Genomic DNA, 57,671 nt, shown 5'->3' with positions numbered 1-57,671 from the left:
TTAAAATATGTCATTCTTCGATAGAAAAAAGAAAGATAATGATGATAATAATTATTCTGATCTAAACAATCCTTCATATCCAAATGCACAACCGGATCAAAATAATTTTGACCAAGCACAAAATCAATATAATGATGCGCAGGCTGGAATGGGGACACAGTTTACACCAAATGACCAAGATTTTAACAATGCCAATGCTAATAATAACAACGGCAATGATTATTTCTTCGGCCAAAATCAACCACAATTTGGTCAACCAGATCCACAACAAGGACCAGCACAACAACCACAGGGACCACAAGGCCAAGCTCCACAAAATGGCATGGATAATAATGGTGGCGAGCAGTGGCAATATACTGAACAGGATTTGCAAAGTACTTTGGATCAAAGTGCTGATTTGAAAGCTCAACTCCGCAGTCAATTATTGGCTGACAGAAGCTATTGCAATCACGTTTTGCGCAATACTAACAGCGACCAAGTTGATGACCGTCAACAAGCAACCGACCGTATCAGTGAAATCAACAAGTCATTGAAAGAATGGTTTGGAACAGATGAGATGGCCAATGAAATTTACATGGATGAAAACCGTGACTACTATATTTTCACCGATGATTTAGCAGCCAATCCCGACGCTGACACAAGCAAAATGTGGCAACAATTGACAATGACTTTAGCCGATAAAGGACTTTTAGCCAACGCCATTTCCGTGACATATAATGATCAAGTTGACCAAACATGGATGAACTATCAAAACGCCGGATTCGTTGATGGCAATGCATTCTTGTTGAACATGTACAATGAATTGCAGGGCCGCAACATGAATACACCCGTAACGCCAGCTGAAATTCCATTCGATGCCGACTACCGAGTACAACACGTCAGCGATAAAGTTGATAAGATTTTGGATGCCGATGACAAATTAGTGATGGAAGTTTCCAGAACAGCTAACCATCAATTACAAATCATCCGTCACTACAAAGACAACAGCTTATTGAGCCGTGATATTTTCGATGTCAACGGAGTAATCTCAGCAACTCAATTCTATGACCACCGTAATGCCAATAAAGTTGTCCGTGAGAACTTCTATCGCCAGGACGGAACATTGGTTCTAATCAAGAGTTATACAGCCAACGAGCCATATATTCAGCTATTCAGTGAAGGAAATGTGCTTATTAGTACATTCGATAGCGATGAAGAGTTGATAGTTTGGTGGTTGAAGAGCCAAGCATTGAGACAAAGTGAAGCTACAATTTTCGTATCAATTAATTCTGAGTATTATAAGAAGTTGTTGACACTTAGAGATAGTGGCTTTGAAGTAGTTCCAATTGTGATGAAGCAGAGTGAAAATGCTGATATCATTTCTGATTTGATTGAAGGTAAGGACAAGATCAGTGCGGTGATGGCTGGGTCTGATCAAGTTAATACTTACTTGAATAAGAATGCTAAGAATACTTTGGATATTACTACTTTGAAGGAAATCGATGCACCAGTGTATAAAGAATAGAGAGTGGAGACAGGGCGGTCAGCTCCCGAGCATTTGCATGACTTCACGAATTATCCGCGTATTTTGCGGATGATTTGGGAAGTTATGCAAAGCGGCAGGAGTTGCCCTGTCGGAACTCGTTTTAGAGCCACTGCCTATATAAAGTTTTGAAAATAATAAAACAAGAGCTATAACAATTGAAGTAGATGATTGTTATAGCTCTTTTAGTTAGTGTAGGAAGTTTAGATTACCGATATAGGAAGTGTAATACATAAGCCAGTAAAGGAGCTGGAGGTTTGGAAAATAATAAGCCAGCAGTGAAGGTGGAGTTAGGACGGTGCTTTTCCGTTCTTACTCCACGGACGACTTTTGAGACGCGGTTTTCGGCTCAAAAGCGAGGTTCGAGACCTTGGCTCGGGCCGGTCCTCACAGCGGCTTATTATTTTCCAAACCGGAGGCGGAGAGAATAAAACATAAATTGAGACGGGTTCTCTTTTTTTTATTGCCAAAATCGTGTAAAATACATATTGTTAAAGAAATGAAAAGAGGATCTTATAAATGGCAAAATTAGTTTTCATTCGTCACGGACAAAGTGAATGGAATTTATCAAACCAATTTACTGGTTGGGTTGATGTTGACCTTAGTGAAGAAGGAGTAAAGCAAGCTCAAAACGCTGGTAAACTTCTTAAAGAATCTGGCATCCAATTTGACCAAGCTTATACATCAGTATTGACACGTGCTATCAAGACATTGCACTACGCTCTTGAAGGCTGTGACCAATTATGGATTCCTGAAACAAAGACATGGAGACTTAACGAACGTCACTATGGCGCACTTCAAGGTCTTAACAAAGCTGAAACAGCTGAAAAATATGGTGACGAACAAGTTCACATTTGGAGACGTTCATATGATACATTGCCTCCATTGTTGAAAGCTACTGACGAAGGTTCAGCAGCTAAGGATCGTCGTTACGCAAACTTGGACCCAAGAATTATTCCTGGTGGCGAAAACCTTAAAGTTACTTTGGAACGTGTAATTCCATTCTGGGAAGATGAAATCGCTCCTAAATTGCTAGATGGCAAGAACGTTATCATCGCTGCCCACGGTAACTCACTACGTGCTTTGACTAAGTACATCGAAAACATCAGTGATGCTGACATCATGGATGTTGAAATGACTACTGGTGAACCAGTTGTCTATGACTTGGATGACAAGTTGAACGTTGTAAGTAAGAAGAAGCTTAACTAATTTTAGTAACACTTAGCGACTTTGTCGCTTAGGGTTACTTATTAATTTAGTTGAATGTAAAATACGACCTGCACAATTGTGTGCAAGTCGTATTTTTTTGATACTTTTTTTTAGAGTGTGTTATTTGGATGTCTGCTTGTGATAAAGTTGGTATAATTGAATGTGTTAAAGATTCAAGAAAAATTTTACGGAGCTAAAAGTAGCTTTGTAGAGCTGAAGTAAGGTTTACGGAGCTGAAAGTAGTTTTGTAGAGCTGCAGTAAGGCTTACGGAGCTAAGAGTAGTTTTGTAGAGCTGAAGTAAGGTTTACGGAGCTGAAAGTAGTTTTGTAGAGCTGCAGCAAGGTTTACGGAGCTAAGAGTAGTTTTGTAGAGCTGCAGCAAGGTTTACGGAGCTAAGAGTAGTTTTGTAGAGCTGCAGTAAGGTTTACGGAGCTAAGAGTAGTTTTGTAGAGCTGAAGTAAGGTTTACGGAGCTGAAAGTAGTTTTGTAGAGCTGCAGCAAGGTTTACGGAGCTGATGGTAGTTTGTATAACTAATACGAATTATTCAAAGTTTAATAGGATTATTATTTTTATAAAAGCATGAGGTGTGCAATTGAATACTCCTAAGTATGAAGAAAAGGATTTATTAAGCATTCCAGAAGGAAAAACTTTCGGCAAATAGAGTCCAGAAATCCGTATCATCATTGATTAAATCTTTTAAATCAAATGTTTGGTTAAAGCTGTCTCCAGATGCGTTTGCTGCAACGGTATAAGTTTTGTTTCCAGCAGTAATTTTGTAAACAATGTTAGTGTTGGCTGAATCGTTCCCAAAGCTGTGGTTATCACTGTAGTTCAGTGTTGTGGGTAAATTCAAAGTGGCATTAGTTTGCTTATAAAGCAAGTCGATTTCGTTAGTAGAATTGGAATTAGTCAGATTCAGCGAGTATGTTGGCCTTGCCAAGATAGTAAATTCAGGACTATTGGTTGATGAAATTTCATTACTGCCATTAAAGGTTGCAGGAGCTTGCTTAACATCAATATCTTTAGTTGTGGCATTGACTGCTTTAGCGTTGATAGTGATCTTGGCAGTATCGTTGGTGGGACTCAATTCTTCATCCAACTGTGATGTGATGTTGTCGTTTGTTATGTCACCTGTACTAATAGTTTGAGAATAACCATCGTTGAAGGTAATGGTTCCTATATTATTATAAGAATCTGGAGTAATTGTGACACCATTAGGAATTTTGATATTGGCTAAAATATCTTTCCAATTAACGCTACCAGTTTTGTATGTTAAGTCGTAATTTAGTTTGAGTGAGTCACCATTACCGACGGTTTTGTCAGTTGAGGCAGAGGTGATTTTTTTGTTGTTTAAAGTTGTATCAATAATATTAGCGTCAGCATCGGCGTAGAGTGTATCCGGAGTGGAGTCGAAGGCTACTAATTTGGTAGATACACTATCTGAAGGACCATTAGCTGCTGTGAATCCCCAACGAACTTTACCGTCAGTTGTGTTTAATTTTGATGTATCCACAGTGTTGGAAACAGACAGTTTCTTGTCCCATCCAGAAGGAATATTATTATCACTATAATCGAGGTTTTTGTCGTTGTAATCATATGTCAAAGTAGCGAGGTTGCTACCATTAGGGGCGGGAGTCCATTTGATAGTAACATGGTGCCAGTATAATACATTGCCATTTTGGTCTGTACCATCAGTTAAAGATGCTGAATTAGAATTGTTGTGTACCAGAACATAGCCCTTTTTCCAAGGGGAATAGTCGTTAGTTAAGGTGGGATTGTCTGTGAAGTCTAAGTCCTTATAAGAAGTGGCAAATCCAGGGTAAGTTACAGCAATATGTCCATATTGACCTCCAAGAGAACCATATGTGACTTTAGTCTCATTTTCGGTTGGAAAGCCAATATAATCTGAAGGTGGAGGACTCACTTGGGTATCATAACCGTTCAAAGAGTAGGACGTTAATGTAGAAAGAAACCCCGAGAAATAGCCATATTTGTTACTAATTGGTTTTGATGGTAAATAAAAACTATTTTTTTCCGTATCAAATTCGAGTGCAATACTGTTTTGAATGGCAGTTTTCTGAATGTCACTTGGAGAAGGAACAGTACCACCTATAGCTGTATACGATGAAGAGTCGTAGCCATAAACACCCATACTCTCAAGTCCAGCACCCAATGCACTAGTATTTTTTGAATCATTTTGAAGTACGAAGGCAATTCCTTCACTATTAACATCGTCACTACCTTCTCCGCTACCAAAATATAACCAAGCGGAAATAGTTTGTTTCTTGTTAATGTCAAAGCTTTTAGCAGTGGACCACATTGATCCATAAGTGTTCTTATTGTTAGCCAAAGATATGATGTTACCACTGTCGGAATTTTGACCGGTATTATCAACGATTTGAGCTGAATTTGTTCCATATGGATAACCAAAAGATACTGTAGGTTTGGCATTTGACATGTAACTATCAACTGGAATACCAGTCGGAGCACTTTTTAAGACAGCTAAATCAGTACTGTCAGTCAAAGCGGCTGAAGCTTTATTTGTATTAAATGAAAAAATCACAAAAATACTAACAAGTGCAGAAAATCCAATTCCAAGAATCTTCCTCATTTTATTCCTCATATGCATGTTCCCCCTCAATTAAGAACAGCTCATTTGAAAATACAATAAGTATATTTTTAATTATATCATTATGTGTAAATGACATAATTCATATAAAAACAATTATATTTATGAATAACGACAATCATGTTGCATGGAATAAATGTTATTGGACTTCTAATGCCGTTAATTTTTTCCAAAAGTTGTATGATATTAATGAGAGACAATACATTTATAGGAGGCTTTACGGATGGCATTTACGAAGATTGATTTAGACAATTGGACGAGAAAAGAAGTTTTTGAACACTTCATTGATCAAAAGACGACATATAGTGCAACACATGAAATTAATATTGAGCATGCATTACATTTTGTGAAGGAAAACGATTATAAGTTCTATCCATTATTTATCTATGCAGTTTTGCGTGTGGTTAATTCCAATTACTTATATCGTATGGACTTTAATGATCAAGGTGAACTGGGCTTTTACGACAGCAGCACGGCCTTTTATTCAATCTTTGATGATAAACGTGAGATATTCTCCAATATTGATACTGAAGATACGTATACCTTTGCGGAATTCCATCGTGATTATTTGGACGATGTTGCCAAGTATCGTGACACTGGAAAGTTATTCCCTAAGCAACCAATTCCTCAAAATGTTGTCAATATCTCCATGATTCCGTGGGCTAGTTTCAACAGTTTCAACTTAAATATCGGTAACAATGACAATTACTTATTGCCAATTGTAACGGCTAGCAAGTTTCAAAAGCGGTCTGATGGGATTAAGCTACCTGTAAGTTTCCAAATTCATCACGCTGTCTGTGACGGATATCAAACAGCTCAATTTTTCAATCGATTACAAGAAGTTCTCGATGAACCAGAAGAATTGTAAAAATACTTGTCTTAGAGTGTGCTTTAAGGTTTATAATTGTAAACAAGTTATGCCTTTTCAGTAAATAAATAGTTGAGGATTGCCAAAGAAATAAGACGTTGCACGTTGTGTAGGTCTTATTTTTTGTTGGTAAATAACGTGTGATATTCCGTCTCCAGAGCTGGAATATATTCACCAGCTGTGCGGACCGGTCCGAGCCATGGAGCGGTCTCGAACCTCGGTTTGAAGCCTTGACACAATTCGTCAAGTCTCCAAACACGCCCGGTAGTATAAGTACGGGAGAGTCTCCCGTACTTATACTACTTTCACAGCACACAAATATTTCCCAGCTCTCCCGACTAGTGGAGTATAGCTTTCATATCTAGACATAATCAGTCTTCTATCTTTGGATAAAGCGAATGTAACTTTATGCGTGCATCTGCTGTTGTAAATTGCCAATCTATTGATAGATTCTTTTCATTACGTTCGCTACACCATGTTGTCACTTCTTGACGTAGTTGTTTGATTTCTGGAATACGCCGATTCAGACATTGACGACTCAACAAGTTCAAGCCAATTTCAGCTATATTTAACCAGCTCCCATGCTTGGGTGTGTAGTGTATTTCTAATTTACCAGCCAATCGACGAGCCTCTTTTGGCTCGAAACGTTGATATAGTGATCCTATTTTATGAATATTCAAATTATCCATTACTAAAATTATTTTATCGGCAGATGGGTACAGGTCATCCACCAACCATTTTATAACCTCCGCGAAATCGCGTGAGGTTCTGCGTTTTCGGACGTCCACATATTGTTTACCGGTTAATGGTTCAATCAAACTGATTATTGCGCAATACCCATTACGAGTGTATTCATAGTCAATTTTCTTGGGTTTCATTCTACGAGTTGGAAGTGGTTTGGAAACATCGCCGTGAAGTACATACGGCTTCTCATCCAAACAAACTAATGGTCGATTACTATCATATGGTAGGGCATATGTGTCTAGAACATCCTCCATGTGGGCAACGTATTCACCATCATCTGGCTTGGGGTTCGCCCAACTCTCTACTTGGTATGGTTTAATTTCATTTTTTTAAGCTTGCGTGCAATGGCATCACGCTTCACAGGATGTTCGAGTATAGTCGCTGACTTTTCTTCCAATAAGCTATATGACCATCTCGTGTAGCCTTCTGGAGCGGGGCCACAGGCTAACGCAATCAGTTTTGCCTCATCTTCTGCTGTTAATTTTTGGTTTGCGTGATCCGAATTACTATTACGTTTTATAGTGATGGCCTCATCGATACCGCCTTCGAAGAAAAGGTTGATGACGGCATAAACCACTCCAGTACTGCAACGATTCATCTTATCCACTTCAATTCTAGTCATGATTTCACCATGAGATTCATCTAAGTCTAGCAATACTTGAATCCGACGTTTGACGGTTTTATTAAGACTTTTAGAATTCAAAAGATTTTTTAGACGAGTAACTTGATCATCAGAAAGAAAAATATGTTGTTTAACTGGTCTGTTATTCGATTTCATGAGGATTGTCCTTTTTGAATTGATTATATCGAAATACAGATATGAAAGCTACGCTCCACTAGTTAATCGGTAATAGTTTAATGTAGAGGTATGCTAGATTATTTTTTAAGATGGGATATTTGCGTAACTAATAGCATGTGTTAAATAAAGATAGGAAGAAGTAGAGGGGTATGAGTAGAAATCGTAAAATTTTGGTTACCTTTGCGTTAGTGCTGTCGAATATGATGGCCGGTCTTGATGCGACGATAATCAATACTGCGCTGCCTGCAATCATTAGTGACTTGCACGGTATTCAGTACATGGGGTGGATTGTCGCCATTTTCTTATTAGGAATGGCCGTTTCGACACCGTTATGGAGTAAATTTGGGGAGAAGAAGGGTAATAAAGTTGCCTATATCACCGCTACAGTTGTTTTCATGATTGGAGCGTTGTTTCAAGGATTAGCGCCCAATATTATCTGGTTTATCACTGCCAGAAGTATCATGGGAATTGGTGCAGGCGGTATGAACACGATTCCTTTCATTATCTACTCACAGATTTTCAAAAATATTAAACGTCGTTCGCAAGTCATCGGGATTGCTTCGGCGGGATTCAGTGGGACGTCAATCGTCGGACCGCTAATTGGTGGTTGGATTGTTGATGCGTTCAGCTGGCACTGGGTATTTTATATTAACTTGCCATTAGCATTGCTTTCGATTGCAATTGTTGCTATTTTCTTCAATATTAAAGAGAAGTTGAATGAAGAAAAAGTTGATTATCATGGGGCAATTTTGATGGTACTTGGTTTGACTTCCTTCTTGATTGGGATTCAAATGCTCGGAGTATCGTCAATTTTTGTTACGTTAGGATTCGTTGCTCTTGGAGCTGTCTTAATTTTCTGGATGTCACGAGTGGAAAATCGAGTCGATGATCCCATCGTACCTAATCGTTTGTTTAAAAATGAAAAGTTAGTTATTGATTTGATTTTATTCGCCTTGTTGTGGGGTTCATTCGTGGCTTTCAATATCTACATTCCGATGTGGGCTCAAGGCATCATGGGACTCAGTGCTCTAGTCGGAGGGATGACACAGATTCCCGGGGCGATTGCTAACTTCTTTGGTTCCGAGCTGGAGCCATTTATGCAACGAAAGATGAATCGTTATACGATTATTGCCGTCGGAACTGCATCATTCTTGATTTCCTTTGCCGGATTGTACTGGGCTAAACAAACCGCCAGTTATACATTCTTGCTAATCATGGGTGTCTTTGAAGGATTCGGTATCGGTGTCTGTTTCAATGCTTTGTTGATTGCCGTGCAATTTGATGTTGAGACACGTGATGTGCCAATTTCAACTTCATTTGCTTACTTGGTCAGAATTTTGAGTCAAACATTTATGTCATCAATTTATGGTGTTATTTTGAATCTAGCTTTGATCAATGGCGTGAAGGAAAGCCATGGTCATATCACGATGGCAATGATGAATAAATTGAGTAACGCTACGGTGGCAAAAGAATTGCCTAAAGCCTACGTTCCACAAATGAAACGGATTTTATTCTCAGGTATTCATAATATTATGTTGACTGCCTTGGTTCTGATTATTTTAGTTATTATAATTTTAATTTATTTGTTCAGACGGGAAGCTGTTAAGAAGCATTCAGTTCAAACAAATTAAAAAGCGAGCTCATTAGGAGTTCGCTTTTTTTTGTGAATTATAGACGCTTAGTAGACAACGATAATTTCTTTTTTATGATGAGATAACACTTAATGGTGGGTAAAGATTCCGAAGTGTCTGGAATTTTGAAATCACAATCATTCGATTCTTGTATAACGTCGATACCCTGACTAGAATTAGATTCAGTCGTAAAAGATATGTTGGAGGTAGCGCTTGTGACATCAAGAATATTATCTAAAGAGAAAATCATAAATACGGCTATGGAAATGATTAATCACCAAGAAACGTTGAATTTTACCAAATTGGGTAAAGCGCTGGGTACTAGGTCACAGGCTTTGTACAATTATTTTCCTGATATAATTGTGGTAAAAGTTGCTGTAGCAGCGAAGTTTTATGGTAAATTAGGGGTTCGATTGGATGCTGATTTATTGGGGATGACTGGCAAGCAAGCTATTAAAACATTTGCCAATGTGGCAGTGCAGTATTCATTAGGCAATTTTTATCTGGTTCAACAAATTATCACGATTCCACCTAACAGGTTGAACAATTCTGAGTTTGAAGAAAGTTTTCGCCGATTGCAGATGATTTTAATCCAATTGTTGAAACCGATAGTTCAAGATGAATCACAGCAGTTGGTCGTTTCCAGAATGATATTCAACTTAGTCATTGGGGAAGTATTTTGTGCAGGGTATGGTCGTTTTGATAATAACTTGCTTAATACACGTGATAGTTTTAACCAAATGTTGAATAGAATATTATCTGATCAAAGTAAATAGCATTAGTAACCTTATACGATTACTAATGCTATTTTTGTACTACTTATAAATATTTCTCAGACCGTTTAAATCAGCTTCCGATAATTTGGAAACGCCCTGATCAACAGGATACATGACAGAATTCGTATAAGAACTATGACCTAATCCCAGAGCATGGCCTAATTCGTGCATTGCCACTGAATCTTTCATCGACATATTAGGATAGGTAACATTCAATCCGGCCCGACCACTATTGATTGCATAATGATCCAGCTGTAGAGCCGATGGACCACCGTTGCCCAATTCAACGGTACTGGAAGCAATATTTTCAATCTTCTTATGATAAATGAAGAATGTAATATTATTCTGATTTGGTTGTGCATTTCCAGGTACTAGTTTAACGATACCAGTGTTGTTATATGTATCGACAGCATTCTGGAAAACCTGACGTGCTTTAGCAGGAACGTTACTTTTGAAATGATAATAGTAAGTATTGGAAGTGTGCATATTTTTTAGTGGCGATTCAACCGGTGTGGAAACTTTTCCGACTTGATCTTCAGAAGTTGTTTTGACCGGCCCACTGAGTTTCTTATCAATATTAGTTTTAATTAGATAAACGTATGGTTGCATACGAGTATTGGTTGCTTTAATCTCGTCTTTCACTTGCGGAACGATTTCAGGATGAATTTCAACAACAACGAAGCCAGCTGCCAAAATGATTATCCAAGCAATCCATGAATTTTTTCTCATCTGTACTCCTTAAAAATTCATTTTTGTCTATGTAATCATAGTTTTTTAGACTACAATTGTCCACTCAATTGATTAGAAAAAAGTTATTTTTTATTTTGTAAGGAGCTACGTTTAGGACTGACCCATGTGCCTGACCCAAAACCGAGAATTGTCTTCATGGCTGGGATGAAAGTTGCCACAACGGTAATGGGATTAATCATCCAATAAAAGAGCATGTACATTGGGGCAAAGAAGGCGTATTTCATTTTGGCTCCGTGGTGGTCAAGCAACAGGGCAGTGAGCAATTGAAAAACTCCGGCGATTATTTCAAAACTGACGAAAATAAATGAGATTTCAAATCCGTGCATGATCCGTTCAAATTTGCCGTGTATAAGGAATAACAACATAGCGATGATAAACATGACTGTTGTAATGACAAAAAAGAATGACCAGATGATTGATAATGTTGAATCTATGAACATCGACATTTGATAACGACGTTTAATAGGATGAAAGATGAATTTTTTAACATTAGTCAGCCAAACTTCAGTCCCACATTGTGCCCAACGTTTGCGCTGTTTGTAGAGGTCACCAATAGTTTCGGGAACGTTCATATGAAAAACGATATCTGGATCAAAACGAGGAATGGCACCAATAGTTTGATGATCCCAAGCAATACTGATATCTTCAGTCGCTCGGTCTTGTCGGAATCCACCAACGTCAATCAGAAAATCCTTTTTGTAAAGAGTATTGGCGCCACTATAAGCGTACATTGAGTCGTTAATTGAAGTTTGACTACGTTTGATAACACCAACGATACTAGAGAACTCAACTGTTTGGGACTTGCCTAATAGTGAAGTCCGATTTTGAACATCCATATTAGCCGTGACAGCGGAAGTATTCATATCTTGAGCATGGATGAAGAAGTTCATGTATTTCATCAGTGCGTCCGGTTCAGGAATTGTATCGGCATCGTTACTGAGAATATATTCACCTTTGGCAAAGTGCATACCGATATTGAAAGCATGTGCTTTACCTTTATTTTGAATGATATTGATAGTTCTTAGGCGCGGATACTTTTTCATTAAACGCTTGATAATCTCAGCTGTTTTATCAGTTGAACCGTCATTAGTAACGAGAACTTCAAAATTATCGTAGTTGATATTTTCGAAAAGGTACGTGATTGTCTCTTCAATGACGACTTCTTCGTTATGTGCGGGAATCATGATTGTGATCATTGGTTGCAGATTCTTGGGAATGGGATGCCAATCTTCATCGTATTTGTTCTTCTTTAAAAAGCGATAAGATAGGGCGCCGCTGAACCAAAAAAATGATCCAACAATGGGATATAAACATAGTATCAACAAGCAAATGTTGACAAAAGTTCCTCCAGCTGTGGAGCCCAATATGTGATCTATAAAAATATTTTTCATGTTAGCTCCTAATCTACGTCGTCTAAATCTTTTTTAGCATAGAGTTTTTGAATTTGGTGAGTCTCAAGATTTTGTTCTGGTTGGACGTCATAACTTCGGACATTCTCACGGAATTCTTGATCACCAAAACGATTATCAATGAAATAATCGATAGTCTTTTTGCGTTTCTTCTGATTGATAGGGTTAAAAGTTGGCCACTGTTCGACCACACGGTCACGTTTGCGATTCTGAATAATCGTCATACCAGTAGAAAATATTGCCGTCATAACGAAGGCAAATAATAGAATGATACCGATAAATTTAATTTCATAAATACCCTCTCGAAAGGACCAGACATGAGGAATCTTTGGATTAAAGCTAGCCCAAAAAGAAGTTATCGTTATAACGATGGGTACGATGACCGCCACCCAGCCAATGATGGCGAAAAAGGTTTGGCGAATTTTGAGCCACAAATGGCCGGATTCAAAATACTTATCCGTATATAATTGTTGTCGGTTTTTTTCTTTCATTATTTTTTAGCACTTTCTGGATTTTCGGGGTGACCAAAGAGATAACCTTGACGAGTTTTAATGTTCAACTGTTCTGCTAGAGCCTGGTCATCATCATTTTCAATACCCATTAAAATTAAATTGATGTTATTTTCTTGTGAAATTTTGTTCCATGACTGTAAGTTCAAATCGAGCCAGACGTTGGGATCATCTTTACGAAAGTTACGCATTGAACACTTGATATTGTCGACAAACGGCAGCATCCACTCAATTTCCTTGAGATTTTTCATATCGGCTCCAACGTTATCGATGCCGAATTCCATGTTGTAATGTTGCGCTTCGCGAATTCTTTTTTCGAAAATATAACGGTTCTTCAAACGATTGCCTTTGCCGGGAGTATATTCAATGGATAAATTCATCGGTTCAATTTTAGAAATTGCCCAACGAACAAAGTATTGAAACTCCGGACTGATAATTTGGTTATATTCCAAGTTAATGGATAAAGTTATGGGCTCAGCTGGCAAAGATTTGAAGGTATTTTCCAACAAAAAGACGACTCGTTGCAATGGTAATGAGTCGAGATTAGAGGGGAGAGACCAAGTTCCATCTGGGTTTTGTTGACGTAAAAGGCATTCATAACCGAGCGTTTTATTTTGATAATCAACTTGTTTTTGAATGAAGTAGCGTAAGGTAAATTCCTTATTCTCTAAATAATTATTATTAGACTTACGCGAATTCCAATAAGTGATTGCGATAGTTACCACAAAAAATACAATTGTTGCGATTACTATCCATATTAGACCCCTCTCTAACTCTAAAAGATTCATAAGTTCCTCCACAATATGATTTACTGAAAGCTTTCAGCTATTTGAATGCAAACTACAATTGTCGTCATAAAGAAAAGAATGTAGTAAGTAAAATTTGCGTGATCCTCAATAATTATAATTAATATTATATCTGTTAATAGTCATGAGCTATAACTTTTTTACGATATAATTTTAAAAATGTTTAATCTGGTTTGGAGCCATTTCCATAACATGATTCCCCATATAATCAAATTTATAAATAAAAAAGTTTACATTTTGTATTTAAACAACAAGTCTATTTTACTGCATATACGTAATCCAAGCATTCATTTATGCGAAAATACCAATAAAATTAGTTCGAACAAATTTGACTATAAATGTGTTTAAACATATAATGAAAGCGTAAACAAAATTGATGTGAAATTCAAAAAAAGGGAATGAACGTTATGGAAAATCAAACACTGATTTCATTAGTTGCACCCGCTGATGGGCAACTTTTAACGCTAGACAAAGTTTCTGATCCCGTATTTTCACAAGGCCTGATGGGACAAGGCTTAGCAATTGAACCTACTTCTGGAGAGATTGTTGCGCCAGTCGATGGAACAGTTACCTTAGTTTCGGAAACTAAACATGCCTTTGGTATCAAAACTAAGGATGGTGCTGATATTCTAGTCCATTTGGGAATTGATACAGTTGAACTGGAGGGCAAACCTTTCAAGGTCAACATTAAACAAGGCGATATCGTCAACGCCGGTGAAGCGGTCGTTAGCATGGATCTTGCTGCAATTAAAGCTGCTGGCAAAGAGACAACCGTCATTTTGGCAATTACTAATAGTAATGATATTTTACAAAATTGGATGGTGACTGGTTCTGAACAAGTTGTTGAAGCTGGCGATACAGTCGCAGTGGCCGCAATCAAAACTGCTGAAAAGGTTGCGTTGAAACCTCCTAGAACTGGTGGAAAGTACGATCAGCTGGCTACTAACATTATTGAAAATGTTGGTGGAGTAGAAAATATCAACAGTTTGATCCACTGTATAACTAGATTACGTTTTTATTTGAAAGATTCGTCTAAAGCAAATGATAAAATTATCGAAAATATGGATGGCGTCATTTCGGTTGCCAAAGCTGGCGGTCAATATCAAGTTGTTATCGGTCAAGCAGTGGTCGATGTTTATGATGCTGTGATTGCTCAGATTGGTCCACAATTCTCGAATGATGATGCCACAGCTGAAGCAGTTGATCAGACTGCCAATAAAGTTCATGGTTTTTGGCCTAATGTCAAACGCGGTGCCAGTAATTTTATCGGTGTTCTAACCGCTTCAATGATTCCTATTATTGGAATTCTAGCTGGCTCAGGTATTTTGAAAGGTATCTTAGCTGCTTTAACCGGATTCAAAGTTTTGTCAACGACTAGCGGCACATATGTGATTTTGAACGCTGTGGGCGATGCAACATTTTACTTTTTACCAGTTGTTTTAGGATTTACTGCTGCTAAAAAGTTAGGCTCAGATCCAATCGTTTTAGCAATCGTAGGTGGAATTCTGATTTATCCACAGATAATAACTTTGGCGGGTAAAGCTAGTACCGCCAGCACCAACTTCTTGGGAATTCCAACAACATTGATTTCCTATACATCTTCAGTTTTCCCAATTATCGTGGCAGCTTGGTTAGGAAAGTATGTTGAAAAATTTCTAAAGAAAGTTATTCCTACTTATGTAAAAAGTGTTTTTGTACCAATTTTGGAAGCATTAGTTTTGAGTTTAGTAGTCATTATTGGCGTTGGACCAATTATTACCGTCTTGAGTAAAGGACTTTCCAACGGATTAGTTTCAATTTATAACTTCAGTCCAACTTTATCTGGATTAGTTCTTGGTGGTGTCTATCAAACAATGGTAATCTTCGGCTTGCATTGGGGACTCATTCCTATTGTTATCAACGATATTGCCACTAACGGTCACAGTTACATCAATTCAATTCTTTCAATCACTATGGTTGCCCAAGGTGGTGCCGTTCTCGCTGTATTCTTGAAAACTAAGGATAAGAAACTCAAGGAAATGTCTTTAGCAGCTGCTGTATCGGCGTTTTGTGGAGTCACTGAACCAGCACTTTATGGTGTCAACTTGAAGTACAAACGAGTCTTCGTTGTAGCAAGTATCGCCAGTGCTCTAGGTGGTGCTTTGACGGGCTTCTTGAGAGTGGATAACTATGCTCTATCAGGTGCCTTAATTGGGTTCCCAGCGTTCATAACGCCAGGAGTCGGAATTGGCAGCAATTTCTACGGTTACCTAATTTCTCACTATGGAACGTTATTGATTGCAGTTGTCTTGGTTTACTTCTTTGGATTTACCGACAAAATGTTAGCCAAGAAAGCTGATCCGATGAATATTAACAATGTTAGTTTAGCTTAGTTATTTTGAAATATGTCGCTGGAGGGCGTCAGTAATGTAGTTTGCTGTATGGCTGGTGTAGTAGTGAAATTGCACCGTTATAACGCCATTCAAAATGCAAACTATCTTACTGATGCCCTCCAGTTGAGTTTTTATTTAGTTTTATCTAGTGATGAATTCTGAAAATATAAATTAAATTTACAAATGTTTCGTACAATTATTCAGTTTTGGAAGACTTAAAATGGTAGTCTAAACATGTAAACAATTATTGTAAGATTAATTCTTAAAGCAAATGAGTATTCTTAGTTCTAGATACAGCAATTCCAACAATCAAAGGAGAAAAAATATGAAAATAGAGGAACGCAAGCTTAAAATCTCTGATCATGAATTTACAGTTAAAGGTTACTGCTCGACCAAATATCCGATTTTGGGAAACCTGTTGATTACCCAGTCGTAATAATTTGTCCCGGCGGTGGTTTTACTTTCCACTCAGGGCGTGAAGAAGAGCCGCTTGCTTTGCGTTATAACTCCTTTGGGATGCACGCTGTTGTTTTAGAGTACAAGCTGATTGGCGATACACCAGTTTATCCGATGGCTTTGCAGGAAATGGCAAAAACTATCGATTGGATCAATCAACAACCAGATTCGATGCATATTGATAAGGATAAAATTATCTTAGCTGGTTTTTCTGCTGGAGCACATATAGTGGCTGCTTATAACCGAATAGGTCCTAATCCAACATTACGTAAGAAATACCAAATTGAGAGATATAAAGGTCAACATGCAGCGGTCATTTTAGGCTATCCTGTAATCGATATGACGATGAAAGACAGCTTTCCAGATGATGACAAGGTACTGCATGAAATTAGCACTGACGAGTCATTATGGAAGTCTCAGGAGTTGTTGAATAAAGACTCTAAGCCAGCATTTGTTTGGCAAACAAGAACCGACGATTTGGTTAATGTCATGAATTCCTTGGTATATGTGGAAAAGATGGTTCAGTTGGGACTTCCAGCCGAATTTCACATGTTTGGTTCAGGAATCCATGGTTTAGGTTTAGCGACTTATGTTACGAAAAAGCCTGGTAAGGATAAGTATCTGAATAAAAGAGCATCGGGATGGATGGATCTATCTTTAACATGGTTGGAAATGATGAATTTATTAGGATCAGCATATTAAGGCATTCTACTGAAAAGTGGAATGCTTTTTTCATACCGAGTTTAATCTTTTATTATCCAAAATTGACTGACTATAAAGGTGTTTGAATACTATTAATACTCAAACAATAACGACTATTTAGTCGGAATTGCTAGTGAATATTTCCCAGCTCTGGAGACGTCATATTTAACGAACACTACAAGTTATTTATCATAAAACATGAAAATACTAGCTATCATTTGAACTGAAAACGCTTAACGCTTCCAGAGTGTTGTTTTATCATTTAGCATTGTTATACTAATCACGTTAACCATAAGGAAGGTGAATATTTATCGTTAATTGACAGCAGTAATATTTCGGCTATTCGAGAGGGTAGCGTAGCAATGAATTCAAATGAAATCAAAGCGAAGGGAAATATTACTCATGAAGTCTAAAAGGGTTCTCGGATCCATTGAATTAAGCATTGCCGCAATTATTTGGGGAGCAATGTTTGTAGTTGTAAAAATTATTGTCGATGAGGTACATCCAATTCAATTAGTTTGGTTGGAGTACTTAATCTCGTTAGTATTTTTAATCGGATACTCAGTAATAAAAGGAGAAAAGTGGCACATCAATTGGTCTGATCTTCGATTGATCTTCTGGATCGGAATAATTGGTAACACAATCTCATTAGTAGCACAGGAAATGGGTACAGGTTTATCCAATGCCCAAACTGGTTCAGTTATCACTTCAACCATTCCAGCATTTATGATTATCTTTGGTTGGTTGATTTTGAAAGAACGACTCGATAAGGTCAAGGTTTTCTCAGTTCTCATTGCTATCTTAGGTGTAGTTATGATTGTTGGTTTGAAAATGACTGGTAGCAATGTTGTTTTAGGAATTATTTTATTAATTCTAACTGCCATCACATGGGCTTTGATGTCCGTCTTGATTAAAAAAGTAAAGACGTATAGTTCTTTACAAATTACTATTATGTCAACTGTAGTAGCTGTAGTCTGCTTGACACCATTTATTTTGAGCGACTTGCCATCACTCACAAGCATTAATTTTTCTGAACCAAAAGTTATTCTCAGTTTGCTATATATCGGTGCTGTTTCAACCGCCGTTGCTTACGTAATGTGGAATAAAGGTCTCAAAGTTATAAGTGCCAGTTCTTCAGGATTGTTCTATTTGATTCAACCAATCGTTGGTTCATTCTTAGGTTGGTTACTATTGGGTGAACAAATTTCTGTTGGCTTTATTATTGGCTCCGCCATGATACTTGCCAGTGTTTGGATCTCAGTTAAATTTGAAGATTCAGACGAAGAAGCACTTGCCAGTGCTGAGGGTTAGTTGTAAAAAAACAATTTATAATTGAATATTAATAATTTATAAGGTGAATCCATTAGGGTTCATCTTTTTTTGCGTAATTTTGATTATGATGAAAAATAAAACTATTTTGCTAATGATGTTGTTAAAAGTTCCCGGAATCGGTGGACAAACGGTGCGTAAGATTATGGAAAAGGAGATTGATGTCGATAAGTCGGTGGATAACTGGAATTTTTTGAGTGAATTGGAGATTACTATCGTTAAAAAGGCTGTTACTAGTGGAAAACTTTCGGATGAAATTTGGAATCAATATCATCAGGAAGTTTTGCAAGAGCTAGAACAAGCAAAAGCCATAGGAGTCGAAATAATTAGTTATCTTGATGAATCTTATCCACAGCGCCTGTTGAAACTGCAACGTTTTCCAGTGATTTTGTACGCAATGGGAAATATTGAATTGTTGAACGCTGAACGGATGGTGACGATTGTTGGTACTAGAAAGCCGACTGAATATGGTATCGAATGTGACATTGAACTGACGGAATGGCTTTCATTAGAACAAGGATATGTCGTGGTCAGTGGATTAGCGCAGGGTTGCGATGCATATACTCATGGTACAGCTGAAAAAACGATTGCGGTGGTGGCTCATGGTTTAGATCAACCAATTTATCCACGGAAAAATGCTCCGCTGGCGAAAAGTATTTTGGAAAAGGGCGGACTATTAATTACCACATATCCACTGGGGACAAAAATTATTCCACAACATTTGGCAGCTCGAGATGAGTGGCAGAGTGGCTTGGGTGATGGAGTAATTGTGATTGAAACTGGTTTGACTGGTGGGACGCACACGACGATTAGTTACGCTTTAAAGCAGTCGAAACCTTTGGCAATCTTGAAATTTGATGAATACTGTAAAAATAATTTTGGTAATGAAAAATTATTGAATAACTTAGCTTTTGATGGGTTGAATGGAATGGATACGTGTATTAACTTTGTGAAAAGAATGCAACGTGAAGCAAAATAAAAAGCCGGTCTCTAAAGTGAGATCGGCTTTTCTAATGATTAATTTTCAGCGTTATGAATTTCTCCCAATATGTCCCAATCGGAAAAATCATAATTCATATAATCTTTATTCTGAATAGGTAAATGTTGTTCTAAAGTATCGAATTGTTGAATTTCAACTTGACCAGTTGCGCCGCCAAATCCTAAGACGTGACCACCAAAATCATGGTCATCAGATAGGAAGTGGTGATGGAAACCGCCGACAGCAGCACCGTCAAAAATCTGGGGAGAATAGTAGCTTAACAATGTTCCTTCGACAGATTCTTTCAAAAAGATACTTTGATTTTCAGCAGTCTTACCAAGAGTTGCGTAAGGTTTGTGCGACTTTTTAACAGCACGAGTTTTGATATTGGTGAAAGTTCCGTGTACTAGTAGTGAGAAAAAGGTATTGTTACTGGTCATTGAAAGAATTTTCTTATCCAATTCTGGCTGTGAAAGTTGTTCGATTTCAGTCAAATGTCGATATTCAGCGAAGTGACTGTTGGCAAATGGCAATGTGAAATCATCTTTAACAACGTTAACTTTGCCATCGCTATCAACTTGGTAAGGAACGCCGTCGAGAATAACTAATTCGCCATCAAGTCCTTCACCAGTACCGATTCCAGTATCACCATGTTCCAACAATTCTTTCATCGTGATAGTTCCATCCAATAGACCGGGAACGAGCAATGCTAGAGTTCCGTGTTGATAGAGTGTATGTGTTTTTGCCATATTTTTGCCTCTTTCTAATTAGTTCAATACGTCATCGACAAGTTTAGATGCAAGGTTGATGTTGTCTGAATAATCAACAGGGATGTGCAAGATGACTGGACCCTTGGTGTTAAAGGCTTTGGCAAGCATAGGTTCCAAATCTTCGGTTCTTTCAACGCGCATACCAGTAGCACCGAAACTTTCAGCATATTTAACAAAATCAACTGGTCCTAATTCAACGCCAGATTCGTGACCGTATTTAGCAATTTCTTGGAAACGAACCATATCGTAATATCCGTCGTCCCAAATCAATTGAACGATGTTGAGGTGTAGACGAACTGCTGTCTCCAGTTCTTGACCAGAGAATAGGAAGCCACCGTCACCAGCAACGGAAACGATTGGTTGTTCTGGACGTTCCAAAGCAGCTGCAATGGCCCATGGAAGCGCCACACCGAGTGTTTGCATACCGTTACTGAATAGTAGGTGACGTGGTTTATAACTTCTGAAATGACGTGCCATCCAGATATAAAGCGATCCTACGTCAACAGTTACAGTTGTGTCATCGTTAACTTGATTTTGCAAAGCGTGGATGATTGCTAGAGGATGAATTCCGTTTTTATCCGAGTGATTTTCAGGAATAGCATCTTTCTTAGTAAATTTCTCTTGTTGGTCAGCCAAATGCTTGTGCATATCAGTGCCAAGGTCAATGTCAGCGGGTAAACTTTCACTAACTTCGTCCAAAGTTTTAGCAATATCAGCTTGAACAATTAAGTCTGGTTGATAATCGTTAGTGATTTCAGGGGCAATACTATCTAGGTTGATAATTTCACCGGTTCTGCCAACGTTCCAATTTCTGGCTTCGTATTCGATTGGATCATAACCGACAGCGATGATTAAATCACTTTCCTTGAGGATTGTGTCACCAATTTGGTTTCTAAATAGTCCAACACGACCGTAGTAATTCTTTTCAAGGTCACGTGAGATAACACCAGCGCCTTGGAAAGTTTCAACAACAGGAATTGAGAACTTATGTAAAAATTTATGAATTTTATGAGTTACTTCATTAGTTGACGAACGCATACCAGCTAAAATTACAGGTAACTTAGCATGTTCAATCTTTTCAATAATCTTATTAACAGTTTCTTGATCAGCACCACCTTGTTCGATGGGAGACAAGCCATTGATGGTATTATTGCTGACTTTATCATTCAAAACATCTTGAGGGATGGAGATAAAAGTAGCACCAGATTTAGGTGCCATTGCATTTTGGTAAGCGTTTGCAAATGACTCCGACAAATTATTTGCGTCTTGAATTTCCACACTCTCCTTTGTTGCAGCAGCTAAAAGCTCTTTACTTGAGATACTCTGGTGGGTTAACCTAGCAATATCGTTTCTAGGAACTTGACCACCAAGAGCAACAACTGGGTCACCTTCAGAAGTGGCGGTAATTAAACCAGTTGCTAAGTTGGAAACACCAGGTCCTGAAGTAGTAGCTACGATACCAGGTTTACCAGTCAAACGACCGATTCCCGCAGCAATAAAAGCCGCATTTTGTTCGTGGCGAGTGATGATTAGTTTGGGAGTCTTAGGATTATCGTAGTGTTCAAGTGATTCAAAAAGTTGGTCGATTTTAGCACCAGGTAGTCCAAAAACGTACTTAACTCCTTGATTGATCATTGTTTGAATCAACGCTTGAGCACCATTTGGTTGTTCTGTCATTGTTTCTAGCCTCTTTTTTATATAATTTTGTTCTATACTTATTTATAGATTAAATTAAATCATTCGTGTTGAGTTGTCAACACAGAAAACTTTTCATCGGAGTGAAAATAAATGAAAAATATCGGTTACTTAGCGCAAGACATATCTATCTTACATAGACAATATTACAAGGATACGAGGGAAAAGTTCAACGAAATCAACTTGAATCCGACTGCGGCTTGCATTTTATTGGCTGTGAGCGATTATGAAAACATTAGTCAGAATCAAGTTGCCCGTTCATTAGTGATCGATAAAGGATTAGCAACCCGTGAGATTAATAAGATGGAAAAACTTAATTATCTGACAAAGACTGATGGGGCAGGGAAAACTAAGATTTTACAGCTCACAACAGAGGGGCAAAAAGTCATTGATACGGTTCAATCAATCCGTAGTCAGTGGTGGGAAGACAGATTTGCTAAATCCGGCATTACGCCAGATAGTCCGTTGGTTTCTTCAATTGAGGCTGTTGTATCAACGATTGTGGGACCTATAAACGAAAAGTAAGCAATACTCAACGTTTTCAGTTGGGGATGTTGCTTATTTTTTTTGTCGTTTACCGCCGGAGGCTGATAAGAATATAGTTCTGCCATGAGGACCGGTCCGAGCCGAAGTGCGGTCTCGAACCTCGATTTTGAGCTTCGCAAGGTACGCGAATCTCAAAAGTCGCCCTGTGGTGTAATGGCTAAAGCCATAACGCCACCTCCACGGCAGACTATATTCTTATCAGCCTCCGGCTATTTTATTAGTTGTTATGAATTTTGATTTCACTATATATAGAAGCATTTTGATATTTGGTGGATTAAATTTGATATTAATTCTATTAATGAAGAAATATGTATATAACCAAATTGTCTTTATTTAAGTCTAAAAGTTAGATTGTAGAACTCAATTAGAAATTAAATTAGTTGGAAGAGCTGAGAGTATTCATCAGCAGCGAAAGTGGCGTTATTGCTTTAGCAATTACACCACCGGACGTGTTGGAGACTTTTCGGGCTTTGAAAAGGCTTCAACCGAGGTTCGAGACCGCACTTTGGCTCGAACCGTGCCGCGCTGCAGATGAATACTCTCAGCTCTGGAAACGGCAACAAAAAAAAGCGTTTGACAACGCGTGATTAGAAATCATGTGCCCTCAAATGCTTTTTTCTGTTGTTGCTACAGGAACTTTTTCGATTCGAACTTTCTTTGTAATATTTTTTGGCAAAATTTGCTTTAAATTGTTGCGCAGATTCAAAACTACTATTGAGTGATCATAATTATTGCGATTGATTACCCTGATTTTGTCATCTAATCGTAAGTCGATATTGCTCAAAATCTTAAAGAGATAGTCGTCTTCAGTGAAATTGATAATTCTTAAGGTAGTCTCAGCAATATCTTGATTGGCAAGTAGGGACGCCTGAGTAAACTCGGGTATTTCACAATTAATCGGGATGATATTTCCATGCGGACATGTTTCTGGATAATCCAAGTAGATATTAAGTCGGTCAATCAATAACATATCGGGATGGTCCGATAATTTTGTAGCTTGTTCGTAGATGTCACTTATAGGAATATTTAATTTTTCATAAAGCCACGTTTCCAATAAGCGATGTTGCTGGATTAGGGGAGTAACTTGGTTCAATCCCTTCTTTGTTAGTCGGGTTCCGTAGTATTTTATGTACTTAACCAAGCCTAACTTTGCTAGATGTTGAGTTCTATCCGAGATAGAAGCCTTGCTGACATTGGCTTTGACGGCCAAATCAATATTGTTGGCATTTTGGAAACTGCCACCTAATTCGAAGATAAGTCTTAAGAAATTTAAGTCATTCAAAATTATTCGCCACCTTTTTCTATAGATAGATTATTTGGAAGGCTCTTTAAAAATATCGTCAACTGATAATAGTAAATTGGTGAAGATCCTAGAGTACATGCCGATTAGAATCTCCTTTGTTAGTTGGTTGTGAGACCGTTCATTCTTCATAATTACCTCCGTGATTAAATTAGTTTAATTGATTTAATTAGCCCAGACTAATAAATACATTTAAAATCTTATGTAATAGGCTTTTATATACCATTTGTATAACAAAACATAAATGAATTAATATAAAATCTCTATAAACCTTGCTATGAACGTTTTTAATATAACATATTTATTTTAAATAAAATAGTTAAGGCTTATCTAACCTTTTTGATATATACCTCATAATATTGCTGAAATCCCCTTTATAATGGGCAGGTAAACGGTTACCACAAAAATTTGAATCAATACATTTTAATTTATAGTTTTGTTAGGTAGCCTTAAAAAAGAGTTTACATCGTATTAATTTGGGGTAGAATGAGTTTTGGAAAGACAAACAGCAACAAACTGATTTAAAAAATTGTACTGGAGGAGAGAAAAATGTCGAAGCAAAATAACACTTTTGAACGTGTTTTAGTCGGTGTTGATGATTCAGCGGATGCTCAATTGGCATTTAGATATGCTATGCACCGTTGTATCAAAGATAGCTCAACGTTAATCATTACTTCTATTCTTGAAGATAATGAAATGAATGTTTATCAAGCGTTGACGAGAGACTATGTTCACGGAGAACGTAAAGAGCTTGAAGATCACTTGAAAGAATATCGCCAAGTGGCTTTAGATGCTGGAGTTAAGAAAGTTGAGTTAATGGTAGCTGAAGGGGATCCTGGTGAAACAATCGTCAAGGATGTAATTCCTGCCTCAGATGCGGACTTGCTAGTTATTGGTTCACTTTCTAAAAAGGGAATCAAGAAATACTTCGGTTCGCAAGCAGCCTATATGGCAAAATATTCACCTATCTCAATCATGATTATTCGTTAAACCAAAGTTAAAGGGGGAGATTAATATGGCTGAAAAGCGTAAATTAATCCAATATGCCAATGGTCCTTCACTAGAAGAGATCAACGGCACAGTTTCAGTACCAAAAGACAAAGGCTTTTTCAAAACACTACTTGCATACTCAGGTCCCGGGGCATTAGTTGCCGTCGGTTACATGGATCCAGGTAACTGGTCAACATCAATCACCGGTGGTCAAAATTTCCAATACCTACTAATGTCAGTTATTCTTATGTCTAGTTTAATTGCCATGTTGTTACAATATATGGCAGCTAAACTAGGCATAGTGAGTAAGATGGACTTGGCACAAGCGATTCGTGCCAGAACAAGTAAATCACTAGGTATCGTTTTATGGATTTTAACTGAATTCGCTATTATGGCGACTGATATTGCCGAAGTTATCGGTGGTGCGATTGCCTTGTATCTATTATTCAATATCCCATTAGTAATTGCCGTTTTCATTACTGTTGGTGATGTTCTAGTCTTGCTATTATTAACAAAAATTGGTTTCAGAAAAATTGAAGCTATCGTTGTATGTTTAATTCTCGTAATTTTATTTGTATTCGTTTATCAAGTTGCACTATCAAATCCTAACTGGAGCGCCGCATTTGCTGGATTAGTACCAACTGGCAAAACTTTCGCAACTGGTCCCACAATTGGTGGTCAAACACCTTTGACTGGTGCTTTGGGAATCATTGGTGCCACAGTTATGCCTCACAATTTGTACTTGCATTCAGCTATTTCTCAAACAAGAAAAGTTGATCACGCTGATGAAAAATCAGTTGCTCAAAATGTTCGTTTCTCAGCTTGGGATTCAAATATTCAATTAACAGCAGCTTTCTTCGTTAATGCTTTGCTATTAGTTATGGGTGTTGCCGTCTTCAAGAGTGGTGCTGTTAAAGACCCATCATTCTTCGGTTTGTATCACGCCTTATCAGATACCTCAACTTTGAGCAATGGAGTTTTGATTGCCGTTGCTAAATCAGGTGTCCTTTCAACATTGTTCGCCGTTGCTCTATTGGCTTCAGGTCAAAATTCAACTATTACTGGTACACTATCTGGTCAAGTTATCATGGAAGGTTTCGTTCACATGAAGATGCCTCTCTGGTTAAGACGTTTAGTTACACGTTTGTTATCAGTTATCCCCGTATTAATCTGTGTTATGTTAACAAGTGGTAAGAGTTCAATTGACGAGCACGTGGCTTTGAATGATTTAATGAATAACTCACAAGTATTCTTGGCCTTCGCTTTGCCATTCTCAATGTTGCCATTATTATTGATGACTGACAGTGCCACAGAAATGGGTAACAAATTCAAAAACGCTACTTGGATCAAATGGTTCGGTTGGTTCTCAGTTCTCGCATTAACATTCTTGAACCTTTATGGATTACCTGGTCAAATCCAAGCATTCTATGGCGATAATCCAACTGCCGGTCAAATGACTCAAGCAAATATCATCGCCGGTGTCTTGATTGCTGCCGTTCTAGCACTCCTAATTTGGACAATGCTTGATATGCACAAGGGTAATGAAAGACTTAAGGCATCATTAGCCGCTGAACATGTTGATTCAACATATGCTCACTTGGCTAAAATGTCAGCAGAAGCTAAGACTGAAGCAGACTTTGATAAAGCTGCTACTGTCGAAAGAGATGCTGAACAAAGATAATTAATTGTATTCAAAAAGCGACCCTCGCAGGTCGCTTTTTTTGTTGACTAAATTAAAATGCCATCACAATGGTCAATTTCATGTTGAATAATTTCAGCAATAAAGTCAGAGAATTCCTGAGTCTGTTCATTAAAATTATTATCCAAATATTTAACCGTGATCTTTTTATAACGCTTAGTTGCACGTTCACCGACCAAAGAAAGACAACCTTCAGAAGTTGAATACTGACCAGACTTACTAATGATAGTAGGATTAATCATGGGGACATTCATAATACCCATAGAAAAAACAATAATTCGTTTATTAATACCAATCATATTAGCAGCCATGCCAACACAATTCTCTGAGTTAGCTTTCAAAGTATCAAGCAAGTCTATAACGACGTTATGGTCGTCTTTAGTAGCCAATTCAGCTTTTTGAGAAAGTAGTGCAGTGTCACGATTAATAGGTCTAATCATTTGTTTTCGCTCCTGTTTTTTTGAAAGATTTTAAGTGAGATGTTAGTTAAATATGCCGTCTCCAGAGCTGGGAAATATTCTCAAGCTGTGCGGAACGGCCCGAGCCAAAGTGCGGTCTCGAACCTCGGTTTGAAGCCTTGACACAGTTCGCCAAGTCTCCAAACACGTCCGGTGGTATAAGTACGGAAGATTTCTTCCGTACTTATACCACTACCACGGCACACAAATATTTCCCAGCTCTTCCGACTAATTAATCGTTATTAGTTGAATATAAGAGTATTTAACTAGCACTATGTGTGAAAGGTTTTATGCTTTTATAGATTGATAAATTTGTGAGTTTTCATATTTCTAATACCCTAGCCGGAGGATGGCAGAATTTCACCCGCTGTGGAGGTGGCGTTATGGCTTTAGCCATTACACCACAGGACGTATTTTGAGACTTGCGCTTTTTGCAAGGCTTAAAATCGAGGGTCGAGACCGTACTTTGGCTCGAGCCGGTCCTCATAGCAGGCGAAAATTCTGCCATCCTTCGGCGGCTCCACACCAAGTTATAGTATAATTTAGTTGAGGATGATTGACTAGGAGGGTATATATGAATTTATTATTTGCGATTGACGACAATGTAACGCAACAATTAATGACTACTTTATATTCGATTAAACAGAATTCTACCATTGAAAAGTATTCTGTCTATGTGATTCAAGATCAGAAATTACAAAAGAACGATGAAATCAAAAGTTTTTGTAAGAAATTAGGGATGCACTATCACCCTGTAATAATTGATGATGATCAATTCGACGATGCACCAACAACTGACCGTTATCCTAAGACTATCTATTATCGACTATTGGCATACAAATATTTGCCAAAAAATATTAAGCGGATTCTTTATTTAGATATTGATATTTTGGTTATTAATGACTTGAAGCCGTTATATACAATTGATTTGAAAGATTACTGGTATGCGGCAGCCAGTCATACGTCTTTGGATGTAACTGATAACATCAATAAATTGCGCTTGGGTAATTATGAGGCTGAGGGTTACTTTAATTCGGGAATCATGTTGATGGACTTGGAAGCTATTCGGGAAAATGTCAAAGCTGAAGATATCTTCAACTATATCAATAAAATGGGAGCAGCATTATTGTTGCCAGATCAGGATATTTTGAATGGCTTGTATGGTCAAAATATTATGAGAATCCCAGATGAATTATACAATTATGATGCCAGAATGAATCCACTTTATTATGCAAAAAGTAATGGCGAATGGGACATCGATTGGGTGATTGATCACACGGTTATTTTACATTTCTGCGGTCGTGACAAACCATGGCGTCCTGAATACAAAGAACGTTTTTCAGGCTTATATAAGCATTATCAAAGAAAAGCAGGGCTACTTTAGTGGCTCTATTTTTTTGGCATTTTGTCAATATCAGAATGATATCACTTTGATATAGTGGTGATATAATGCGGGTATGACAGATAAGATGATTGCATTAAGACTAGATAAAGATTTATACGACCGGATTTCTGAGGATGCCGATCGTGAAAATCGTAGTGTTAATAATTATATCGTCACTAAGTTGAGTGCGGCAGTGCCCACCAATAATCTCGAGCAACGCCAAATAGTAGGATCAGTCGTTGGAGGGAACAAAATCAATATGGCAAACGATTTGATCGAGGTTAAGGGGATTTATTACCGCTATGACTTATTGGCAAATGATTCGGTTAACAAAGAGAGAAATTATCAAATTATCAAAGCAAACGGTAATATCTTGACGATTCAAGAATTGAAAGCAGAAAAGTAGGTGGAGAAATATGTTTGGTTTTAAAATAGTACGTCAGAATCATGTTGGTTTAGTAGAAACTTTGGGTAAATACAGACGTGAAGTCAGCGCTGGTTTGAACATTTATATACCTTTTATCCAGAAAGTACGTATTGTTGACTTAGCGATGATTCCTTTGTCACTGCAGGGTTACTCGGTTATTACCAAGGATAATGCGGAAGTCCAAACTAACGTTACTTTGAATTATCACATTACCGATGCCCGTAAATTTCAATATGAAAATAGCAATTCAGTTGAATCAATGATTCAGTTGGTTCGTGGTCACTTACGTGATATTATCGGTAAATTAGATTTGAATGAAGCATTGGGTTCCACTTCTCAAATTAACGCTGACTTAGCCACGGCCATCGGAGATTTGACAGATACGTATGGTATCAAAGTTGACCGTGTTAATATTGACGAATTGAAACCATCTGCTTCAATTACTGAATCCATGGAGAAACAAATCCGGGCTGATCGTGAAAAGACGGCTGCCATTGCGAAAGCTAACGGTGATGCCAGAAGTATCGAAATTGAAACTAAGGCCAGAAATGAAGCTACGGTTTCAACAGCCAAGGCAGAAGCTGAAGCCACAATTGCCAGAGCTGACGCCAAAGCTTATGAAATTAAGAAGTTGAATGATACTTTAGCAGCTGTTGACGATAAGTATTTCACTGCTCAACAAATTCAAGCCTTTGCTGCATTGGCTAATTCAGCTGCCAATACTGTGGTTATGGATAAAGATTCCATCGCCAAGTACGCTGATATCCCTGTAACTGCCAAAGTTATGAATCAAATGGTAAACAACAAATGATTTTAAATATATAAGACAGATTGTTCCTAATGTGGAATGGTCTGTCTTTTTGTTTGAAATCTTTTTCTTGACTATATGTCGTTATCGACATATACTAGCTATTGTCGATAACGACATAAGGAGACAATTAAATTATGACAAAAACTTTCAAAACATTAGATGACTTTTTAGGAACACACTTTATTTATACTTACGATAATGGCTGGGAATATGAATGGTACGCTAAGAATGATCATACTGCTGACTACCGAATTCACGGTGGTATGGTTGCCGGACGTTGGGTAACTGACCAAAAAGCTGATATTCTTATGCTTACAGAAGGTGTTTACAAAGTTTCATGGACAGAACCAACAGGTACTGATGTTGCTTTGGACTTCATGCCTAACGAAAACAAGATGCATGGAACAATCTTTTTCCCTAAGTGGGTTGAAGAACATCCTGAAATTACCGTTACTTACCAAAATGAACACATCGATTTAATGGAAGAATCACGTGAAAAGTACGAAACATATCCTAAGTTGGTTGTTCCAGAAATGGCTAAAATCACTTACATGGGTGATGCTGGTCAAAATAATGACGATGTTATCAGTGAAGCACCTTACAAAGGCTTGCCAGATGACATTCGTGCTGGAAAATATTTCGACGAAAACTACCACCGTATCAATAAATAAGCATGTTAGAATGGTATACGAAAGCCGTATATCATTTTTTTATTGTTAAAAAGTTTTAAGCTGCCGTCTCCAGAACTGAGAATATTAACCTGCTATGCGGACCGGTCCGAGCCGAAGTGCGGTCTCGAACCTCGATTTTGAACTTCGCAAAGTACGCGAATTTCAAAACTCGCCCGGTGGTGTAATGGCTAAAGCCATAACGCCACACCCACAGCGGGTTAATATTCTCAGTTCTTCCGACTATTTAGAATTTTATAACATAAACAATTTCATAAATATTCAGATTAAGTAAGTATCAATCGATATCTTTGTAGCAAAAATTATATTTAGCTTGCTTATATTTCAACATTTAATATGGAGAAAATTATGCCAAAAAAACGTATCTTACCATATGTCTTATTAGGATTAATCAATAATAAGGGTAAACTATCTGGTTACCAGATCAGTCAGGAATTTAAGAATGAAGTCGGAGATTTCTGGCATGCCTCACACAGTCAAATTTATCCCGAACTAGCGCGTATGAAAGATGACGGTTGGTTGACGGATGAAGATGTGGATAAATCGACATTTTACACAGTCACTGACGAGGGTCATAAAATATTACGTAATTGGATGCAAGAACCTCTGACTGATAATGAAGAAATTTTTTCTTTGAAACTTTACTTCATTAAAGACCAGTCGGATCCATTGTTGAACAATTTACTCCAGCAGGAATTGGAATTGCGCCAAGAAAAATATGATTATCTAAAGGGGCGTCTGGCAGAAGTTTTCACAGATGATGCCACGATTCAAAATAACTATGGTCACTATTTGATACTGACCCGTGCCATTGAACGTGAAGAAAATCATATACATTGGTTGAAATCTAAAGTTAACTAAGGACTCTGCCTCTTAATTTCAATAATTAATTATTGGAATAGGAGGTTGGAATCTTTTTTTATTTGATGCTTTCCAGATATTCAATAATATGTGAGAAAATAAAAACCAACCAACGAAGAAACTAGCCGGAGGTTGAGAGAAAAAATCCATCAGCAGTGCAGGTCGTGTTAAGGCTTTAGCCTTTACACAACCGACGTATTTTGAGATTCGCGTACTTTGCGAAGCTCAAAATTGAGACTTGAGACCTTGGCTCAAGTCGGTCGCACAGCAGATGAACTTTTTTCTCTCAATCGGAGGTGACACTAACAATATAATTGTAGACAACATAAATTAGCTCAATAAGATTGTACACAAATGGACAGAGTGTCTTGTCCAGTGTGTGCCGTCTTATTGGGCTTTTTTTGTTTCTTTTTAAGTTTTTAACAATAAATAGATTAATAACGAAAATTCAGATTCCATAACAAAAACCATCAAACAATCGGAAAAGCTTTCTCAAATTATCGGTAAAAAAATAATATCAAGTTTCAAATATTCATATATCGAGTTATATCAAAGCTGTATAGACATCAATCCTGTCAGCCCTTAAAATTGTTCCAGCATGAGGGAAACATGTAAATACGTGTTGTGTGAATTGATGACGTTCTATAAATATTAACTTCAATTAAATTGAAATATCAATTAGAAGAATCTATTTATTAAGTAGAATATAACGCTTTATATCCATTAGAAAAACTAGTTGGAAGAGCCGAGAGTATTCATCTGCCGCGAAAGTGGCGTTATGGCTTTAGCCATTACACCACCGGGCGTGTTGGAGACTTTCCGGTTTTTGGAAAGGCTTCAACCGAGGTTCGAGACCGCACTGTGGCTCGAACCGTACCGCGCAGCAGAATGAATACTCTCAGCTCTGGAAACGGCATTGGCATCATCACACGTATACAAATAAATTTGATTATTAGTGGAGGTTTAAGTGGAATCAGAACAAACCATTAGTATGATTCAAATTCTAGTCATACTGCGTAAACACATTAAAGCTATCTTGGGAACAACGATTGTCGTTACTTTGGTAGCAGCAATTATGACTTTCTTTGTCATGACACCCAAATACAGCGCAACAACCGAGATTCTCGTTAATCGCAAACTTTCTGCCGATTTGCAAGGTGCTCAGTTTCAACAAGTTCAGGCCGATATACAAATGATCAGCACTTACAAGGACATCATCACTAGTCCAGCTGTTTTAAAAGACGTTAATCGTGAAGTGAAAACTTATGCTGGTTATCCAGGCTCGATGACTAAATTGAAAAAATCATTAACTATTAGTAATTCACAGAATTCACAAGTTTTTTCCGTAACAGCTAAGGCAACTAATGCTAAGACGGCTGCCAAAATTTCGGACGCTACAGCAAAAGTTTTTAAGAAGAAAATTGGCAAAATCATGAGTATCAATAATGTTTCCATCGTGTCAGATGCGTTGGTAACTAAGAAACCTGTCAGTCCTAAGAAAACCTTGAATATTCTCGCCGGTATCATTTTAGGAATGCTCTTGGGCATGGCGTTAGCTTTCATCATTGAATTGACTGATCGGACCGTTACATCAGAAAGTTTTCTCGTTGACGAGCTGGGATTAACTAGTCTTGGTGTTGTCACTGAGATTGACCAAAAAGATGTCGAACGAACGGTACAACGCAAACGATTCTATGGAAATCAACCAAATCCTGCTAAGAGGAGGGTCTAAAGTGGCTTTTAAATTATTTAAAAAATCAGCAAAAAAGTTGGATAACTACAGTCTATCGCACGGTGTCAGCTTAGTTACTTATGACAACCCTATCAGCACGATTTCGGAACAATTCAACACGATTCGGACGAATATTCAATTTTCATCAGTTGATCGAAATTTGCAATCGATCTTGTTCACATCTTCAGCACCATCCGAGGGGAAATCAACCGTCAGCAATAATGTGGCTGTCAGTTGGGCTAAACAGGATAAACGGGTTATTTTGATTGATGCCGATTTACGTCGACCAACAATCCACCGGACATTTGGAGTTTCCAATCACTTGGGATTGTCCAATTATCTTTCAGGAACAGTTGATTTGGAAACAGTCGTACAGCCAACAATGGTCGAAAATCTCTTCGTTATTACCAGTGGACCAACAGCTCCGAATCCGTCAGAACTACTGGGAAGCACGAGAATCAATGAATTATTAGCTGCCTTGAGCGAGCAATTTGACTGCCTGATTTTCGATGCTCCACCGATTAATTCCGTGACCGATGCGCAAGTTTTAGCAACTAAAGTGGATGGCGTTATTTTAGTAGTTCCTTGTGGAATTGCTAATAAAGTTGGTGTTACTCAGGCTAAAAAGTCTCTGGAAATCGTTCATGCCCATATCCTCGGATTCATTATGAATCGCATGTCAAAAGAGAAGATGGAAGGCTACTACGGCGGCGAATACAGCGGATATTACGGAGCTGTTCCAAAATGACTTTAATCGATTTACACTGCCATCTTTTACCTGCTGTTGACGATGGAGCAAAGGATATTTATAACGCTATGAGTTTGGCAAAGGTAGCGGTCGAGCAGGGTATTAGTCATCTTTTGTTAACGCCTCATCATTTAGATGGCAAGTACGTTAACCACAAACTTGATGTCATTCAAAAGGCAGCTCATTTGCAAGATGAGTTGAACAAGCTGGAACTGCCGCTGCAAATTTTTCCGAGTCAGGAAGTGCACTTGAATGGTGAATTATTAGAAAAAATTGCTACGGATGACGTGCTATTCATGGATGAAACTGATCGATACCTCTTATTAGAACTACCTCATGACGATGTACCGAAGTATATCGAACAAATTATTTTTGAGTTAGTTGCTCGCAATATCAGACCAGTCATCGCTCATCCAGAACGCAATCACGCTATCCAAAAAAATCCATCAAAGTTGTACGAACTGATTGCGCTAGGGTGCTTGACACAGCTGACTTGTAGCAGTTATCTAGGCAATTTTGGAAAGCAAGTTCAGGCGCTGACTGAAAAAATCATCAGGTCGAATCAAGGCTTTGTCTTTGCTTCCGATGCGCACAATTTTGAGGGACGAAGATTCTTGATGAAAGAGGCTTTTGAACGTCTGACTGCCGAAGAAGGCCTAGATGTCGTAGAACGTTTTCAACAGAACGCCAGAAATATTATCAACGGTGAAGATATTGCCGAACTTGAAATTAAAGATATTTCCACATTACCCCCAGCCAAGAAAAAATTTTGGCTATTTTAAAACAGGAGAAAAGCTATGGAATATTTTGACGGTGATGAAAAAAGGATAGCTATTCATAAGCCATCTTTTATTTATCCAATCATGAAAAGAATTTTTGATATTGTTATGTCTCTGTTAGCGCTTTTGTGCTTGAGTCCCATTTTCCTATTCGTTCTAATGATGAACCTTATCTGTAAATCAAATCGTGGGCCACTGTTCTACCGCCATATCCGTGTTGGTTTAAAGGGTGAAAAGTTTGGGATGTACAAGTTCCGTTCCATGATTGTGAAAGCCGAAGAAAGATTGCAACAGGATAAGGAATTGTATGCCAAATATGTAGCTAATAACTACAAATTGAAGCCAGAAGATGATCCCCGAGTGACTCGAGTTGGTCGTTTCTTGAGAAAATCTTCAATCGATGAGATTCCCCAATTTATCAATGTTTTAAAAGGTGAAATGAGTTTAGTCGGTCCTCGCCCGGTAATTGAAGCAGAGTTAAAAGAGTACGATCATGAAAAACTTTTGTCCGTTAAGCCCGGTGCAATGGGATTATGGCAAGCATCTGGTCGAAGTCATATCGGTTATCCTGAGCGCGCCCGAATTGAAATGCGTTACATCGATCAGGCCTGCATGTTATTCGATATAAAAATAATTATCGGAAACTTTGTCAGTGTCTTCAAAGGAAAGGGAGCCTATTGAGCAAGTTAAAAATTTTGGTAGCAACGCATAAACAGGCGCCAATGCCCACCAATCGCGATTTATATCTGCCAATTTTAGTTAATGCCAAGCGCAATTATCAAGTGGGTATCGACCTCGATTATCAAAGGGATGATGTTGACGAAAATATTTCTCATAAAAATGCTAATTACAACGAATTAACAGCAATATATTGGGCATGGAAAAACTTATCCTCCGTTGATGCAGTGGGGCTAGTTCACTACCGCCGCTTCTTTTTCAAATCGGGTCGTAAGAATAAGTTCGAGCATTTGATTGATCAAAACGATGCAGAAAAGTTGCTGACAAAATATGATGTTATCTTGCCTAAAAAGCGCAATTACTACATTGAAACTAACTATTCTCATTACATTCATGCCCATCATGAAGAACCTTTGCTAGAAGTACGTAATATTTTGATCGAAGCATATCCGGAATATGTCGAATCATTTGATACGGTGATGAATCGAAATCAAGCCCATATGTTCAATATGTTCATCATGAAAAAAGCTCAGTTCAATGCGTATGCAACATGGCTATTCGATGTCTTGGAACAGTTGGAGAATCGAATTGATATTTCTAATTATTCTGTTCAAGAAGCACGAGTTTTCGGTTATGTGGCGGAGTTGATGATGGATGTCTGGATTGAAACGAATCAAATTAATTATGTCGAAATGAAATGGTCGATGACGGGTAAAAAGCAGACTGTCAAGAAAGCCTATAACTTTTTACATCGGAAATTTGTGAAAACAAACGTTGATTCCAGTCAGACACATTTTTAAGTGAGGGCAATAATATGAAAAAAATCTGTCTATTTATTCCCTATATGACGGGCTTTGGCGGTACAGAAACAGTTATCACTAATCTGTTTGCCGAGTATAACCGTAGCCAATCGAATGATGAGATGAGTTTAGTTAATATCGGTGGCTTTGAAAATGGTGCTTGGTTGGAAGATGTCAAAGATAAACAAATTATCTGGCTGAGTAAAAATAAGTGGCTCCGAAAAATTCAATATGCATTATTTTTACCGCTGATTTTGTATCGTCAAATCAAGTCAAAAGAAGTAGATGTGGTAATTTCTACCAATCCTATCATGTGGTTCTTACTGTTTTGGATCAAAAAAATAACCCGTAAGAATTATCGAGTTATGAGTTGGTATCACTATTCACTTAGTTCCAAAAAGGTGACTAATCCGCTGTTGAAGAGTGCTGACGGTTATCTAGCTATCAGTACCGGTATCGCTGAACAAATCGTTGCAACAGGGATTTCCGAGGATAAGGTCAAAACAGTTTTTAATCCCATTCTGAAGAAATCAACTAGCATTCCTCGGACACAGGTTAACGAAAAATGTCGCTTTATCTATGTTGGACGGGTGATGCTGGATGGTCAGAAGAATCTCCGTGCAACGTTTGAAGCTTTGAGTAGAGTGCATGGCGACTGGCAGTTAGATGTTATCGGTAATGGTTACAGTCGAGAAATCAAAACGCTTTTGACTGAGCTAGGTATCAAATCACGTGTTAAGTTTACTGGTTTTAAGACAGATGTTTGGAGTGACTTAACCGCCGTTGACGGCTTGCTGCTATCTTCCAAATATGAAGGATTACCCATGGTTTTGAATGAGGCAATTTCGGTCGGGATTCCTGTTCTGGCATTTGATTGTCCAACTGGACCAGCTGATATTGTTAATTCTCAAAATGGAATATTGGTACCAACCGATAATTCAGCTGCCTATGTGGATGAATTGCAAAAGTTCATTGATTGCCATTATGACTTTAATCGACTTACTGAAATTAAGGATTCAATTAAAAAGTTTTACAGTGAAAATTATTTTCTTACTTTTATGAAATCAATAGAGAACTAGGAGGAACTGCCTTTGAAAATCGATGCTGTAGTGGTCACGTTTAATCGACTTGATAAGTTGAAAGAATGTTTGGAGGCCCTAAGCACCTTTGATTTAAACAATATCTTTGTAATCAACAATGCGAGTACCGACGGCACTAAAGAATATCTTAAAAAGTTGCCAAATATTCAACCGATTAATTTGGAAGAAAACGTTGGTGGCGCTGGTGGTTTTAACGTTGGTATGAAGCAGTTTATCGAGAATAGTGAAAGTGATTACGTTTGGATCATGGACGACGATACGATTCCAGAACCTGGTGCGCTCGAATTACTCGGAAAGACGATGGCTGACAACAGTAAAATCGGTTTTGCTATCGGGCAAGTTTACTGGACTGACGGGACTTTGGCGAAGATGAATTTGCCAGTTTTAGCTAGAAATCAACCTGTTGATTCAAATATTCGTTGTGTTGAAGAGGCTTCATTTGTGGCGGTGATGTTCTCACGTCAGGCTATCAAAAAAACTGGTTATCCAATTAAAGACTTTTTCATCTGGGGTGACGATGTCGAGTATACCAATCGTGTTATCCAACAAGGTTTTCTGGGTATTCAAGTTATGGATGCACGGATTTTACACAAGATGGGTGAAAACGTCGGTATCAATATTCTCGGGGAAAATTCCAATCAGGGACGGATTCAACGTTACTTTTACAACTACCGCAATCGTCTGTATTTGAATCGCCAAAAAGGGATTGTACCAGTTATACGAGCATTGTGCGGACGTATTGTTTGGGGCTTTCGCATCATGTTTTCAAAGAATGAATTTAAGCGTTTGAAACTAAGCGTTTTATGCAAAGGAACCCTAGCAGGCTTAACGTTTAATCCGAAAATTGAACAATGTTAACGAAAAAACAATTACAAAAATTTGATGGTTGGCTCTTTATTTTCGGTTACGTCCTAGTTTTGATAACTGGAATTGTCAATTCATCTGCGTTTAATGAATTATTGCCAACTGATGCTATGAACAAAATAGCGGTGGCGTTTGCCCTCGGGCTGTTCATTTTAAAAGTTTTCTTGAATGAATACCGTGTCAAAGAACTGGGACTTTACGTAGTGATATTGGTGATTTTAGTTCTTTCGTGGCGGCAGTCGCAAAGCACGTCACTAGTTTCGATGTTCATCTTCATGATTTCCAGTCGCAATGTGGACGGACGTCTGATCAATAAAATTTATTTATTTATCTCAGTTGGCTTGATGATTTTGATAATCTTCTCGGCGCTCAAAGGATTGATTCCCAATTATGTCTATTTCCGCGATGGATTATCTCGATCATCATTGGGAATCATTTATCCAACCGACTTTGCAGCGCACGTGTTTTATATTCTCGCCAGTTTAGCGTATCTACGTAAGGATAAATTCAATTGGAAAGATTTTCTTTTCATGGTGGGAATTAGTTACTGGGTTTACCTTCAGACCAACGCCCGTTTGAATTTTATCTGTAGTTTGTTGTTAGCAATTGGCATGTATTTAGCAAAATGGGATAGAAAGAATCGTCTACAAAAAATTACGTGGTTAGCGCCAATTATCGGTGCCACGATGATGATTTTTCTAACATATATTTACAATCCTGGCAGTCAGCTCTTAAATCTTTTGAATCAGCTGTTGTCGGGACGTTTTTCAATTGTGAACGAGGTTATCCACGAATATGGAATCCACGCCTTTGGTAGCAACATTCTCCAAAATGGCTTGGGTGGACCGAGTGGTTTGAACTTTAACACACTCTTCAGCAAGTATGTTTTTATCGATTCTTCGTATTTACGACTGCTATTGATGTACGGCGTGGTCAGTTTGACTGTCACGATTGTGATTATTTCAAAGATGGTCAAAAAGACGACCGACCGCTATTTGCTAGTGATTCTCTTAGTCATTTTTATTTCCGGGGCAATTGAAAATCACATGCTCGAATTAGCCTATAATCCGTTTTTCCTAATCTTGTTCACCGAATGTTTTAAAAGAAAAAATTTAACCCAAGGAAGTGTGTAATGAATTATTTAGTAGTTGGCTCAGGACTTTTTGGAGCTGTTTTCGCACATGAAGCCGCCCAAAAAGGTCATTCAGTTAAAGTTATCGAAAAGAGATCCCACATTGGTGGCAATATTTATACCAAAGAAGTTGCTGGGATTCAGGTTCACGAATATGGTGCCCACATTTTCCATACAAGTATGAAAGAAATTTGGGATTACGTGAACCAATTCGCTGACTTTAACAATTATATTAATAGTCCAATCGCCAATTATAATGGTGAAATTTACAATTTACCTTTTAATATGAATACTTTCAACAAGCTCTGGGGTGTGATTACTCCGGCTGAAGCTCAGGCAAAGATTGCTGAACAAAAGCGGCTGCTTAACTTGGACGGTGAACCAAAGAACTTGGAAGAACAAGCTATTTCGTTGATTGGACCAGATGTTTATCAGAAGTTGGTTAAGAGCTATACCGAAAAGCAATGGGGTAAGTCAGCTAAAGATTTACCGGCCTTTATCATTCGTCGTTTGCCTGTTCGTTTTACTTACGATAACAATTATTTCAACGACCCATACCAAGGGATTCCAATCGGTGGTTATACACAGATTATTGAAAAACTGTTGGATCACGAATTGATTGAAGTTGAAACTAATTCCGATTTCTTCAGTCATCGTGAAGAGTATTTGAAATCGGGTGCCAAAGTCATCTACACGGGTATGATTGATCAGTTCTTCAATTATCAATTAGGGGAGTTGGAATATCGGAGCCTTCGTTTTGAAACTGAGATTTTGAATCAGGATAATTATCAGGGCAATGCGGTAGTTAACTATACCGATGCTGAAACTCCATTTACAAGAATTATTGAACACAAGCATTTCGAATTTGGCAAAGGTGATCCAGATAAGACAGTTATCACACGTGAATATCCGAAAGATTGGCAACGTGGTGATGACCCTTATTATCCAGTTAACAACCAGCGTAACAAGGAATTATATGCTGAATACGTTCAATTGGCACAAGCTGATTATCCACAAGTGTTATTCGGTGGGCGTTTGGGGCAGTATCGTTATTACAATATGGATCAAACAATTGCGGCTGCTTTGCAAGTCGTTAAAGATGAATTTGGAGAATAAATTATATGCGTGTTGTTAAAAACTATCTTTACAATGCTTTTTATCAAGTGTTTATTCTGATAGTACCTTTAATAACGACTCCATATTTAGCTCGAGTTTTGGGTCCTAAAGGAATTGGAATCAACGCGTATACCAATTCCATCGTTCAATACTTCATCTTGTTTGGCAGTATCGGTGTCAGCTTGTATGGTAACCGCCAAATCGCTTTTGTTAGAGATAATCAGGCCAAATTGACCAAAACATTCTATGAAATTTTCTTCTTGAGATTAGGGATGATCTTGTTGGCTTGCTTGGCTTTTGGATTGTTTATTCTTTGGACTCCGGAGTATAAAGTGTTTTACCTAGCACAAGCTGTGTCATTATTGGCGGCAGCGTTTGATATTTCGTGGTTCTTCATGGGTGTGGAAAACTTTGCGGTGACAGTCCTCAGAAGCTTAGTTATCAGAATTCTGACATTGATAAGTATCTTTATGTTTGTCAAAACAGAACATGATTTGGCAATCTATATTCTGATTTTGTCGCTGTCATTGTTATTGGGAAATCTCCTGTTGTTCCCGAGTTTATCCAAATATTTAGGAAAAGTATCGCTCAAGACGTTGCGGTTAGGAAAACACTTCTGGCCGGCAGCAGTCCTGTTCATTCCCCAAATTGCGACCCAGATTTATCTTGTTTTGAATAAAACTATGTTGGGTGCGATGACTTCAATTCAGGCAGCTGGTTATTTTGACCAATCGGATAAGATGATCAAGGTAGTTTTAGCAATTGTTACAGCGACCGGGACAGTGATGTTGCCGCATGTTGCCCATGCCTTTGCCAAAGGTGAACATGAGAAAACACGTGAATGTCTATATCAAAGTTTTGCCTTTGTAACGGCGTTATCCGTACCGATGACGTTTGGATTAGCGGCGGTAACTGCCAAGTTCGTTCCACTATTCTTTACCCAACAGTTCATCAGCGTTGTGCCAATTATGATGATTGAGTCGGTAGTTATTCTATTGATTGCTTGGAGCAATGCTTTGGGATTGCAGTATTTATTGCCGACGAAGCAGAACAAGGCTTTTACCATCTCAGTAGTTGCTGGTGCCGTGGTCAACTTGATTGTCAATATTCCGCTAATTATGGTGTACGGAGCAGTCGGAGCAGCCATTGCCACAGTTATTTCAGAGGTGGCCGTTACAGGTTATCAGTTGTGGAGTGTGCGTAAACAAATCAGTTATCGCAAGCTTTTCACCGATATTCACAAGTATCTGTTGGCGGGAGTAGGGATGTTTGGATTAGTTTATTGCTTAGATATAATTTGGGCAGAAAATTGGTTTGCCTTAGTGGTAGAAATCCTGATAGGGATAGTATTTTACATAGTTTTATTAGTAGTTTTGAAAGTTGAATTATTGAATAAGTTGAGGGAAAAATTGAGACATGCAAAAGAAAGCTAAAAAACACGTTTTGGGATATACCTTGATTATTTTCATTCTGTTTCTAGTTTTTGGTGGAACAGCCTATGGTATGACTCGATATCGTGGTGTGAAGAAGGCGATTGACAGCACTTATCACGACTCAGGTGTGGTAAAGCAACGTAATGGTGCAGATCAGTTAAAAAATAAACGACCAATTTCAATTCTCCTAATGGGTACTGATACCGGTGCTTTGGGACGTAATGATCGTGGTCGGACAGATAGTATGATGGTTATAACGCTACAACCGAACAAACATAAGACAACAATTACAAGTATCCCTCGTGATACTGCCGTGAATATTCCCGGTTATGGTCGACCATCAAAAATTAACGCCGCCTATTCAATGGGGCAGACGAAAATGGCTATCACAGCTGTGCAGAGACTTTTGAATATTCCAATTGATTTCTATATTTTAATCAATATGGGCGGTATGGAAAAAGTTATTGATGAAGTAAATGGGGTACAGGTTACACCAACCCTAGATTTTGAATACGAAGGTTACAGTTTCAAGAAAGACCACAAGACGTTGATGGACGGGAAAAAAGCTTTAGCTTATACACGAATGCGACATGATGACCCTAACTTGGATTACGGTCGTCAATCACGTCAACGCGCTGTGCTAACAGCTTTAGTTTTGAAGAGTACATCAATGGCAACACTGTTGAATCAGGACTTTGTGGATTCATTATCGGACCAAACACAAACAGATATGACGTTTGAAGACTTCAAGAATATTACTCAGAAATACCATCTAGCTCGTAAGGAAATCAGCCAAACTCATTTGCAAGGCGAGAGTACTGAAATTGATGAGCAGTCGATGGAAGTTGTGGATCAATACGAATTGCAACGAGTAACTGATCAAATTCGCGACAACTTAGGACTTGATCCAGCTCCAACCGGAAATATTGAATACCGTTAAAAAAGAGATGTGATAATTTCACATCCCTTTTGTTTTATATAATTATTTTTTTACATGTAACCGTAATTGGAGAACATAAAAACATTTTTGAAAAGAATTACAAAAAATACGTACAATTATGTTAATTAATAAGTAGAATGATAAGGAAAGCTTATCATGAACATATTGGGGAAAGTAAATGAAAGAAAAAACTGTTGATAATCTAATTTTTATCGGTATGGTTTTAATCTTGGTCTATCAGTATACGTTGCTTTATTTGAGCGTAATTGATGGATCGTGGATAAATTTTCTAATAGTATCAGGAGTATTTATCCTGGGATTGGCACTTGGGCGAAGTACCTACATTATTTTGGGGAGTGTTTTGTCGTTTGTTAGTATGTGTGCTGGCGGATTTATGCTGGTATTGCCATATACTCGGGCACTGTACTTTTGGCCAGCTATTGCCTTATTGACGATTACACCGATGACGACTTATTGGATGTATCTGTTGTACCATCAGCTTTTGAAGCGTAAAGCTTTATCGCAAGAGTTGGAACAGCTGCAGCAAAATAAGCCTGATTTGGAGTTTGTAACTGGGGCTTTGAATGAACGTGCCTTGAATATTGCTGTGGCTCGAGAATTGAAGTTAGTTTTCTACCATGAAGACGATTATCGTTTTACTTTGACAATGGTTAAAGTTGATTTCTTGGAAAGTATTATTAATTTCTTGGGTAAACAACGATTCAACGAGTTGTTGCGGACAACGGCAGAACATTTAATGGGGATGTTATTTACAACGGACAGTCTTTATTATATTGGAACAGGTAGGTTTGTAATTCTCTCGCCAATGTTGGGGACAGATAACGCCCCAATCATGAAGAAAAAAATTAAGGACCACATTGATGACATTGCTGAAAAGTTTGGTTTAGCCCGTAATGCCTTGGTATTACGGATGGGACAAATTACGTACTCATCACAAGATAGGGTTAAGAACCGTAACGTTGAAGATACGCTGGCACAATTGGAGCGTAGCGCTGAGACCGATATTGTTAAAGAATACTTATAGGAAGTGATCAAATGGCATTAGGAAGTTTTGCATGGCTCTTTCCAGTTAGTTTGATCGTGACAATTGTGTTTGGCATCGTCGTTTTGGTATTGTCAATCTGTTGGTGGATAATCTTCAAGAAGACTATCCGCTGCTTCAATACGGAGGACAAACGTCATGATTGATTGGTTATATGTTATTGCAATTATTACGATTTGGCTGTCGATTGTTATGACCATCGTGACTCTTAGCGGCGGTGTTATCTTTATTTTTAAACACTTGCAACACACTGATATTGATAATTTGCCACCTTTGAAACGCTATCCGAAAGTAACACTTGTCGTACCTGCTCACAATGAGGAACTGGTTATTCAAGATACTGTTAAAGCTATTTTAAATTTGAACTATCCCAAAGATAGAGTTGAATTGTTGGTTTATGCCGATAATTGTAACGATGAAACGGCGAACCGAGTCCGAGAGTTAATGGCAATGTCGGTATATTTCAACAATAATTTTCGGGTGATTGAACGGACTGGTAGCGGTGGTAAAGCTGGAGTTTTAAATGATGCGCTGAAAGTCTCAACCGGTGAATATTTAGGCGTCTATGATGCTGATGCGGCGCCGGAAAAGAATGCGTTGTATTTCTTAATTCAAAAAGTTTTGGAAAATCCTGAGCGTTATGCGGCGGCCTTTGGTCGTAATAAGACCCGAAACTATCAACAGAACTTTTTGTCGCGTTGTATCAACTTGGAAATTGTTAATACGCAAAGAATTCAACATACCGGTTTATGGCAGTTATTCAAGATTGGTCGAATTCCTGGTACCAACTTTATTATTAACAAAAAAATTGTTCAGTCGATCGGTGGCTGGAATAATGGTGCTTTGACTGAGGATACTGCGATTTCCTTTAGTTTGATGCGTGAGGGTAAGTTGATTGCATTAGCTCACAGAGCAGAAGCTTTTCAACAGGAACCGGAAACGTTATTTGCTTACTATAATCAGCGGAAACGTTGGGCTCGTGGGAATTACGAAGTTATTTTGGATAATATGAAACATTTATTTGATAAAACACCTTGGCGGATTAAATTGGAAGTTGGGTACTATCTGTGTACCTTCTTTTGGTTCAATGCGGCTATCATAATTTCAAATGTGATTTTCTTGATCAATATTGGCTTGGGTGGCATTCGGACAATTTTTCCACAGATGCATCAATTAGTCTCACTTGGGGCACCATTGTCAGTATTATTCATGATTAATTGGTTGTTGATGTTCTTCTTGTATTTGTTGCAAATGAACATTGCTTTGGCCAGCGATTATGGTCAGGCAACGGTAACAAACTTTTTCTACACATTAATTTCGTACTTTACGTATGCGCAACTCTTTGTATTCGTCTCAATTGTGGCAATTTATGACATGTTGCGGGACAAACTTACTGGGAAAAAGCAGACTAAGTGGTATAAGACTCAGAGATTCTGATGGGAGACTGGCAAAATGAAACGTCATAAGTATCAATGGATGATTAGTGGTCTAATTCTTTTGGTCGCGTTTGCGATTGGTATAGCAGTTTATAATACTTATTCGCCTAGAAGCACTTCCAGCGTTAGTACCGCAGTCGTTAAAAGCCACTATAAGATTTGGAAGAAAGCCTATTTACGAGGCAATCAGCAGCAAAAATTTGTCAAAACTAATAATAAGGGTTCCAAAGACCAGACACTTTCTGAAGCTCAGGGTTATGGGATGTTAATTACAGTTATGGCGGCTCAACAAGGTTTTGGCAGTCAGAAAACATTTAACCAGTTGACTCGCTACTATGTACGTCATCAAATTAGTTCTGATAATCCATTGATGGCTTGGCGTCAAAATCATAAGGGAATTGTTATGACTAGCACGAAGGAAGAGAAAACTAGTGCTACTGATGGTGATTTAGATATTGCTTATGCTTTGATTTTGGCAGATGAGCGTTGGGGCAGTAAGGGTGAAGTTAAGTACAATCGTTTAGCTGATAAGTTATTGGCTGCAATTAAGAAAAAAGAAATCAATCCCACAACCAAATTGCCAAAAGTTGGCGACTGGGCAACTGGTCAAAAATCTGCAACTTTAGTCCGGACGTCAGATTTAATGACCGCGTATTTCCGTAAATTTGCCAGCTATACCAATGACGGTAGTTGGACGAAGGTGGCTCAAAATAGTCAGATAGTTTTGAAGAAATTAAGTGATCAACAGGCGACTGGCTTGATGGCTGATTTTGTAACAATCACCGGTACAAAGCTGAAGACTGGTAAGATTGGCACCAAAGAAGTGGCTTCAGAACATGACAATCAATATGGATTCAATGCCTGTCGTGTTCCTTGGCGTGTGGCATATGATTATCAGATATACCACAGTCAAAGTAGCAAGAGAATTGTTAAGAAGATGTGTAGATTTTTCGCTGATCAGAAAAAAATTACAGCTATTTATAAATTAAATGGCGAACCAGTTGAAAAATATACGAATGATGCTTTCACAACACCAGTAGCTTATGCGGGTCAAGTGGTTGCTAATCCAGAGTTAAAAGCACGTTATGCTCAAATATTGACGGGGAAGATGTCGACCAAGGACTACTATCCTGCAACAATTCAAATGGCAACACTCTTGGCAAGTAGCAGCATTGGAAAATAATTAATCAGGGGACACTGCATGTGTCCTTTTTTTAATACCCTAAAATTAGTTATTGACAAAATAGAACACATGTTCGTATAATGAACTTGCAAGCAAAACAGGAGGCATAAAGCGATGGATTACAGCAAAGAACCACATGGTGTTTTCTTCTTGATTGATAATAAATCGTTTTATGCCAGTGTTGAGGCGACTATGAGGGGTCTCAATCCTCTGAAAGAATTATTAGTTGTAATGAGTGAAGCTGACAACACCAATGGCGGCTTGGTACTTGCTACTTCACCGATGGCTAAGAAAATCTTTCATCTTCAAGCTAATGTTTCCCGTCAACGTAACCTACCACAAGATCCTCGGTTAATTGTTGTTCCACCGCGGATGAATCTCTATATCAAACGTAACTTACAGATAAATAATATCTTTCGAGAATTTGCGGCTGAATGTGATGTTTGGCCATACTCAATCGATGAGTCAATTCTGGATATGACGAAGTCTTGGCACTTATTCGGCAACAGTCCTAGAGAAGTAGCACGGCTAATTCAAAAGACCATTCGCAAACGTTTGGGCTTGTATACCACGGTGGGTATCGGTGACAACCCAGTTCAAGCAAAGATTGCCCTAGATATTTATGCCAAGCATGACCCTGAATTAATGGGTGAAATTCATTACGAAACAGTTCCTGAAAAAATTTGGACTATCAAAAATATGACAGATGTCTGGAGTATTGCTAGTCGAACTGAGAAACGACTCAATCGTTTAGGAATCCATACTATGAAAGAATTAGCTCTAGCCAATCCCTTTTATCTGAAGCAAGAATTAGGTTTAATTGGTGAACAAATTTTTGCGATTGCCTGGGGAATTGATCGAACACGCTTGTCAGACAATATTGCCCCGAAGAATCACAGTATTGGTAATTCACAAGTTTTGCCAAGAGACTATTTCCAAAAATCTGAGATTGAAACGGTCATCAAGGAGATGGGCCAACAGGTGGCTTCACGCTTGCGACATCATCACAAGCAGACGGGCTGTTTATATTTGAGCGTGACATATGCCTATGCAGCACGTGTTGAGGGTGAACGTGGCGGTTTCAGCGTTGCCAGTAATTTAAATCATACCGATAATGATCGTGATATAGCAGAAGTTTTGATTGCTTTATTTGAGAACTATTGGCAAGGACAACCAGTCCGTAATTTGGCAGTGTATACGTCTAAACTGGTCAATAAAGAAGCCCAACAACTGAATTTCTTCACGCCTGTTAAGCAGCAATGCCAAGCAGAAGACAAAATGTCTATCGTCGATGAGATTCGAGCTAGGTATGGCTTTGAGTCGATAGTATATGCGAATAGTTTATTGAAAGGGGGCACTGCAATCCATCGGGCTACCTTAGTTGGCGGTCACAACGGTGGCAATGCCTATGAATAGAGATTTAAGAATCATTTTGGAACGTATAAAACAAAACTTTACGCGAAAAAGAGATACCGAGTATTATTTGCAGGTGGTTAACGACTACTATGATCAGACTTTTAACTTCTTTATCAACATTCGACCACATGGCAAAAGACTTCACTCGATTCCTTTACACACAGTTGAGAATTATCGGTTGTCATATTTGGAAAAAATAATTGATAAAATTATGGAACAATATAAGTTTTCAATCACGTATGATGGATTTGTAGGGCAGAAATGGCCCGAGAAACAAGAACTAATACAGAAAAGACGGCACAAAGATGAATAGTAAGTACGAATACGATTCTGAAACTGTCCAATCGTTTTTTGATAATTATTATCACGATCGCGGCAAAATGAAGTGGCAAGGGTTTTATTTATCAGACCACACAGCGGCTTTGAATCGACAAATGAAACAAATACAGCATCATAATAAATTACGACAAGAACAATCGGATACAGAAATAACCAAGTTTTTGATGCAATCATTTACATACAATCAAATAGTTAAAGTACAACTCAACGTTTGTGACACAGATAATCAAGTCGAAGCAGATTTAACCGGAGAAATTAGCGGTTATAATGACGATTTGTTTTATTTGGACAATGGCAAAACATTCCATTTGGGGGATGTTCGCAATGTGGAAGTTGTTGCTTAGGGTAGGGGAACCTACCTTTTTTTGCGCAAAAAAAAACTACCAATCTCTTGGCAGTCTAAAAGTCATTCTCGTCTTCAATAATATGTTCTTGCGTCTGCTTAAAAATAGTGATGATGTGCTGATCACTCAAACGATAGTGAATGTTACGTCCTCGTCTCGCGTTAGAAACAAGATTGAGTTGTTTTAAAATACTCAATTGGTGGGAGATTGAAGATTGGCTCATATCAAGAGTGTCTGCAATTTCACCAACGCTTAATGGTGTTTTTGCTAAGGCAAGAATTATTTTTACCCGTGTCATATCGCCGAAGGCTTTAAAAATACTGACCATGGCATCTAGGTCATCGTCATTGGGAAGATTTTCTTTTAAATTATGCAAAGCTGCTTGATGTTCTGCTTCAAAATTTTGTTCTGGCATAAATTGTCCTCTTGTCAAATAAGGTTAGATTAGGTTGAAATTCTTTACGACCTATTATATTATAATTTATATATGAATGATTGCTCATATATTCAGATGAACATGTAAACCCTTTCAAGGAGGACAGCTCGATGAAATTATACGATGTCCAAACTGATTATAAAGTTAAAAAAATACGCAAACGTATTAAAAATGAATTAAGCAAAGAAACTAAGTTAACCATTATTCGTTTGTTAATTTCTTTCATTCTACTACTAGTTGGCTCCAGTAGGCTGTTGCCAGCATCATTTAATGCGGGATTTTTTATTTTGGCATATCTAGTAATTGGCGCCAGAATCGTCTACACAGCTGTTAAAAATATTTTTCATGGTGAAATTTTTGATGAGAATTTTTTAATGAGTATCGCTACGGTTGGGGCAATTATTCTGGGTGAGTATCCGGAAGCAATTGCGGTAATGTTGTTTTATGAGTTGGGAAACGTCTTTGAAGATGTTGCCGTTAACCGTTCGAAAAAATCAATTTCGGCATTATTAGAGGTTAAACCAGTTTTTGCCACATTAAAGTTGGATGGCAAAACTAAAGTAGTCAATCCCAATGAAGTACAAATTGGACAAATTATTCTCGTTAGACCAGGTGAGAAGATTCCACTTGATGGGACAGTTGTCTTAGGCCAATCATCAGTTGATACGTCAGCTTTGACCGGCGAATCAATGCCACAAAATATTAAAGTGGGCGACCAAGCATTGAGTGGTTCAATCAACCAAAATGGAACGCTTCAAATCAAAGTAAGCAAAGTTTACAGTGATTCGACAGTTGCTAAGATTTTGGATCTTGTTCAAAATGCTAGCAGTAAGAAAACTGATACAGAAAAATTTATTACTAAATTTGCCAAGATTTACACGCCAATTGTGGTCGGTTTAGCAGCAACGTTGGCAATTTTACCACCTCTTGTCATGCATGGTGCTTGGGATGTTTGGGTTTACCGTTCACTGATTTTCCTAGTGATTTCATGTCCATGTGCATTGGTTATCTCGGTGCCATTGAGTTTCTTCGGTGGAATTGGGGCGGCATCGAAGCAAGGTATTTTGGTCAAAGGTAGTAATTATTTAGAAGCTTTGAATAATGTTGATACGGTGGCTTTTGACAAAACTGGGACTTTGACTAAAGGTAAATTCTCGGTCATTCAAGTTACACCGGTAGCCGATGTTACCAAAGATGAGTTATTACAGATGGCAGCTAGTGTCGAAAAGAATTCAACTCATCCGATTGCTGCATCAATTTTGAATGCTTATACAGGTAAAATTTTAGCGATTGAATCATCCAATGAACAAGCTGGTCACGGGTTGAGCGCGGAAGTTGATGGTCAGACTGTGGTCGTGGGTAATGCCAAGGCTATGAAAGCCAATAACGTTGAATTCAATGAGGCCCAAGCTGTTGGAACGATTGTTTATGTTGCTGTGGCTGGTAAATTCTGGGGCGATATCGTGATTGCGGACGAACCTAAGAAAGACGCTGCCGAGGCTATTCGATTGTTGAATAATCGTGGCATTAAAAAGACAGTTATGTTGACGGGTGACAATGAAAAAGTTGGGACAGCAATTGCGGACAGGTTGAAGATGAGTGCCGTATATACGAATTTATTGCCTGAAAATAAAGTTGAAATCGTCAATGACCTTTTGAAGACTTCGCATAAAAATAATAAGAGTGTAGCTTTCGTAGGTGATGGTATCAACGATACGCCCGTTTTAGCTACAGCTGATGTCGGATTTGCCATGGGTGGCCTAGGATCAGATGCCGCAGTTGAAGCAGCCGACATTGTTATTATGGGTGATGAACCTTCCAAAGTTGCCCGTGCAATGAAGATTGCCAAAAGAACTCGCCAAATTGTTACGCAAAATATTTCCTTCGCTTTGACGATTAAGATTTTATTCTTACTCTTGGGAGCCTTGGGAATGGTCAATATGTGGCAGGCAGTGTTTGCGGACGTTGGTGTGACAATCATTGCCGTGTTAAATGCGATTAGATTGCAATTTATTAATTTTGAAGAATAACAAAAACGCTGAAGTCCAATTAAGGATTTCAGCGTTTTTAGTTGCCATTATTTAGCTGGCAAAATATTGATTGTATATAGCAAGATAATAAAGACAAAGAAGAGAATATACATAATTGGCGTAATTTCTTTTCTACGACCTGCGGCCCACATTGTTAGAGGGTAGAAGAGAATCCCGAATGCGAATCCATAAGAAATGTTATAAGTTAGCGGCATACCAACGATTGTTAAGAATGCTGGCATAGCAATTTCAAATTTACTCCAATTAATTTCTTTCATCGCTTGAGCCATTAAGATTCCGACGATGATCAAGACTGGTGCGGTAACGTTGGAAGTAACGACGCTCAAAAGTGGTGAGAAGAACATTGCTAAAGCAAACATGATACTGACGACCAATGATGTTAAACCTGTTCGACCACCAATTGCGATACCTGCGGATGATTCCACGTAAGCTGATGTAGGTGTTGTTCCCATGACCGCACCACCGACCATGGAAATTGAATCTGCCATCAATGCGCGACCGATACGAGGCATTTTGTTGTCTTTCATAAATCCAGCTTGTTCAGCCAAGCCAATCAAGGTTCCGGCAGTATCGAAGAATGCTACTAGTAAAAAGACTAGCACGACAGCCCAAAGTTGTGGATTAGCGAGATCAGGCAGGTGGGCAACTCCGACTCCAAAGGTTGGTTTCATGCTGGGAATCGTGGAAATAATTTGTTTTGGCAAAGGAATTAATTTGGTGAATAGTCCCAAGATGGTTGTTAATACCATACCGATGAAAATTGAGCCAGGGACTTTTTTAGCCATCAAGAGGCCAGTAACGATTAATCCGAAAATTGTTAGCCAAGTTGTGGGAACGGTCAATGAACCCATTTCGACTAAAGTTGATTTGCTGGCGACAACTAAGCCACCGCCTTGTAAACCAACGAATGCAATAAATAGCCCGATACCAGCGGCCATCGCAAGTTTTAAATCGTGAGGGATTGAATCAATAACTAATTCACGTAATTTCAAGACGGAGATTAACAGGAATAAAATACTGGAAGCAAAAACTCCAGCCATCGCAGTTTGCCAAGGAATTCCCATGGCTAAAACAACTGAGTAGGTGAAGAACGCGTTGTCACCAAGTCCTGGCGCAATCGCAATGGGATAGTTGGCTAGAAATGCCATCAAGACGGATCCTAGAATTGCCGAAAGGGCAGTTGCCGTGAAAACAGCACCTTTGTCCATACCAGCAGCCCCTAATACCTGCGGGTTGACGAAGAGGATGTAAGCCATGGATACGAAAGTTGTTAGACCAGCTAAGACTTCACGTCGAATTGTTGTATTGGCTTCTTTGAGATGAAATACTTTTTCAATAAAGCTGAGATTTGCATCAGATTGCACGATAATAACCCCCTAGTTTTATCTAAAGACTGCCGCCGGAGGGTGAACGTGATTTTTGTACGCTATGGGACCGGCTCGAGCCACAGTGCGGTCTCGACCCTCGATTTTGAGCCTTGCAAAACCAGCAAGTCTCAAAACTCGTCCTGTGGAGTAAGGGATAAATCCCTAACTCCACCTTCACAGCGTACAAAATCACGTTCACCCTCCGGATAGTATTTTTCGATAACTGAGTTATTTCTGTGATGATTGCTTGAATATAATTATTAACGTTTATTTATATAACTCAGTTAATCGTTCAGCCTTTGATTGATTACTTCATTAGTATTACAGATTTTATGCCAAATTACAAATAAAATACGAATAATTATATAAAATGTATACAATATAATTCGGAAACGAGTGACGGAAATGGAAGAATGAATCAAAATATCAATTCAATACCTAAAATTCCGAAGAAAAAGAGGTCCTTCACGGTCTAATGCTGTGAAGGGCCTCTTTTCAAGGTTCAATTAATTCTGTTTTATCTGAAAATATCTTCTTCCACTGTTTCGCCACTAGCAAAGGTATATTCTTTTCCAATTGTTGTAGGATTTTGAATAATCAATGCCAAGGCACGTGCAACGTCAACTCGAGGGATATTGCCGATTTCGTTATTTCCAAGCAATTTAATTTTGCCTGTACCATCTTCATCCGTCAAACCACCTGGGTGAATGATAGTGTAATCGAGGTTAGTGCCACGCAAATGATCGTCAGCGTAATGCTTGGCAATCATGTATGGCTTGATACCTGAAGCGTCCCACTTGCTACGGTTATCGCTAAAGACTGAACTAACCATAATGTAACGTTTGATACCAATAGCTTCGGCAACCATCATTGTTTTAATGGCACCGTCGAGATCAATTTGCAAAGTCAAATCTGAACCGGCACCACCAGCACCAGCTGAAAAGACAATTACATCCGCTCCTGAAGCTTCAATTGAATCTTTGATACTGTCGAGGGATGCTGTTAAATCAATAAATTGAGTTTCAATGTTGTTATCGTTGTAGGCCTTGATCTGTTCTTGACTGCGCAATCCAGCAACAAAATCGATGTTTCTTGATTGTAACTCTCCGATTAGTAGGTGACCAACTTTACCGTGGGCACCAATAATAAGAACTTTCATAGATACGAAACCTCCTTAGTTAACCATACTGTAGCAACAATTTTTTAATAAAGCTAGTGTTTTGAATCTTATATTTTTCTATATTAAACTTTAATTATATTGTGTATTTTGAAATATGCTGCTTCCGGTTGCCAGTGATTGGGGTTCGCTGTGAGGACCGGTGCGAGCCAAGGTCTCGCGCCTCGTTTTTGAGCCGGAAACCACGTCTCAAAAGTCGTCCGTGGTGTAACGGCTAAAGCCGTGACGCCACCTTCACTGCTGAACCCCAATCACTGGCAACCTCCAGCTCTTATATCTTATAGTTTGGATATATCTGAGGATTTGATTTTTAGTCGTATAAATCAATGTTTAATAGTTAATCTAGATGTATCCTAGAAGTGTAAACAGATTTTTAATGAAATAATAGATTTAGTATCATCGTAATCAAGTTTATTGATACATTGATTTAATAAATAATCCAGTCGGAAGAGCGAGAACATTCACCGGCTGTGAAAGTAGTGTTATGGCGTGAGCCATAATACAACCGGACGAGTTTGGAGACTTGCGGTTTTTGCAAGGCTTCAAATCGAGGTTCGAGACCGCACTGTGGCTCGGACCGGTCCGCATAGCAGGTGAATGTTCTCAGCTCTGGAGACGGCATATTTAGATAGGGGTGGATTACAATATGAAAATTTTAGGGATACTTGGTTCGCACCAGGAACACGGGCTTAACGCTCAAATGCTGGATGAAGTTTTGAAAAATGTTGATGCTGGTGTTGAGACTGAAACAATCTATTTGGAAAATTACGGTATTACGCCACACAAATATCACGAGAAGAACTTGGTTCTGGATGAATTGGCTGAAAAGATGGCTGAGAGTGATGTTTGGATTTTGGCTGCACCGACTTATTTTCGGGAATTATCTGGAGTTATGAAGAACTTTTTTGATTGCATACGTCCGAAGTTAGTTTACTTTAAGGAAAATGGCGATACGATTCCGGGGCAGTTTAAAAATAAGCATTATCTCAGCATCACTTCTTGTTATGTTTCGACGATGGAAAACTTTCTAACCGGTGTCACAGATGAGTCTTTGAAGACGATTGATCGGGTCATGTCAGCTGCCGGTGTGATAAAAGTTGGAGAAATTGTGCTACCGAATACTTTTGGCATGAAAACTATCCCTAATAATAAGAAGAAACTGTGTCAAAAATATGCTAAAAAGATCTCAGTTCGGAAGAGAAAGGATGATTCAACTGTGAAAAGATATATTCAATTATTCTTGATGATTGCTGTGATGGCATTGATTACGATGGGGATTCAGATTCCTCTGAAAACTTGGATTGCGGGTAACTTTTGGCTGAACTATGGCAGCTTTACGATAATTTTCTTCGTATTATTAGCATGTATTTTGCATTTCATGACCTTTGTAAAGCATCGTAGAAGGTAATTTGAGAATTTCAATATCTAAGTGGCTACGATTAATCAATAGTAATATGATAATTAAGACAAAATAAAAAAGACAAGAAAAATTTCTTGTCTTTTTACTTACGGCCACCTATTTGATTAATTCGTTCAATTGACCAAGTACACGGTCATAGCTTGGTTCATCTGATTGAACTGGGACGATTTCGGAATAAATGATTTCGCCATTTTTATCGACTACCCAAACTGAACGAGCCAAGATATTGCGGTCTCTGATCCAAATTTTAGACTTCTTACCAAAGTCATGATCCATGTCAGATAGCATTTGCATATTTTCGACACCTTCAGCTGCACACCAGTTAGCTTGTTCTTCTGGTGTATTAGTTGAGATAGTTACGAAATTGATTTCAGCATGACCAGCAACTTCTTCATTGAAGTGCTTGGTTTGAATGCTGCAGACACGAGTGTTGATGTCAGGCACGACACTGATCAAAACTGGCTTGTCGAGTAGACTGCTCAATTTGACTGTGTTGTTATCCTTATCAAGCACGGTAAAGTCGGGGAATGTTTCACCAACAGTCAATGGGTCGCCATAGGTTGTAATTGTGTCACCTTTAAAATCTAAATCCATACAAAATCACCCTTTCATAGTTGAACTAAATGCATTATGCATATATTATAAAGTACCGCAAAATAAAACCCCAGAAATTAGATTGGAAAATAAGTTAATTTGAGGAAATGTCATGAAGTTAATTGGAAAAAACATTGTAATTCGTAATTTTGAAATGTCAGATTTAGAACAATTTTTGGAATTGGTACAGGACAAGAATAACCATAAATTGGCTGGACTGGAATATACCGAGGATGTAGACTTTGGTCGTGATCTCCTTGATATGTACCGCAGAAGAGATGGATCCTACGCCATTGCTTTGTCCGGTAACAACAAGATGATAGGAATAATTGAGTTGAATAAACGCGGTGAGTCAACGGAACTGTTGCCTACACGTGAGATGGGGTTTGTAGTAGATAGGAAGTTTCGTCACCAGGGATATGCCAAAGAAGCCGTTGAGATGATGATTAACTATGGGTTTACGGACTTACAGTTAACTGAAATCTGGGCTTCAACGGAGAAAGAAAACCCCATACCACAAAATTTGCTGGAAAATCTTGATTTCAAGTATATGTATGAAGCTTATCAAGCGCTTCCATACACGGGACAACACAATTTGGTCAAATACTACTTGCTCAAGAAGTGATTCACTTCTCGTAAAAAATTCTTAATTATTTCGGATTAGTTAGGGGGTAGACAGATGGTATTATACAAAGCGTAAGGAGAAAACAGACAAGACTTTTGATGAGAGGTTTTTTATATGAAGAGAAAAATGAGAACTAGAAAAAGTCTCACAGTCAAAAAGCGAGTAGTCGGTTTCTTCGCAATTGCCGTTATATTGTTGGGTGTGATTGGAGGATTTAGCTTTACACATGTAATTGCTGAATCTAACAGTTCGACTGGAGGTGGCGCTGATCGTTCAGCACCGGTTGCAGTTGTCGCCTCTAAGGCTTCTGATAATTCAGGCCTTGATGGTGGCGGTGGATCTAACGGTTCGGTATTACTTAATAGTGATAATACCGGAACGAGCACAGGGAGTAACGAGTCAAAGTTAGCTGAGACGGGTTACACCCCTTCAGTTAGTATCAATAACATGTCGACTTACCCACAAACAGGTGATGCGCATGACACCGGATTAATCATAACTGGTTTTACGATTCTGATTGGTCTATTCGCTTTTTATGGTTACAAGCTCCGGAAAAGCTTGAAGTTCTTACAAGTTTCAAAATGATTCAATTCTGATAAATAACTTTTACAAATAATGAAATGTACAGCTTGTAAAATTTGTTATTATCTAATTGTAATCAAGAAAGACAAAAACAAAAAAATAATTTTCTATATCAGGGAGGATATATCATGAAATTATCAAGAAATGTTCTAGTAGGATCACTAGCAGTATCAGGAATGGTTTTAGGAGCAATTGCCCCAGCAATGACAGCACAAGCTGCTACAACAACAGGTAGCATCGGTACAGACGGTTCAGTTTCACATGTTGATGAGACACAAATCGGTCAATTATCAAAGCCAGACAATGGTCAATTAGCAATTGCTTATGAAAGTGCTAACGGTGCTGGAGATGGTGTTGCAACAGCTACATCAAACGCAGCTGTTAAAGTTGTAAATGGTGTCTTAGTACTTAATGAAGTTCCTGACTTTAACTTTGGATCAGCAGTAGCAGGTCAAACAAAAGACTTAGTAGATAACACAAGAGATTCAAATGCTCAAGGTCAAGATGGTAATGCTTCAGGTAACCTATCAGTTCTTGAATCACGTCAAATTTCTGCAGATGGATCTACTAATGGTGCTACAGGATTTGATTTGACTGCACAATTAGGTGCATTCGTAGATGCTTCAACAGGTAAAGCACAAACAATTTCAACCAAAGGTAACTTTGTATTGAACCTATTACCTCAAAGTGTTACTGATGGTCAAAATGTTATTACTGGTCTAAAGACATCATCAGCTGCATTGGATGCAAGTGATACATCAGCAACCGCAGCTAAATCAGTTATGAGCGTTTCTTCAGAAGCTAACAAAGATTCATATAAAGATGGTGAATATTCAGCATCATTCAAGGCTGCTGATAGTACTACTGGTGCTAAAGCCGGCGCAACATTGGAAATTCCTAATGATATCAAAGCATCCGCTAAGGGAGAAGTTTTATCATTGAACGCTCCTATTACATGGACATTAACAGCAAAATCAGCTGCAACAGGTGCTTAATTTATAGTTGCAATGAATAAGTTTGAATAGCTTCTAAAAACCACTACTCGTGTAGTGGTTTTTATTTTATAACTAAAGGTTGAAAGTTGAATATTATACAATAACCCCGGCATGCCGGGGTTTTATTGTACAAAAATAGACATGAGCTTACTCATATCCTTATAATTAAGTCGCTGAAACCAATATATAAGGGAGTATT

The 57,671-nt window shown here is 38.3% G+C and carries 55 protein-coding genes; 40 read left to right on the top strand and 15 right to left on the bottom strand.

Going from position 1 to position 57,671, the window contains the following annotated elements:
- Window positions 1-7 precede the first annotated feature (7 nt).
- Together AAA923_RS07870 and AAA923_RS07865 are read left to right on the top strand one after the other, a co-directional pair.
- Window positions 8-1,504 (top strand): hypothetical protein, encoded by a 1,497-nt coding sequence (locus AAA923_RS07870; RefSeq protein ID WP_338216138.1) that lies wholly within the window; start codon window positions 8-10, stop codon window positions 1,502-1,504.
- A 537-nt stretch (window positions 1,505-2,041) separates the two neighbouring features.
- Complete coding sequence (locus AAA923_RS07865) at window positions 2,042-2,731, top strand: 2,3-diphosphoglycerate-dependent phosphoglycerate mutase (RefSeq protein ID WP_041501386.1); 690 nt, start codon at window positions 2,042-2,044, stop codon at window positions 2,729-2,731.
- Between the two features lie 627 nt (window positions 2,732-3,358).
- Here the strand turns inward: AAA923_RS07865 and AAA923_RS07860 are convergent.
- Complete coding sequence (locus AAA923_RS07860) at window positions 3,359-5,356, bottom strand: L-type lectin family protein (protein WP_338216137.1); 1,998 nt, start codon at window positions 5,354-5,356, stop codon at window positions 3,359-3,361.
- Window positions 5,357-5,585: 229 nt separating this feature from the next.
- On the opposite strand from AAA923_RS07860, the gene AAA923_RS07855 reads away from it, so the two are divergent.
- Window positions 5,586-6,230: a CatA-like O-acetyltransferase gene (locus AAA923_RS07855; protein WP_041501384.1), complete on the top strand. Its 645-nt coding sequence runs from the start codon at window positions 5,586-5,588 to the stop codon at window positions 6,228-6,230.
- Window positions 6,231-6,601: 371 nt separating this feature from the next.
- On the opposite strand, the gene AAA923_RS07850 is transcribed toward AAA923_RS07855, so the two are convergent.
- Window positions 6,602-7,294 (bottom strand): IS630 family transposase, encoded by a 693-nt coding sequence (locus tag AAA923_RS07850; protein ID WP_137619794.1) that lies wholly within the window; start codon window positions 7,292-7,294, stop codon window positions 6,602-6,604.
- The gene (locus tag AAA923_RS07845; RefSeq protein WP_338216134.1) at window positions 7,276-7,752 is read right to left on the bottom strand and encodes a helix-turn-helix domain-containing protein; all 477 of its coding nucleotides are present in this window, start codon (window positions 7,750-7,752) and stop codon (window positions 7,276-7,278) included. The genes AAA923_RS07850 and AAA923_RS07845 overlap by 19 nt, the downstream gene beginning before the upstream one ends.
- Before the next feature lie 170 nt (window positions 7,753-7,922).
- Between AAA923_RS07845 and AAA923_RS07840 the strand changes: the two genes are divergently transcribed.
- Entirely contained in the window at window positions 7,923-9,404 is a 1,482-nt protein-coding gene (locus AAA923_RS07840; protein ID WP_041499955.1) for an MFS transporter, read from the top strand.
- A 215-nt stretch (window positions 9,405-9,619) separates the two neighbouring features.
- The gene (locus AAA923_RS07835) at window positions 9,620-10,180 is read left to right on the top strand and encodes a TetR/AcrR family transcriptional regulator (protein ID WP_041499953.1); all 561 of its coding nucleotides are present in this window, start codon (window positions 9,620-9,622) and stop codon (window positions 10,178-10,180) included.
- 39 nt (window positions 10,181-10,219) lie between these two features.
- On the opposite strand, the gene AAA923_RS07830 is transcribed toward AAA923_RS07835, so the two are convergent.
- The 4 genes from AAA923_RS07830 to AAA923_RS07815 all read right to left on the bottom strand — a co-directional run bounded on the left by AAA923_RS07830 (window position 10,220) and on the right by AAA923_RS07815 (window position 13,636).
- Entirely contained in the window at window positions 10,220-10,909 is a 690-nt protein-coding gene (locus tag AAA923_RS07830) for a M57 family metalloprotease (protein ID WP_137619765.1), read from the bottom strand.
- An 83-nt stretch (window positions 10,910-10,992) separates the two neighbouring features.
- Window positions 10,993-12,321, bottom strand: a complete 1,329-nt coding sequence (locus AAA923_RS07825) for a glycosyltransferase family 2 protein (RefSeq protein ID WP_338216130.1) — start codon at window positions 12,319-12,321, stop codon at window positions 10,993-10,995.
- A gap of 8 nt (window positions 12,322-12,329) precedes the next feature.
- Complete coding sequence (locus AAA923_RS07820) at window positions 12,330-12,830, bottom strand: hypothetical protein (protein ID WP_338216127.1); 501 nt, start codon at window positions 12,828-12,830, stop codon at window positions 12,330-12,332.
- Window positions 12,830-13,636, bottom strand: coding sequence for an EAL domain-containing protein (locus tag AAA923_RS07815; protein ID WP_041499948.1), 807 nt, complete (start codon window positions 13,634-13,636; stop codon window positions 12,830-12,832). Before AAA923_RS07815 ends, AAA923_RS07820 begins: the two co-directional genes overlap by 1 nt.
- A gap of 416 nt (window positions 13,637-14,052) precedes the next feature.
- Between AAA923_RS07815 and AAA923_RS07810 the strand changes: the two genes are divergently transcribed.
- The 4 genes from AAA923_RS07810 to AAA923_RS07795 all read left to right on the top strand — a co-directional run bounded on the left by AAA923_RS07810 (window position 14,053) and on the right by AAA923_RS07795 (window position 19,492).
- Entirely contained in the window at window positions 14,053-16,026 is a 1,974-nt protein-coding gene (locus AAA923_RS07810; protein ID WP_435890171.1) for a PTS sugar transporter subunit IIABC, read from the top strand.
- Between the two features lie 384 nt (window positions 16,027-16,410).
- Window positions 16,411-17,184, top strand: a complete 774-nt coding sequence (locus AAA923_RS07805; RefSeq protein ID WP_338216313.1) for an alpha/beta hydrolase — start codon at window positions 16,411-16,413, stop codon at window positions 17,182-17,184.
- Window positions 17,185-17,586: 402 nt separating this feature from the next.
- Complete coding sequence (locus AAA923_RS07800) at window positions 17,587-18,495, top strand: DMT family transporter (protein WP_041501450.1); 909 nt, start codon at window positions 17,587-17,589, stop codon at window positions 18,493-18,495.
- 85 nt (window positions 18,496-18,580) lie between these two features.
- Window positions 18,581-19,492, top strand: coding sequence for a DNA-processing protein DprA (locus AAA923_RS07795; protein WP_137619766.1), 912 nt, complete (start codon window positions 18,581-18,583; stop codon window positions 19,490-19,492).
- A 38-nt stretch (window positions 19,493-19,530) separates the two neighbouring features.
- Here the strand turns inward: AAA923_RS07795 and budA are convergent, their stop codons facing one another.
- Both budA and alsS read right to left on the bottom strand, forming a co-directional pair.
- A complete protein-coding gene (gene budA, locus AAA923_RS07790; protein WP_041501451.1) occupies window positions 19,531-20,241 on the bottom strand; it encodes an acetolactate decarboxylase in 711 nt (236 codons plus the stop codon).
- 18 nt (window positions 20,242-20,259) lie between these two features.
- On the bottom strand, window positions 20,260-21,939 hold the full coding sequence (alsS, locus tag AAA923_RS07785) for an acetolactate synthase AlsS (RefSeq protein ID WP_338216117.1): 1,680 nt from the start codon (window positions 21,937-21,939) through the stop codon (window positions 20,260-20,262).
- Between the two features lie 111 nt (window positions 21,940-22,050).
- Between alsS and AAA923_RS07780 the strand changes: the two genes are divergently transcribed.
- Window positions 22,051-22,482 carry a MarR family winged helix-turn-helix transcriptional regulator gene (locus tag AAA923_RS07780; RefSeq protein ID WP_338216116.1) on the top strand — a complete coding sequence of 144 codons (432 nt, stop codon included), beginning with the start codon at window positions 22,051-22,053 and terminating at the stop codon, window positions 22,480-22,482.
- Window positions 22,483-23,107: 625 nt separating this feature from the next.
- Here the strand turns inward: AAA923_RS07780 and AAA923_RS07775 are convergent.
- The gene (locus AAA923_RS07775) at window positions 23,108-23,785 is read right to left on the bottom strand and encodes a metal-dependent transcriptional regulator (RefSeq protein WP_338216114.1); all 678 of its coding nucleotides are present in this window, start codon (window positions 23,783-23,785) and stop codon (window positions 23,108-23,110) included.
- Between the two features lie 567 nt (window positions 23,786-24,352).
- On the opposite strand from AAA923_RS07775, the gene AAA923_RS07770 reads away from it, so the two are divergent.
- Together AAA923_RS07770 and AAA923_RS07765 are read left to right on the top strand one after the other, a co-directional pair.
- Window positions 24,353-24,793, top strand: a complete 441-nt coding sequence (locus tag AAA923_RS07770; RefSeq protein ID WP_338216112.1) for a universal stress protein — start codon at window positions 24,353-24,355, stop codon at window positions 24,791-24,793.
- A 25-nt stretch (window positions 24,794-24,818) separates the two neighbouring features.
- Window positions 24,819-26,474 carry an Nramp family divalent metal transporter gene (locus tag AAA923_RS07765; RefSeq protein ID WP_338216110.1) on the top strand — a complete coding sequence of 552 codons (1,656 nt, stop codon included), beginning with the start codon at window positions 24,819-24,821 and terminating at the stop codon, window positions 26,472-26,474.
- A 47-nt stretch (window positions 26,475-26,521) separates the two neighbouring features.
- Here AAA923_RS07765 and AAA923_RS07760 read toward each other — a convergent pair whose 3' ends face one another.
- Window positions 26,522-26,932: a peptide deformylase gene (locus tag AAA923_RS07760; protein ID WP_338216108.1), complete on the bottom strand. Its 411-nt coding sequence runs from the start codon at window positions 26,930-26,932 to the stop codon at window positions 26,522-26,524.
- 592 nt (window positions 26,933-27,524) lie between these two features.
- On the opposite strand from AAA923_RS07760, the gene AAA923_RS07755 reads away from it, so the two are divergent.
- The 23 genes from AAA923_RS07755 (at window position 27,525) to AAA923_RS07645 (ending at window position 48,225) form a co-directional block, all read left to right on the top strand.
- Window positions 27,525-28,334 (top strand): glycosyltransferase family 8 protein, encoded by an 810-nt coding sequence (locus AAA923_RS07755; RefSeq protein ID WP_338216107.1) that lies wholly within the window; start codon window positions 27,525-27,527, stop codon window positions 28,332-28,334.
- A gap of 73 nt (window positions 28,335-28,407) precedes the next feature.
- Window positions 28,408-28,740, top strand: coding sequence for a hypothetical protein (locus AAA923_RS07750; RefSeq protein ID WP_041501460.1), 333 nt, complete (start codon window positions 28,408-28,410; stop codon window positions 28,738-28,740).
- Window positions 28,741-28,750: 10 nt separating this feature from the next.
- Complete coding sequence (locus AAA923_RS07745; RefSeq protein ID WP_338216104.1) at window positions 28,751-29,572, top strand: SPFH domain-containing protein; 822 nt, start codon at window positions 28,751-28,753, stop codon at window positions 29,570-29,572.
- A gap of 134 nt (window positions 29,573-29,706) precedes the next feature.
- Complete coding sequence (locus AAA923_RS07740) at window positions 29,707-30,243, top strand: phenolic acid decarboxylase (protein ID WP_338216102.1); 537 nt, start codon at window positions 29,707-29,709, stop codon at window positions 30,241-30,243.
- A gap of 366 nt (window positions 30,244-30,609) precedes the next feature.
- Window positions 30,610-31,122 (top strand): PadR family transcriptional regulator, encoded by a 513-nt coding sequence (locus AAA923_RS07735; protein WP_338216100.1) that lies wholly within the window; start codon window positions 30,610-30,612, stop codon window positions 31,120-31,122.
- Window positions 31,123-32,089: 967 nt separating this feature from the next.
- Window positions 32,090-32,854, top strand: coding sequence for a YveK family protein (locus tag AAA923_RS07730; protein ID WP_338216098.1), 765 nt, complete (start codon window positions 32,090-32,092; stop codon window positions 32,852-32,854).
- A 1-nt stretch (window position 32,855) separates the two neighbouring features.
- Window positions 32,856-33,602: a CpsD/CapB family tyrosine-protein kinase gene (locus AAA923_RS07725; RefSeq protein ID WP_338216096.1), complete on the top strand. Its 747-nt coding sequence runs from the start codon at window positions 32,856-32,858 to the stop codon at window positions 33,600-33,602.
- Window positions 33,599-34,384, top strand: coding sequence for a tyrosine-protein phosphatase (locus AAA923_RS07720; RefSeq protein ID WP_338216093.1), 786 nt, complete (start codon window positions 33,599-33,601; stop codon window positions 34,382-34,384). The genes AAA923_RS07725 and AAA923_RS07720 overlap by 4 nt, the downstream gene beginning before the upstream one ends.
- A 15-nt stretch (window positions 34,385-34,399) precedes the next feature.
- Window positions 34,400-35,062 carry a sugar transferase gene (locus tag AAA923_RS07715; RefSeq protein ID WP_435890170.1) on the top strand — a complete coding sequence of 221 codons (663 nt, stop codon included), beginning with the start codon at window positions 34,400-34,402 and terminating at the stop codon, window positions 35,060-35,062.
- The gene (locus AAA923_RS07710) at window positions 35,059-35,859 is read left to right on the top strand and encodes a DUF4422 domain-containing protein (RefSeq protein WP_338216092.1); all 801 of its coding nucleotides are present in this window, start codon (window positions 35,059-35,061) and stop codon (window positions 35,857-35,859) included. Before AAA923_RS07715 ends, AAA923_RS07710 begins: the two co-directional genes overlap by 4 nt.
- 14 nt (window positions 35,860-35,873) lie before the next feature.
- Entirely contained in the window at window positions 35,874-36,938 is a 1,065-nt protein-coding gene (locus tag AAA923_RS07705) for a glycosyltransferase (RefSeq protein WP_338216090.1), read from the top strand.
- A gap of 12 nt (window positions 36,939-36,950) precedes the next feature.
- A complete protein-coding gene (locus AAA923_RS07700; RefSeq protein ID WP_338216089.1) occupies window positions 36,951-37,817 on the top strand; it encodes a glycosyltransferase family 2 protein in 867 nt (288 codons plus the stop codon).
- Window positions 37,811-38,956: a hypothetical protein gene (locus AAA923_RS07695; protein ID WP_338216087.1), complete on the top strand. Its 1,146-nt coding sequence runs from the start codon at window positions 37,811-37,813 to the stop codon at window positions 38,954-38,956. Before AAA923_RS07700 ends, AAA923_RS07695 begins: the two co-directional genes overlap by 7 nt.
- Complete coding sequence (gene glf, locus AAA923_RS07690; protein ID WP_338216085.1) at window positions 38,956-40,071, top strand: UDP-galactopyranose mutase; 1,116 nt, start codon at window positions 38,956-38,958, stop codon at window positions 40,069-40,071. Before AAA923_RS07695 ends, glf begins: the two co-directional genes overlap by 1 nt.
- Before the next feature lie 5 nt (window positions 40,072-40,076).
- Window positions 40,077-41,504: an oligosaccharide flippase family protein gene (locus AAA923_RS07685; RefSeq protein ID WP_338216084.1), complete on the top strand. Its 1,428-nt coding sequence runs from the start codon at window positions 40,077-40,079 to the stop codon at window positions 41,502-41,504.
- Window positions 41,488-42,444, top strand: coding sequence for an LCP family glycopolymer transferase (locus AAA923_RS07680; protein WP_338216083.1), 957 nt, complete (start codon window positions 41,488-41,490; stop codon window positions 42,442-42,444). The genes AAA923_RS07685 and AAA923_RS07680 overlap by 17 nt, the downstream gene beginning before the upstream one ends.
- A gap of 178 nt (window positions 42,445-42,622) precedes the next feature.
- Window positions 42,623-43,489, top strand: coding sequence for a diguanylate cyclase domain-containing protein (locus AAA923_RS07675; protein ID WP_338216082.1), 867 nt, complete (start codon window positions 42,623-42,625; stop codon window positions 43,487-43,489).
- A gap of 11 nt (window positions 43,490-43,500) precedes the next feature.
- Window positions 43,501-43,653, top strand: a complete 153-nt coding sequence (locus AAA923_RS07670; RefSeq protein WP_338216078.1) for a hypothetical protein — start codon at window positions 43,501-43,503, stop codon at window positions 43,651-43,653.
- Window positions 43,646-44,944: a glycosyltransferase family 2 protein gene (locus AAA923_RS07665; RefSeq protein ID WP_338216076.1), complete on the top strand. Its 1,299-nt coding sequence runs from the start codon at window positions 43,646-43,648 to the stop codon at window positions 44,942-44,944. The genes AAA923_RS07670 and AAA923_RS07665 overlap by 8 nt, the downstream gene beginning before the upstream one ends.
- A 15-nt stretch (window positions 44,945-44,959) precedes the next feature.
- A complete protein-coding gene (locus AAA923_RS07660) occupies window positions 44,960-46,126 on the top strand; it encodes a family 8 glycosyl hydrolase (RefSeq protein WP_338216075.1) in 1,167 nt (388 codons plus the stop codon).
- Between the two features lie 114 nt (window positions 46,127-46,240).
- Entirely contained in the window at window positions 46,241-47,542 is a 1,302-nt protein-coding gene (locus AAA923_RS07655) for a Y-family DNA polymerase (RefSeq protein ID WP_338216073.1), read from the top strand.
- The gene (locus AAA923_RS07650; protein ID WP_338216070.1) at window positions 47,535-47,855 is read left to right on the top strand and encodes an acetyl-CoA carboxylase; all 321 of its coding nucleotides are present in this window, start codon (window positions 47,535-47,537) and stop codon (window positions 47,853-47,855) included. Before AAA923_RS07655 ends, AAA923_RS07650 begins: the two co-directional genes overlap by 8 nt.
- Window positions 47,848-48,225 carry a hypothetical protein gene (locus tag AAA923_RS07645; protein WP_338216067.1) on the top strand — a complete coding sequence of 126 codons (378 nt, stop codon included), beginning with the start codon at window positions 47,848-47,850 and terminating at the stop codon, window positions 48,223-48,225. Before AAA923_RS07650 ends, AAA923_RS07645 begins: the two co-directional genes overlap by 8 nt.
- Window positions 48,226-48,280: 55 nt before the next feature.
- On the opposite strand, the gene AAA923_RS07640 is transcribed toward AAA923_RS07645, so the two are convergent.
- Window positions 48,281-48,640, bottom strand: a complete 360-nt coding sequence (locus AAA923_RS07640) for an ArsR/SmtB family transcription factor (protein WP_338216065.1) — start codon at window positions 48,638-48,640, stop codon at window positions 48,281-48,283.
- A 131-nt stretch (window positions 48,641-48,771) separates the two neighbouring features.
- Between AAA923_RS07640 and AAA923_RS07635 the strand changes: the two genes are divergently transcribed.
- Complete coding sequence (locus tag AAA923_RS07635; RefSeq protein WP_338216064.1) at window positions 48,772-50,691, top strand: heavy metal translocating P-type ATPase; 1,920 nt, start codon at window positions 48,772-48,774, stop codon at window positions 50,689-50,691.
- A gap of 47 nt (window positions 50,692-50,738) precedes the next feature.
- Here the strand turns inward: AAA923_RS07635 and AAA923_RS07630 are convergent, their stop codons facing one another.
- Window positions 50,739-52,076, bottom strand: a complete 1,338-nt coding sequence (locus AAA923_RS07630; RefSeq protein WP_338216062.1) for an NCS2 family permease — start codon at window positions 52,074-52,076, stop codon at window positions 50,739-50,741.
- 520 nt (window positions 52,077-52,596) lie between these two features.
- On the bottom strand, window positions 52,597-53,238 hold the full coding sequence (locus tag AAA923_RS07625; protein WP_338216059.1) for an SDR family oxidoreductase: 642 nt from the start codon (window positions 53,236-53,238) through the stop codon (window positions 52,597-52,599).
- Window positions 53,239-53,902: 664 nt separating this feature from the next.
- On the opposite strand from AAA923_RS07625, the gene AAA923_RS07620 reads away from it, so the two are divergent.
- Window positions 53,903-54,664 (top strand): flavodoxin family protein, encoded by a 762-nt coding sequence (locus AAA923_RS07620; RefSeq protein WP_338216055.1) that lies wholly within the window; start codon window positions 53,903-53,905, stop codon window positions 54,662-54,664.
- Window positions 54,665-54,772: 108 nt separating this feature from the next.
- Here AAA923_RS07620 and tpx read toward each other — a convergent pair whose 3' ends face one another.
- The gene (gene tpx / locus AAA923_RS07615; protein ID WP_338216053.1) at window positions 54,773-55,270 is read right to left on the bottom strand and encodes a thiol peroxidase; all 498 of its coding nucleotides are present in this window, start codon (window positions 55,268-55,270) and stop codon (window positions 54,773-54,775) included.
- 112 nt (window positions 55,271-55,382) lie between these two features.
- On the opposite strand from tpx, the gene AAA923_RS07610 reads away from it, so the two are divergent.
- The 3 genes from AAA923_RS07610 to AAA923_RS07600 all read left to right on the top strand — a co-directional run bounded on the left by AAA923_RS07610 (window position 55,383) and on the right by AAA923_RS07600 (window position 57,472).
- Window positions 55,383-55,895 carry a GNAT family N-acetyltransferase gene (locus AAA923_RS07610; RefSeq protein ID WP_338216051.1) on the top strand — a complete coding sequence of 171 codons (513 nt, stop codon included), beginning with the start codon at window positions 55,383-55,385 and terminating at the stop codon, window positions 55,893-55,895.
- 114 nt (window positions 55,896-56,009) lie between these two features.
- Window positions 56,010-56,480: an LPXTG cell wall anchor domain-containing protein gene (locus AAA923_RS07605; protein WP_338216050.1), complete on the top strand. Its 471-nt coding sequence runs from the start codon at window positions 56,010-56,012 to the stop codon at window positions 56,478-56,480.
- A 125-nt stretch (window positions 56,481-56,605) separates the two neighbouring features.
- Entirely contained in the window at window positions 56,606-57,472 is an 867-nt protein-coding gene (locus AAA923_RS07600) for a hypothetical protein (protein WP_338216048.1), read from the top strand.
- The last annotated feature ends 199 nt before the right edge of the window (window positions 57,473-57,671 follow it).

The organism is Companilactobacillus muriivasis (assembly GCF_036246245.1).
GTDB classification, from domain to species: domain Bacteria; phylum Bacillota; class Bacilli; order Lactobacillales; family Lactobacillaceae; genus Companilactobacillus; species Companilactobacillus muriivasis.
This window is presented reverse-complemented; position numbering and strand designations above follow the sequence as displayed.

Excerpts from the sequence above, each read along its gene's own strand:
- AAA923_RS07870 (WP_338216138.1), top strand. The coding sequence starts at position 8 with ATGTCATTCTTCGATAGAAAAAAGAAAGATAATGATGATAATAATTAT.
- AAA923_RS07865 (WP_041501386.1), top strand. The coding sequence starts at position 2,042 with ATGGCAAAATTAGTTTTCATTCGTCACGGACAAAGTGAATGGAATTTA.
- AAA923_RS07860 (WP_338216137.1), bottom strand. The coding sequence starts at position 5,356 with ATGAGGAATAAAATGAGGAAGATTCTTGGAATTGGATTTTCTGCACTT.
- AAA923_RS07855 (WP_041501384.1), top strand. The coding sequence starts at position 5,586 with ATGGCATTTACGAAGATTGATTTAGACAATTGGACGAGAAAAGAAGTT.
- AAA923_RS07845 (WP_338216134.1), bottom strand. The coding sequence starts at position 7,752 with ATGAAATCGAATAACAGACCAGTTAAACAACATATTTTTCTTTCTGAT.
- AAA923_RS07840 (WP_041499955.1), top strand. The coding sequence starts at position 7,923 with ATGAGTAGAAATCGTAAAATTTTGGTTACCTTTGCGTTAGTGCTGTCG.
- AAA923_RS07830 (WP_137619765.1), bottom strand. The coding sequence starts at position 10,909 with ATGAGAAAAAATTCATGGATTGCTTGGATAATCATTTTGGCAGCTGGC.
- AAA923_RS07825 (WP_338216130.1), bottom strand. The coding sequence starts at position 12,321 with ATGAAAAATATTTTTATAGATCACATATTGGGCTCCACAGCTGGAGGA.
- AAA923_RS07820 (WP_338216127.1), bottom strand. The coding sequence starts at position 12,830 with ATGAAAGAAAAAAACCGACAACAATTATATACGGATAAGTATTTTGAA.
- AAA923_RS07815 (WP_041499948.1), bottom strand. The coding sequence starts at position 13,636 with ATGAATCTTTTAGAGTTAGAGAGGGGTCTAATATGGATAGTAATCGCA.
- AAA923_RS07810 (WP_435890171.1), top strand. The coding sequence starts at position 14,053 with ATGAACGTTATGGAAAATCAAACACTGATTTCATTAGTTGCACCCGCT.
- AAA923_RS07800 (WP_041501450.1), top strand. The coding sequence starts at position 17,587 with ATGAAGTCTAAAAGGGTTCTCGGATCCATTGAATTAAGCATTGCCGCA.
- AAA923_RS07795 (WP_137619766.1), top strand. The coding sequence starts at position 18,581 with ATGATGAAAAATAAAACTATTTTGCTAATGATGTTGTTAAAAGTTCCC.
- budA (WP_041501451.1), bottom strand. The coding sequence starts at position 20,241 with ATGGCAAAAACACATACACTCTATCAACACGGAACTCTAGCATTGCTC.
- alsS (WP_338216117.1), bottom strand. The coding sequence starts at position 21,939 with ATGACAGAACAACCAAATGGTGCTCAAGCGTTGATTCAAACAATGATC.
- AAA923_RS07780 (WP_338216116.1), top strand. The coding sequence starts at position 22,051 with ATGAAAAATATCGGTTACTTAGCGCAAGACATATCTATCTTACATAGA.
- AAA923_RS07770 (WP_338216112.1), top strand. The coding sequence starts at position 24,353 with ATGTCGAAGCAAAATAACACTTTTGAACGTGTTTTAGTCGGTGTTGAT.
- AAA923_RS07765 (WP_338216110.1), top strand. The coding sequence starts at position 24,819 with ATGGCTGAAAAGCGTAAATTAATCCAATATGCCAATGGTCCTTCACTA.
- AAA923_RS07760 (WP_338216108.1), bottom strand. The coding sequence starts at position 26,932 with ATGATTAGACCTATTAATCGTGACACTGCACTACTTTCTCAAAAAGCT.
- AAA923_RS07755 (WP_338216107.1), top strand. The coding sequence starts at position 27,525 with ATGAATTTATTATTTGCGATTGACGACAATGTAACGCAACAATTAATG.
- AAA923_RS07750 (WP_041501460.1), top strand. The coding sequence starts at position 28,408 with ATGACAGATAAGATGATTGCATTAAGACTAGATAAAGATTTATACGAC.
- AAA923_RS07745 (WP_338216104.1), top strand. The coding sequence starts at position 28,751 with ATGTTTGGTTTTAAAATAGTACGTCAGAATCATGTTGGTTTAGTAGAA.
- AAA923_RS07740 (WP_338216102.1), top strand. The coding sequence starts at position 29,707 with ATGACAAAAACTTTCAAAACATTAGATGACTTTTTAGGAACACACTTT.
- AAA923_RS07735 (WP_338216100.1), top strand. The coding sequence starts at position 30,610 with ATGCCAAAAAAACGTATCTTACCATATGTCTTATTAGGATTAATCAAT.
- AAA923_RS07720 (WP_338216093.1), top strand. The coding sequence starts at position 33,599 with ATGACTTTAATCGATTTACACTGCCATCTTTTACCTGCTGTTGACGAT.
- AAA923_RS07715 (WP_435890170.1), top strand. The coding sequence starts at position 34,400 with ATGGAATATTTTGACGGTGATGAAAAAAGGATAGCTATTCATAAGCCA.
- AAA923_RS07705 (WP_338216090.1), top strand. The coding sequence starts at position 35,874 with ATGAAAAAAATCTGTCTATTTATTCCCTATATGACGGGCTTTGGCGGT.
- AAA923_RS07695 (WP_338216087.1), top strand. The coding sequence starts at position 37,811 with ATGTTAACGAAAAAACAATTACAAAAATTTGATGGTTGGCTCTTTATT.
- glf (WP_338216085.1), top strand. The coding sequence starts at position 38,956 with ATGAATTATTTAGTAGTTGGCTCAGGACTTTTTGGAGCTGTTTTCGCA.
- AAA923_RS07685 (WP_338216084.1), top strand. The coding sequence starts at position 40,077 with ATGCGTGTTGTTAAAAACTATCTTTACAATGCTTTTTATCAAGTGTTT.
- AAA923_RS07680 (WP_338216083.1), top strand. The coding sequence starts at position 41,488 with ATGCAAAAGAAAGCTAAAAAACACGTTTTGGGATATACCTTGATTATT.
- AAA923_RS07675 (WP_338216082.1), top strand. The coding sequence starts at position 42,623 with ATGAAAGAAAAAACTGTTGATAATCTAATTTTTATCGGTATGGTTTTA.
- AAA923_RS07670 (WP_338216078.1), top strand. The coding sequence starts at position 43,501 with ATGGCATTAGGAAGTTTTGCATGGCTCTTTCCAGTTAGTTTGATCGTG.
- AAA923_RS07665 (WP_338216076.1), top strand. The coding sequence starts at position 43,646 with ATGATTGATTGGTTATATGTTATTGCAATTATTACGATTTGGCTGTCG.
- AAA923_RS07660 (WP_338216075.1), top strand. The coding sequence starts at position 44,960 with ATGAAACGTCATAAGTATCAATGGATGATTAGTGGTCTAATTCTTTTG.
- AAA923_RS07655 (WP_338216073.1), top strand. The coding sequence starts at position 46,241 with ATGGATTACAGCAAAGAACCACATGGTGTTTTCTTCTTGATTGATAAT.
- AAA923_RS07650 (WP_338216070.1), top strand. The coding sequence starts at position 47,535 with ATGAATAGAGATTTAAGAATCATTTTGGAACGTATAAAACAAAACTTT.
- AAA923_RS07645 (WP_338216067.1), top strand. The coding sequence starts at position 47,848 with ATGAATAGTAAGTACGAATACGATTCTGAAACTGTCCAATCGTTTTTT.
- AAA923_RS07640 (WP_338216065.1), bottom strand. The coding sequence starts at position 48,640 with ATGCCAGAACAAAATTTTGAAGCAGAACATCAAGCAGCTTTGCATAAT.
- AAA923_RS07635 (WP_338216064.1), top strand. The coding sequence starts at position 48,772 with ATGAAATTATACGATGTCCAAACTGATTATAAAGTTAAAAAAATACGC.
- AAA923_RS07625 (WP_338216059.1), bottom strand. The coding sequence starts at position 53,238 with ATGAAAGTTCTTATTATTGGTGCCCACGGTAAAGTTGGTCACCTACTA.
- AAA923_RS07620 (WP_338216055.1), top strand. The coding sequence starts at position 53,903 with ATGAAAATTTTAGGGATACTTGGTTCGCACCAGGAACACGGGCTTAAC.
- tpx (WP_338216053.1), bottom strand. The coding sequence starts at position 55,270 with ATGGATTTAGATTTTAAAGGTGACACAATTACAACCTATGGCGACCCA.
- AAA923_RS07610 (WP_338216051.1), top strand. The coding sequence starts at position 55,383 with ATGAAGTTAATTGGAAAAAACATTGTAATTCGTAATTTTGAAATGTCA.
- AAA923_RS07605 (WP_338216050.1), top strand. The coding sequence starts at position 56,010 with ATGAAGAGAAAAATGAGAACTAGAAAAAGTCTCACAGTCAAAAAGCGA.
- AAA923_RS07600 (WP_338216048.1), top strand. The coding sequence starts at position 56,606 with ATGAAATTATCAAGAAATGTTCTAGTAGGATCACTAGCAGTATCAGGA.